Annotated in this window: 46 protein-coding genes and 1 tRNA gene (1 of these 47 running past the window's edge); 22 read left to right on the forward strand and 25 right to left on the reverse strand. The window is 56.3% G+C overall.

Going from position 1 to position 57671, the window contains the following annotated elements:
* Positions 1–222: 222 nt before the first annotated feature.
* The 6 genes from HEQ61_RS09055 to HEQ61_RS09080 all read right to left on the reverse strand — a co-directional run bounded on the left by HEQ61_RS09055 (position 223) and on the right by HEQ61_RS09080 (position 3746).
* Positions 223–753 (reverse strand): F0F1 ATP synthase subunit B, encoded by a 531-nt coding sequence (locus HEQ61_RS09055; RefSeq protein ID WP_168021052.1) that lies wholly within the window; start codon positions 751–753, stop codon positions 223–225.
* Between the two features lie 3 nt (positions 754–756).
* A complete protein-coding gene (locus HEQ61_RS09060; protein WP_168021050.1) occupies positions 757–1248 on the reverse strand; it encodes a F0F1 ATP synthase subunit B' in 492 nt (163 codons plus the stop codon).
* 184 nt (positions 1249–1432) lie between these two features.
* Positions 1433–1660 (reverse strand): F0F1 ATP synthase subunit C, encoded by a 228-nt coding sequence (locus HEQ61_RS09065; RefSeq protein WP_066136568.1) that lies wholly within the window; start codon positions 1658–1660, stop codon positions 1433–1435.
* A gap of 100 nt (positions 1661–1760) precedes the next feature.
* Positions 1761–2495 (reverse strand): F0F1 ATP synthase subunit A, encoded by a 735-nt coding sequence (locus HEQ61_RS09070; RefSeq protein ID WP_168021048.1) that lies wholly within the window; start codon positions 2493–2495, stop codon positions 1761–1763.
* A gap of 126 nt (positions 2496–2621) precedes the next feature.
* Entirely contained in the window at positions 2622–3014 is a 393-nt protein-coding gene (locus tag HEQ61_RS09075; protein WP_168021055.1) for an AtpZ/AtpI family protein, read from the reverse strand.
* 96 nt (positions 3015–3110) lie between these two features.
* Positions 3111–3746 carry a DsbA family protein gene (locus HEQ61_RS09080; protein WP_168021047.1) on the reverse strand — a complete coding sequence of 212 codons (636 nt, stop codon included), beginning with the start codon at positions 3744–3746 and terminating at the stop codon, positions 3111–3113.
* 234 nt (positions 3747–3980) lie between these two features.
* Between HEQ61_RS09080 and HEQ61_RS09085 the strand changes: the two genes are divergently transcribed.
* The 3 genes from HEQ61_RS09085 to HEQ61_RS09095 all read left to right on the forward strand — a co-directional run bounded on the left by HEQ61_RS09085 (position 3981) and on the right by HEQ61_RS09095 (position 7054).
* Positions 3981–4481, forward strand: a complete 501-nt coding sequence (locus tag HEQ61_RS09085) for a copper chaperone PCu(A)C (RefSeq protein WP_168021046.1) — start codon at positions 3981–3983, stop codon at positions 4479–4481.
* A 129-nt stretch (positions 4482–4610) separates the two neighbouring features.
* A complete protein-coding gene (locus HEQ61_RS09090; protein WP_168021045.1) occupies positions 4611–5309 on the forward strand; it encodes a response regulator transcription factor in 699 nt (232 codons plus the stop codon).
* A gap of 41 nt (positions 5310–5350) precedes the next feature.
* Positions 5351–7054 carry a stimulus-sensing domain-containing protein gene (locus HEQ61_RS09095; RefSeq protein WP_168021044.1) on the forward strand — a complete coding sequence of 568 codons (1704 nt, stop codon included), beginning with the start codon at positions 5351–5353 and terminating at the stop codon, positions 7052–7054.
* 48 nt (positions 7055–7102) lie between these two features.
* Here the strand turns inward: HEQ61_RS09095 and HEQ61_RS09100 are convergent, their stop codons facing one another.
* Positions 7103–7474 carry a hypothetical protein gene (locus tag HEQ61_RS09100; RefSeq protein WP_168021043.1) on the reverse strand — a complete coding sequence of 124 codons (372 nt, stop codon included), beginning with the start codon at positions 7472–7474 and terminating at the stop codon, positions 7103–7105.
* Positions 7474–8178 (reverse strand): EI24 domain-containing protein, encoded by a 705-nt coding sequence (locus tag HEQ61_RS09105; protein ID WP_168021042.1) that lies wholly within the window; start codon positions 8176–8178, stop codon positions 7474–7476. Before HEQ61_RS09105 ends, HEQ61_RS09100 begins: the two co-directional genes overlap by 1 nt.
* A gap of 205 nt (positions 8179–8383) precedes the next feature.
* On the opposite strand from HEQ61_RS09105, the gene HEQ61_RS09110 reads away from it, so the two are divergent.
* The 4 genes from HEQ61_RS09110 to acnA all read left to right on the forward strand — a co-directional run bounded on the left by HEQ61_RS09110 (position 8384) and on the right by acnA (position 15634).
* On the forward strand, positions 8384–9382 hold the full coding sequence (locus HEQ61_RS09110; protein WP_168021041.1) for an adenosine kinase: 999 nt from the start codon (positions 8384–8386) through the stop codon (positions 9380–9382).
* 44 nt (positions 9383–9426) lie between these two features.
* On the forward strand, positions 9427–11247 hold the full coding sequence (gene typA / locus HEQ61_RS09115) for a translational GTPase TypA (RefSeq protein ID WP_168021039.1): 1821 nt from the start codon (positions 9427–9429) through the stop codon (positions 11245–11247).
* Positions 11248–11456: 209 nt separating this feature from the next.
* A complete protein-coding gene (locus HEQ61_RS09120; protein WP_168021037.1) occupies positions 11457–12764 on the forward strand; it encodes an AmpG family muropeptide MFS transporter in 1308 nt (435 codons plus the stop codon).
* Between the two features lie 191 nt (positions 12765–12955).
* Positions 12956–15634, forward strand: coding sequence for an aconitate hydratase AcnA (acnA, locus tag HEQ61_RS09125; protein WP_168021035.1), 2679 nt, complete (start codon positions 12956–12958; stop codon positions 15632–15634).
* Positions 15635–15711: 77 nt separating this feature from the next.
* Here the strand turns inward: acnA and HEQ61_RS09130 are convergent, their stop codons facing one another.
* The 5 genes from HEQ61_RS09130 to HEQ61_RS09150 form a co-directional block, all read right to left on the reverse strand.
* A complete protein-coding gene (locus tag HEQ61_RS09130) occupies positions 15712–16272 on the reverse strand; it encodes a Rhs element Vgr protein (RefSeq protein WP_168021033.1) in 561 nt (186 codons plus the stop codon).
* A gap of 241 nt (positions 16273–16513) precedes the next feature.
* Complete coding sequence (locus HEQ61_RS09135) at positions 16514–17623, reverse strand: hypothetical protein (protein WP_168021032.1); 1110 nt, start codon at positions 17621–17623, stop codon at positions 16514–16516.
* Positions 17624–17793: 170 nt separating this feature from the next.
* Positions 17794–18615 (reverse strand): metal ABC transporter permease, encoded by an 822-nt coding sequence (locus tag HEQ61_RS09140; protein ID WP_209315707.1) that lies wholly within the window; start codon positions 18613–18615, stop codon positions 17794–17796.
* A complete protein-coding gene (locus HEQ61_RS09145; protein WP_168021030.1) occupies positions 18615–19415 on the reverse strand; it encodes a metal ABC transporter ATP-binding protein in 801 nt (266 codons plus the stop codon). Before HEQ61_RS09145 ends, HEQ61_RS09140 begins: the two co-directional genes overlap by 1 nt.
* Complete coding sequence (locus HEQ61_RS09150) at positions 19412–19909, reverse strand: Fur family transcriptional regulator (protein WP_168021029.1); 498 nt, start codon at positions 19907–19909, stop codon at positions 19412–19414. Before HEQ61_RS09150 ends, HEQ61_RS09145 begins: the two co-directional genes overlap by 4 nt.
* A 118-nt stretch (positions 19910–20027) precedes the next feature.
* Here HEQ61_RS09150 and HEQ61_RS09155 point away from each other — a divergent pair, with 118 nt between their 5' ends.
* The 3 genes from HEQ61_RS09155 to HEQ61_RS09165 all read left to right on the forward strand — a co-directional run bounded on the left by HEQ61_RS09155 (position 20028) and on the right by HEQ61_RS09165 (position 21679).
* Positions 20028–21002, forward strand: coding sequence for a zinc ABC transporter substrate-binding protein (locus HEQ61_RS09155; RefSeq protein WP_168021028.1), 975 nt, complete (start codon positions 20028–20030; stop codon positions 21000–21002).
* A gap of 113 nt (positions 21003–21115) precedes the next feature.
* A tRNA-Arg gene (locus tag HEQ61_RS09160) sits at positions 21116–21192 on the forward strand.
* Between the two features lie 307 nt (positions 21193–21499).
* Positions 21500–21679, forward strand: a complete 180-nt coding sequence (locus tag HEQ61_RS09165) for a hypothetical protein (protein ID WP_168021027.1) — start codon at positions 21500–21502, stop codon at positions 21677–21679.
* On the opposite strand, the gene HEQ61_RS09170 is transcribed toward HEQ61_RS09165, so the two are convergent.
* Positions 21676–22137, reverse strand: a complete 462-nt coding sequence (locus HEQ61_RS09170; protein WP_322099238.1) for a very short patch repair endonuclease — start codon at positions 22135–22137, stop codon at positions 21676–21678. The two genes, HEQ61_RS09165 and HEQ61_RS09170, sit on opposite strands and share 4 nt — an antisense overlap.
* Positions 22127–23239, reverse strand: a complete 1113-nt coding sequence (gene dcm, locus HEQ61_RS09175) for a DNA (cytosine-5-)-methyltransferase (protein ID WP_322099239.1) — start codon at positions 23237–23239, stop codon at positions 22127–22129. Before dcm ends, HEQ61_RS09170 begins: the two co-directional genes overlap by 11 nt.
* A gap of 185 nt (positions 23240–23424) precedes the next feature.
* On the opposite strand from dcm, the gene HEQ61_RS09180 reads away from it, so the two are divergent.
* The 5 genes from HEQ61_RS09180 to HEQ61_RS09200 all read left to right on the forward strand — a co-directional run bounded on the left by HEQ61_RS09180 (position 23425) and on the right by HEQ61_RS09200 (position 31596).
* The gene (locus HEQ61_RS09180; protein WP_168021025.1) at positions 23425–24573 is read left to right on the forward strand and encodes an efflux RND transporter periplasmic adaptor subunit; all 1149 of its coding nucleotides are present in this window, start codon (positions 23425–23427) and stop codon (positions 24571–24573) included.
* On the forward strand, positions 24570–27650 hold the full coding sequence (locus tag HEQ61_RS09185) for an efflux RND transporter permease subunit (RefSeq protein ID WP_168021023.1): 3081 nt from the start codon (positions 24570–24572) through the stop codon (positions 27648–27650). Before HEQ61_RS09180 ends, HEQ61_RS09185 begins: the two co-directional genes overlap by 4 nt.
* A gap of 274 nt (positions 27651–27924) precedes the next feature.
* Positions 27925–29337 (forward strand): AMP-binding protein, encoded by a 1413-nt coding sequence (locus HEQ61_RS09190; RefSeq protein ID WP_168021021.1) that lies wholly within the window; start codon positions 27925–27927, stop codon positions 29335–29337.
* Positions 29334–30413 carry an acyl-protein synthetase gene (locus tag HEQ61_RS09195; protein WP_168021019.1) on the forward strand — a complete coding sequence of 360 codons (1080 nt, stop codon included), beginning with the start codon at positions 29334–29336 and terminating at the stop codon, positions 30411–30413. The genes HEQ61_RS09190 and HEQ61_RS09195 overlap by 4 nt, the downstream gene beginning before the upstream one ends.
* Entirely contained in the window at positions 30361–31596 is a 1236-nt protein-coding gene (locus HEQ61_RS09200) for an acyl-CoA reductase (protein ID WP_168021017.1), read from the forward strand. The genes HEQ61_RS09195 and HEQ61_RS09200 overlap by 53 nt, the downstream gene beginning before the upstream one ends.
* Before the next feature lie 60 nt (positions 31597–31656).
* Here HEQ61_RS09200 and HEQ61_RS11420 read toward each other — a convergent pair whose 3' ends face one another.
* The 10 genes from HEQ61_RS11420 to mutM form a co-directional block, all read right to left on the reverse strand.
* Entirely contained in the window at positions 31657–32952 is a 1296-nt protein-coding gene (locus HEQ61_RS11420; protein WP_168021015.1) for a hypothetical protein, read from the reverse strand.
* Between the two features lie 17 nt (positions 32953–32969).
* Entirely contained in the window at positions 32970–34145 is a 1176-nt protein-coding gene (locus HEQ61_RS09210) for a hypothetical protein (RefSeq protein ID WP_168020981.1), read from the reverse strand.
* 28 nt (positions 34146–34173) lie between these two features.
* Complete coding sequence (locus HEQ61_RS09215) at positions 34174–42516, reverse strand: RHS repeat-associated core domain-containing protein (protein ID WP_168021013.1); 8343 nt, start codon at positions 42514–42516, stop codon at positions 34174–34176.
* A 338-nt stretch (positions 42517–42854) separates the two neighbouring features.
* Complete coding sequence (locus tag HEQ61_RS09220) at positions 42855–43781, reverse strand: calcium-binding protein (RefSeq protein ID WP_168021011.1); 927 nt, start codon at positions 43779–43781, stop codon at positions 42855–42857.
* Between the two features lie 361 nt (positions 43782–44142).
* Positions 44143–44304, reverse strand: coding sequence for a hypothetical protein (locus HEQ61_RS09225; RefSeq protein ID WP_168021010.1), 162 nt, complete (start codon positions 44302–44304; stop codon positions 44143–44145).
* A gap of 568 nt (positions 44305–44872) precedes the next feature.
* Positions 44873–46369, reverse strand: a complete 1497-nt coding sequence (gene dnaA / locus HEQ61_RS09230; RefSeq protein ID WP_168021009.1) for a chromosomal replication initiator protein DnaA — start codon at positions 46367–46369, stop codon at positions 44873–44875.
* A gap of 735 nt (positions 46370–47104) precedes the next feature.
* A complete protein-coding gene (gene rpsT / locus HEQ61_RS09235) occupies positions 47105–47377 on the reverse strand; it encodes a 30S ribosomal protein S20 (RefSeq protein ID WP_066133970.1) in 273 nt (90 codons plus the stop codon).
* Between the two features lie 176 nt (positions 47378–47553).
* Positions 47554–48330, reverse strand: coding sequence for an enoyl-CoA hydratase (locus HEQ61_RS09240; protein WP_168021008.1), 777 nt, complete (start codon positions 48328–48330; stop codon positions 47554–47556).
* A 67-nt stretch (positions 48331–48397) separates the two neighbouring features.
* Positions 48398–48787: a hypothetical protein gene (locus tag HEQ61_RS09245; protein WP_066133964.1), complete on the reverse strand. Its 390-nt coding sequence runs from the start codon at positions 48785–48787 to the stop codon at positions 48398–48400.
* A gap of 16 nt (positions 48788–48803) precedes the next feature.
* A complete protein-coding gene (gene mutM / locus HEQ61_RS09250) occupies positions 48804–49652 on the reverse strand; it encodes a bifunctional DNA-formamidopyrimidine glycosylase/DNA-(apurinic or apyrimidinic site) lyase (protein WP_168021007.1) in 849 nt (282 codons plus the stop codon).
* 86 nt (positions 49653–49738) lie between these two features.
* Between mutM and ubiE the strand changes: the two genes are divergently transcribed.
* The 7 genes from ubiE to gyrB all read left to right on the forward strand — a co-directional run.
* Positions 49739–50560, forward strand: coding sequence for a bifunctional demethylmenaquinone methyltransferase/2-methoxy-6-polyprenyl-1,4-benzoquinol methylase UbiE (ubiE, locus tag HEQ61_RS09255; RefSeq protein WP_168021006.1), 822 nt, complete (start codon positions 49739–49741; stop codon positions 50558–50560).
* Positions 50561–50575: 15 nt separating this feature from the next.
* Positions 50576–52120, forward strand: a complete 1545-nt coding sequence (ubiB, locus tag HEQ61_RS09260; RefSeq protein ID WP_168021005.1) for a 2-polyprenylphenol 6-hydroxylase — start codon at positions 50576–50578, stop codon at positions 52118–52120.
* A 564-nt stretch (positions 52121–52684) separates the two neighbouring features.
* The gene (locus HEQ61_RS09265) at positions 52685–53176 is read left to right on the forward strand and encodes a GNAT family N-acetyltransferase (RefSeq protein ID WP_168021004.1); all 492 of its coding nucleotides are present in this window, start codon (positions 52685–52687) and stop codon (positions 53174–53176) included.
* Positions 53177–53547: 371 nt separating this feature from the next.
* Positions 53548–53814, forward strand: a complete 267-nt coding sequence (locus tag HEQ61_RS09270) for a hypothetical protein (protein ID WP_168021003.1) — start codon at positions 53548–53550, stop codon at positions 53812–53814.
* A 760-nt stretch (positions 53815–54574) separates the two neighbouring features.
* Positions 54575–55693 (forward strand): DNA polymerase III subunit beta, encoded by a 1119-nt coding sequence (gene dnaN / locus HEQ61_RS09275; protein WP_168021002.1) that lies wholly within the window; start codon positions 54575–54577, stop codon positions 55691–55693.
* The gene (gene recF / locus HEQ61_RS09280) at positions 55686–56825 is read left to right on the forward strand and encodes a DNA replication/repair protein RecF (RefSeq protein ID WP_168021001.1); all 1140 of its coding nucleotides are present in this window, start codon (positions 55686–55688) and stop codon (positions 56823–56825) included. The genes dnaN and recF overlap by 8 nt, the downstream gene beginning before the upstream one ends.
* Positions 56826–56882: 57 nt before the next feature.
* Positions 56883–57671: the start of a DNA topoisomerase (ATP-hydrolyzing) subunit B gene (gyrB, locus tag HEQ61_RS09285; RefSeq protein ID WP_168021000.1), read on the forward strand. The gene runs 1641 nt beyond the window's last position; the window shows 789 of its 2430 coding nt (coding positions 1–789); it begins with the start codon at positions 56883–56885; the stop codon falls past the right edge of the window.

Raw genomic sequence — 57671 nt, forward strand, 5'->3', positions numbered from 1 at the left:
TTCACTCTGTAAAACAGCACCAGACACCAACAAAACCAGAAAAACCAGTCCCTCAGCGTCGGGACGCACCTTCTAAGCCCCAATCCAAAAATCGTCAACACAATTCCTTAAACAAAACAAAAAAAATTCAAGGGCTACACGGATTCCGGACTCAAAAAGACAACGGACGGACTGTGTTTTAACAGTCCGTCCGTTGATCACACACGATCCGGAAACAAAGTCTCAATGCATTTTAATCAGCACACTTTTTATCGATTCATCGACCAAGGAACTGGCTGCCGCGTCATTCAAGTGTTTAACAATCAACGTTTCTGCCGCTTTTATGCCCAGATCCACAGCCATGCCACGTACTTCAGACAAAGCAGCGTGTTCTGCAAGCTTGATGCGCTCAAGAGCCTGCTGTTCACGACGGGACACGCTCCTTTCAAACACTTCTTCTGACTCAGCTTTAAGGCGCTGAGCCTCTTCAGTCGCATGACGCAAAATCGCATCGACCTCTTTCAAGGCATCGCGTTGACGGCGCTGATAATCAGCCAGAAGAGTCTGAGCATCTTCACGCAAGCTGCGGGCCTCATCAAGCTTGGCCTGAATAGCAACAGATCGGGCATCCAAGGCAGATACCACGGCCTTGAAAACAGGGCGCACGGCAAAAGCAACAACAGAAACAAAAGCCATTGCAACCCAGAACTCGGGGGTCGCATAAAAAGGAGCATGGTGAACTGCGTCACCAGCTGCGTAAGCAGCGGATATCATAATTCAGTCACCTTCCTTGACAGCATCAGCAACAGCAGAGCGAACCCGCTCAGCATCAAACGCCACACCAGACAACTTCGTTGCAGCATCTGAAGCGACAACAGATGCAAGATCCCGGACGGATACCAAGGCGGCATCGCGTGCCTTGGCTATGCGATCTTCCCCATCACGAATCTGCGCGGCGAGTCGAACGCTTACCTCGCGGTTCCTGATTTCAGCTTGGCGTGTCACTTCTTCCTGAGCCTGACGAAGGAGATCCTGCGCCTTGGACCTGGCATCATCCAGTGCCTTTTCATAGGCACGAATAGACGTCTCTGTCTCAGCCTTCAGCTGCTTGGCACGGTCAAGATCGTCTTCCACTGTTCTCTGGCGCTGTTCCATAATCTCGCCGAGCCTCGGGATCGCATACCGCGACACCAAGATGTACAGGAGTGTGAATGTCACCGCCAGCCAGAACAGCTGGGACGCAAAAGTGGATGGTTCAAATTGCGGCATACGCAGCAAGCTCCACGGTCTGGTCGCGAACAGGAAATATCAGATAGCAGACACGGCCCTGAGCCTTCTTCCTGCCTTTCTGAGCGGGTAGCTACACAAGCGGACCCGCATTCTTTACGCTTCCTCCCCCGAATGCGTGGTCCACAACAGGCCACGCAAGCGGAGAAGAACGCACATGCCTGCTTCAGCCAGCAAACAAAACGATCAGTGCCACAACAAGGGCAAACAAGGCAATCGCTTCGGTCACAGCAAAGCCGATCCAGCCATACAGCTCAACGCTTGCCTTGGCCGACGGATTGCGACCAACCGTTGCGATCAGGCTGGACCAAATATTACCCACACCGATACCGGCTCCAATCATGCCAATTGCGGCCAGACCGGCACCAATAAACTTAGCAGCTGCAACTTCCATCTTTCTCTTCCTCTGATGAAAAGAACTGTTGAAAACTTTCAGGAAAATCCTGTCCTACACCCCACACACAGCATGCGGGGCGACCAGCACTACACTGAGGTCAATGCATGTTTATCGCATCATTGAGGTAAATGCAGGCAAGAATGGTAAAGACGTACGCCTGAAGCCCGGCGATAAAAAATTCGAGAACCGTAATACCCGCAACGACGACGAAAGGAACAAAGCCACCGACTATGCCAAGAGCAACGACAAAACCTGCAAGCACCTTCAGCATGATGTGCCCGACCGTCATATTGGCAAAAAGACGGACAGAAAGGCTGAACGGACGGGAAAGGTAAGATATCAGCTCAATCGGGATCAAGATCGGGGCGGTTGCCAGCGGTGCACCATGCGGAAAGAACATGTGCAGATAACCCAGACCATGACGGGCAAACCCAATCACGGTAACAGCCAGGAAGATCACGATGGCCAGCGCTGCCGTAACGGCAATGTGACTGGTAAATGTAAAGGAGTACGGCAGCATTCCAAGCATGTTGCCAAGAAACACAAACAGGAAGAGCGTCAGGATGAAAGGAAAATACCGCATTCCCTCACGTCCGACATTTTCCCGGATCATGTTGGCGACAAACTCGAAGGCCACCTCACCAATACCTTGCCAGCGACCGGGTACCAAAGAAAGACGGCGTGTCGCAAGCCAGAAAAACACAAGAGCCACAAGAACAGCTGCCACCATCGCAGCTGCTGAATTTGTGAAGGCGTAAAAAGGCAAGTTTCCACCGTCAGAAACAACGGGAACTATCGGCTTTACCGTAAATTGCTCAACAGGACTGGCCACCGCACTTCCTCTGCTATCCTCAAGAACCTGCCAAACAGCCCACAACCGGCAACAGGACCGACAGGGACTTCACGCTATCATTGACCGACACCAAAAAAACCGGGAAGGATCGGGGGCTACCCCGGCCTACCGTTCATGGTGCCTATCCTGGTTATGTCCGGAGCCATCTGCGGAGGTATCCTTATGACGCATGGCGCGACCAAGACCAACTCCATCATCAAGCCCCCTCACAACGCGGTACACATTACTGATACCCGCTGCGCCACCCAAGAACATAAAAATAATCATCAGCCACGGACGCGTACCGAGCCAGCCATCTACAAACCAACCAAGAGCCGTACCGACCAAGGTTGTGACAACCATCTCGACACTGATCCTGGCTGCCACACCAAGCCCGGACATGTTACGCGGACCCGAAGCCTGATCACCGGCGGAGTCTTCATCACGACCACCGGAAGCAGACTGAATCCGGGCTTCCAGATCCGAGAGGGCCCGATGTCGAGCCTGCTTCTCATCCATCGAAACGCCTCTGCCTATACCACCAAGCCGCCGGCAAACCCGGCTGAAAACCGGGCGCACCATATGATTTAGCTGATAACGTGTCAAGCATACCCTCTAGCGCGAGACACCCTTGTGAACAAGAGCGCGGTCAAGAGCCTCAGACAATGCCTCGTAACTCAGGGCACCTGTATACAATGCCCTATCAATGACAAAGGAAGGCGTTGAACGCACATCAAACGTTTCCCTGGCACGCTCCTGTACCTGCTGGATTGAAGCCAGAAGAGACTCGTTGGCAAAACATGCATCAAGATCAGTCTCGCTCATCCCCGCCAGACGTCCTGTCTGCTTCAGGAAGGCCAAAGGATTTTCTGCTGACACCATTGCCTGCTGGCTGGAAAACAGAAGCTCCATAATCTTGTAATAGTGCGCCTCGGGGGCGCAGCGGGCCATCATGGCACCGACCATAGAGAGGCGATCCAGCGGATAATCACGCAAAACAAGCCTGACTTTTCCGGTGTCAATGTGGCTTGCCTTCAGTTTGGGTAACGTCTGACGGTGAAAATCAGCGCAATGCGGACAGGTCAGGGACGAATACTCATAAAGCGTTACCGGAGCATGTGCGGACCCGAGAACCCGCTCGGGGTATCCAGGCGGCAGCGCAAAGTCTGCCGCAAGAACGCCATGCCCTCCCCATACACCCCACACAAGCAGGGTGAAGCAATACAACAGGCTGATACGAACAGAACGCATGACCAACACCACTCCCAATTCTCTTTCATGACTGTGCACAGAACGGACTCATGCCCTATACACAAGCAAATTTCCGGCCCAGTCTAGATCAGGATTAGTGGTTTTGCACGAGTCAGCAGGCACAAGCACTTTGCTTTCTTCTCCTCCTGTTCATGCCGGTGCATTTTTATGCACACTGGTTTACAAAAACAGCGGCCAGATATTTTTTATACCGCCACGTGGAGCATCATCCCCATGACCATATCCAGATCACGTTCCTTGCTGCCCGTACTCGTTCTTCTGCTCTCCTGCCTTGCATTGATGGCGCCGGCACAGGCCGAATCGATCCTTGCAGAAGGGGCCTGGTCACGGGCCACGCCGGGTCAGGCACGCAACGGAGCTGTCTTCATGACCCTGCATAACCGGGGAGCCAAAGATGACGCCCTGCTGGGAGCGGACGCAGGCCCCCTCGCAACAAGCGTCGAGATACATACCCACGTGCATGAGGACAACATCATGAAAATGAAGGCTGTTGATACCCTCGCGCTTCCAGCCGGCGCCACAGTCACCCTGATGCCCGGCGGGCTACATATCATGCTGATGGGTCTGAAGGCCCCCCTGTATGAAGGGCAGAGCTTTACAATGACCTTGACCATGCAGAAAGCAGGTACCATAACAATTCCCGTTGTCGTCCGCGCGGTGGGAGCACCTGCTTCTGTCAGCCAAGGCCACAGGTCGGAACAACACGTGCATTGAAGCACCCTGCTGTCACAGACAGAAATCCGGACTTAGTAAATCACAGGATTTTGGCAGGGGCTACTGCAGTTTTGCCACATTGGCATCAGATCATGCCAAGGTCGACGTTTCCATCAGGAGCCCTCTGCTGTGACTGCAACCATTGCCCTTGTTGATGATGATCGCAATATCGTGGCCTCGGTCTCCCTGTTCCTGGAAGCAGAGGGATTCGTGGTCTCCTGCTTCCATGATGGCTCCGAGGCCCTGCGGAACCTGACCCAGAACCCCCCCGATCTGGCTGTCTTTGATATCAAGATGCCCCGCATGGATGGCATGGAGCTCCTGCAACACCTGCGCAAGACATCGGACATCCCGGTTATTTTCCTGACGTCAAAAGATGACGAGAGCGACGAACTTCTTGGCCTGCGTATGGGGGCCGATGACTACATCACCAAGCCATTTTCCCAGCGCCTTCTTCTGGAACGAATTCGCGCAGTCCTGCGCCGCCGCAACATTGCTTCCACAGCGGGAGGCACCTCGTCTGAAACAGCCATGGTGCGCGGTGACTTGGTACTGGACCCGGCGCGCCACATGGTCAGCTGGAAGGAAAAGCCTGTTGACCTGACTGTAACAGAATTCCTGATCCTGCAGGGTCTGGCCCACAGACCGGGCCACGTCAAGAACCGCGACCAACTGATCGACCTGGCCTACGGCGAGAACATCTACGTTGATGACCGGACCATCGACAGCCACATCAAACGGCTGCGCCGGAAATTCCGCGACGTAGACCCCGAGTTTGCCGAAATCGAAACCCTTTATGGGGTTGGATATCGATACAGGGACTTTTGACTCTGGCCGCATCCCCTCATAACACAGCAACAGAAGGATCAATGACACGGGGGCGTTGGGTATCACCCCTGATGCTCCGCATCTTGGCCGTCAACCTGGTTGCCCCCCTGCTTCTGGTGGCCGGAATCCTGTACCTGAACCAGTACGAGCGAGCGCTTCTGGACTCGGAGATGGAAGCCCTGCGCGGCCATGCCGACCTGATCGCCGCAGCCTTGGGGGAGGGTGCGGTAACAGCCGACACCGCACTGTTCACCGATGCCCGGATTCCGGTTACATGCCACATGCTGGACCGGGTTGAAGCCAGCGCCATGGTTATCCGTCTCGGAAGCCTGAGCGGGGACAGGGTCCGCTTGTTCGACAGCGACGGCATTCTGATTGCAGACAGCACAGGACTATCGCGAAAAAAGCATGCGGTAGAAATGACAGATCTTCCACCGCTGGACAATGAACGTACCTCTTTCCTGCAAGGCTGGGTCAATGCCTTGGCCAACAGCTTCCGGGGTCTGCCGGACTATCGGGAATCCGCAGACCAGACAGCCAGCGACTACAGCGAGGTTCTGAACGCTCTGGAACAGGGACGGACCGGCCTTTCGCTGCGCGTTCTTTCCTCCGGCAGACGCCTGATGTCGGCTGCAGCTCCTATCACTTTTTATCGCCACGTTGTTGGCTCTGTCATGGTATCGCGTCCTGATACGGCTGTCGCACGGGGGTTGTACAGAACACGCCGTGACATCCTTAACATGTTCTTCAGCACGCTGACTGTAACAGTACTGGTTTCAGCCTACCTTGGACGGGGCATTGCCCGCCCGGTCCAACAATTGGCCAAGGCTGCAGATCGGGTTCGATCGCAGCGTGGCAGGCATCACCGGATTCCCGACCTGTCTGCACGCCATGACGAAATAGGTGACCTGTCTGTCTCTCTTCATCACATGACCGAGTCACTCTACAAACGCATGGATGAAACGGAACGCTTTGCCGCTGATGTCGCCCACGAAATCAAGAATCCCCTGACATCCATACGCTCGGCCATTGAAACGATCGACCGGCTGGATGATTCCTGCAAGAAAGCCCGCCTGCTGAATATCGTCAAGGATGACGTTGACCGCCTCGACCGTCTTATTTCCGATATATCGGATGCATCCCGCGTTGATGCCGAACTGTCACGTACGGAAGGTACGTTTATTGCCCTGCGCCCGCTCCTTCAAATTCTGGGAGAAGTCTGTACCCCCGCCCTGAACGAACACAAGATCGGGATCCGCCTTGAATTGCCGGAGCATGATACACAAGCCATTGTTCATGGAAGCGAGGACAGGATCGTACAAGTTTTGCGCAACCTGATCGGCAATGCACAATCCTTCTCTCCAGAGGGAAGTACGCTGACCCTTGGCCTTCATCTTTCGGCCAACCGGGCACACATAACCGTTGAAGACGAGGGACCCGGCATTCCCACCGGCAAGGAAGAGGCAATCTTCGAACGTTTCTACAGCGAACGTCCCCGGAAAGAAGCCTTTGGCTCACACTCCGGGCTGGGGCTGTCCATCTCGCGCCAGATTGTTGTCTCGCACGGGGGCACAATCCACGCCGAGAACCGCATGGACGATGTCGGCAATATCATGGGAGCCCGCTTTACCGTCTCACTGCCCTTGGCCACCCCTCTCTCCTTGCCGGACGGTGAGAAGCCCAAATCTGCTGTCAGGGAACACAATCTCCATGCCAGTACTGACTTCAGTGATGCCACGGGATAATCACCCTACAAGCATTCCGGTACACCGGGCCGCATCCAGAGGAACGCACTAAAGATCCCTAGCCTCACCGGCAAAGGACATCAGACAATCAGGGACAGCCATGGCCACCCCGTCTGCTCCCCGGCTTTCCAGATATTCAGCCCGCAGGCGCTTATCCGGACCAGGATAGAAGGTAACATCAAGGACACAGCGCTTGGTCATATACTGCCAGACCTCTGCAGGCTTCTCGACACGGACCCTGTCCGGATGACCCAAGGCGGCCTCGACCGCAACCGTATCCCGGTGTTCAATGGCTGTGCGTTCCGGCACTGAACGCAGACGCGTCGAGGCTTCACGTACGGACGAGGTGCAAGCCAGGGGCAAAGCGAGCACCAACAAGAAAACACCACGAACGATGCGTGATACCAAACGTGAAGCCATCAAAATACCCCCCGCCCGGGACCTTCCACCACAACGGGCAACGCTTTCCCCATATCAAGGCCCTGCAGAATATGCACCATTGCGGCCACGCCCACCAGAGGGGCCAGTATATTGACAAAAGGCACCAATAACAGAACCGCCGTGAAAGTCCCTGCCCACCACAGGCGCCGCCGGTAATAGCGGGACAAGGCATAGACCTCTGTCCGGGATAACCGGCGCAGGGCAACCAGTTCAAAATACTCCCGCCCCAACAGGAAACCATTGACCAACAGAAAGGCAAAGGCATTGACAGGCGGTATGAAATACAAGGGAAGAGCAATCAGGTTGACCAGCAGCGCCAGCCCCGCAAACCTGAGACTACCGGCCAAACTTTCCAGAAAACCTTGCGGACGGGCATCTGGCAGCGTCGGGTAGTGCTCTGCCTCTACCGCCGTAACGATCTCATCCAGGAACAGGCCGACAAAACCCGATAACACGGCAGGAAAAAGGAACAGGGACGCAACGACAACCGCTGCCCCGCCCAGAATGGCCCCACCGGTTTCCCACCACGACGAAGCCAAGGTTGCCAGCTCTCCGAATACCCAGCCAAGCACGACGAATGTAACGCCATACAGGATAACAGCAAAGCATAGTGACAGCAGGATCACGCGGCGAAAACGCGGATCAGGCAGCTGGCTGAAGGCCTTCAGGTAAGATTGAATCACGAAGCCTCCCTTTGAACAAAAACCGGCACGGCCTGACCGTAGCACACTCTTGTATGGTCACAACGCTTGCCGCAACAAAACACCCCGTTATACTCGCGTCCATCACCGGCCCGGCTCTTTTTCTGTCAGACAAACAGAAAGCCGGGCTCCTGTCTCCTTGCATGCGCCCTGACAGCGGGCGACGCCAACCTTCCGGGGCCCGGACATGACCCAGAGCTTTGACATCCTGACAATCGGCAATGCCATCGTCGATATCCTGTGCAAAACCGAGGACAGCTTTATCACCGGACAAGGGCTTGTCAAAGGCAGCATGACGCTGATTGATGAAAAGCAGGCCGATACCCTCTATGAAAAAATGGGGCCAACGATCGAGGCATCGGGCGGCTCTGCCGGTAACACTGCCGCAGGGCTGGCCTCTCTGGGAAGCAAGGTGGCCTATATCGGGAAAGTCGCCAACGATACCCTGGGCAAGGTCTTTACCCATGACATCCGCGCCATCGGGGCCCATTTCGAGACCCCTCCGCTTGTTGATGAGCTGTCTACCGCACGCTCGATGGTCCTGATCAGCCCGGACGGGGAAAGAACGATGAGCACCTGGCTCGGCGCCTGCACGCGGTTGTGCCCGGATGATATAGAAACCTCTATAGTTGAAAATTCGGGTATCACCTATGTTGAAGGCTATCTCTGGGACAAGCCCGACGCCAAGGCGGCCATCCTGAAGGCCATTGAAATCGCACGCAAGGCAGGTAAAAAGTTCTCTCTTTCGCTCTCGGATCCCTTCTGCGTAGACCGGCACAGACAGGACTTTCTTGATCTTCTGGACGGAAGCGTTGATATTCTGTTCGCCAACGAACAGGAGATTTGTCACCTTTACGGGGTTGCAAGTTTCGCCGAAGCAGTGGAAAAGGTACGTGGCCGGGTCGAAGTCGCCGCGCTGACACGCGGGGCCGCTGGCTCTGTAGCTGTCACAGCCGGCCAAACCATTCCTGTACCCGCAGCGGCCGTGCCTGCTGTTGTTGATACGACAGGGGCAGGCGACCTGTATGCCGCCGGATTCCTGCACGGGCTGGTCGGGGGGCGCCCGCTGGCTGAATGTGCCCTGATCGGGGGCATATGCGCGGCAGAATGCATCAGTCACGTCGGGCCGAGACCACAGGTCTCGCTGGCCGGCTTTGTCACGCAACGCCTGGGCAACACCGCGTAAGCACCCCGGGGCGTCGCATTTCTTTCTTTTGGACCGGAACCTGTATGGACCTACGCAATATTGCGATCATCGCACACGTTGACCACGGAAAGACGACCCTGGTTGACGCCATGCTCAAGCAAAGCGGCACCTTCCGCGACAATCAGAAAGTCGCGGAACGGGCCATGGATTCCAATGATCTTGAGCGTGAACGCGGGATCACCATTCTGGCCAAGTGCACATCCGTGGACTGGCAGGGGCACCGCATCAACATTGTAGATACCCCCGGCCACGCCGATTTCGGCGGCGAGGTAGAGCGCATCCTGTCGATGGTGGACGGGGTGGTGCTGCTGTGCGATTCCGCCGAAGGCCCCCTGCCCCAGACCAAGTTCGTGCTGTCCAAGGCCCTGAAGCTTGGTCTGCGCCCGATTGTGCTGATCAACAAGGTGGACCGTCAGGATGCACGTCCGGACGAGGTACACGACGAAATCTTCGACCTGTTCGCCAATCTGGATGCCAGTAATGAGCAGCTTGATTTCCCGACCCTGTTTGCCGTCGGGCGCGACGGGTGGGCCGTTGCCGACCTGGAAAAGGATGAGCGCAAGGATCTGACCCCCCTGTTTAACCTGATCCTGCGCCATGTCCCGGCTCCGGAGCGTAATCTGGACGCTCCGTTCTCCATGCTGGCTACCACGCTGGAAGCCGATCCATACCTGGGCCGGATTCTGACAGGGCGCATTGCCACCGGGCGGGCCAAGCTCAACATGGCCATCAAGGCCATATCCCGCGATGGATCCCTGATCGAACAGGGCCGGGCCTCCAAGTTGCTTGCCTTCCGTGGCCTGCAGCGGATACCGGTGGAAGAAGCGGAAGCCGGCGACATTATCGCCCTGGCCGGCCTGGCCAAGGCGAACGTGGCTGACACACTGTGCGCACCCGAGATTGGAACGCCACTGACAGCCCAGCCCATTGATCCACCAACCTTGGCGATGACCTTCACGGTCAACGACAGCCCCTTGGCCGGTACCGAAGGTGACAAGCTGACCAGCCGGGTGATCAAGGCCCGTCTGGAGCGGGAGGCCGAAGGTAACGTCGCCATCCGGATTACCGAGAGTGCCGACAAGGATAGTTTTGAAGTAGCCGGCCGTGGCGAACTTCAGCTGGGCGTGTTGATTGAAACCATGCGCCGCGAGGGCTTTGAGCTGTCCATTTCCCGCCCGCGCGTCCTGTTCCGCGAGGAAAACGGCCAGCGGATGGAACCGATCGAAGAAGTCGTGGTGGACGTGGACGAGGAGTTCTCGGGCACCGTTGTCGAGAAGATGAGCCTGCGCAAGGCCGAAATGACCGATATGCGGCCTTCTGGCGGTGGCAAACTGCGTATCACCTTCCTGGCTCCGTCACGCGGCCTGATCGGCTATCATTCAGAATTCCTGACCGATACCCGTGGCACAGGCATCATGAACCGCCTGTATCACAGCTATGCCCCCTACAAGGGGCCCATAGAAGGCCGCCGCACCGGGGTCCTGATTTCCAATGGAAAGGGAGAAGCTGTCGCGTACGCCCTCTTCAACCTTCTGGACCGTGGCCCACAATTTGTCGTCCACAATGACAAGGTCTATGAGGGCATGATTGTCGGGGAGCATACCCGCTCCAACGACCTGGAGGTCAATGTCCTCAAGGGGAAACAGCTGACCAACATCCGCGCAGCCGGCAAGGATGAAGCCGTGCGCCTGCCTCCTCCGAAGAAGATGACCCTGGAAGAGGCACTGTCTTATATCCAGGACGATGAATTGGTCGAGGTGACACCAAAATCAATCCGTCTGCGCAAGCGGTTCCTTGATCCAAACGAACGCAAGCGGGCTGCAAAGGCCGGCACATTCGCCTGACACAAACACGGGCATTCCGGGGTACGGCATCTCATGTCGGCTCCGGAATAACCAGATACGCTATAAACACACTGATCAGGTTGCCATTCCCGCGAGAGATGCGAAAAAAAGGGCCGTAAACACGCAAAAAGAGCACAGGAAGGTTGACAGAACAGCCTTAATTCTCCTCCATGGCTGTCTTGTTGCAAAAGTGTCAGGGAAATATCGGTATGCAAAACTGGTGGCGCTCCGTCGCAGTCTATGGCGACCGCCGGGTCATGATCATCCTCGTCCAGGGCTTTGCCTCGGGCCTCCCACTTCCCCTTGTTTACGCCACCCTGTCTGCCTGGCTGACAGAAGCCAGCCTCAGCAAGACAGCCATCGGTCTGTTTTCCTGGGCATCCACGGTCTACGCACTGAAGTTCCTGTGGTCACCGGTTGTGGACCATATTCGCATTCCCCTTCTGACCTCTTGGCTGGGCCGTAGGAAATCCTGGATGCTGGTCTCGCAGATCGCCCTGATCGTTGCCATGACCGGCCTTGGAAGCAGTGACCCTGCAACCTATCTTTGGGGCACGGCCGCATGGACGGTGGCACTCGCCTTTGCTTCGGCGACACAGGACATTGTGATTGATGCCTACCGTATTGAAAGCCTGGAACAGGATATGGCCGGTGCCGGTGCCGGCGGCACTGTTCTTGGGTACCGCATCGGGATGATGGCCTCCGGGGCGGGGGCACTGATTCTGGCTGATGCCTTCGGATGGCAAATCGCCTATGCATCGATGGCCGCACTGATGGCTGGGTGTCTTCTGTTCACGCTTTTCGTACCGGAACCGGAATCCCCACAAGGGAGAATGCGTCAGGAACGCCACGTTACCCAGAACAGCGACTGGATGTACGATACGGTCATTGCCCCGTTTGCCGACTTTATACGCCGGGAAAACTGGATCTTGGTCCTTCTTTTCATCGCGTTCTATAAATACGGCGATGCCCTGCTTGGTGTCATGGCAAACCCGTTCTACATCGACATTGGCTTCACAAAAACTGATATCGGCGTGGTCAGCAAAACCTACGGCGTTGTAATGACTATTGCCGGCGGCCTGATCGGCGGCGCCATTGTGCTTCGCTATGGTATAATGCGTGCTCTCCTGCTGTGTGGCATCCTGCAAGCTGCTTCCAACCTAGTGTTTGTGGCCCAGGCCATGATCGGTCCCAGTGTTCCGGCACTGGTTGTAACCATCAGCGTGGAAAATCTGACCGGCGGCATGGGGTCGGCCGCATTTGTCGCCTATCTTTCCAGCCTGACCAATATTGCCTATACGGCAACCCAATACGCATTGGTCAGCTCGTTCATGGCCTTTGCCCGTACCTTCATGGCATCAGGGGGGGGCTGGCTGGCTGACCATGTCGCGTGGAGCACTTATTTCATGATTTCTACCCTTGCGGCAATACCAGGTCTGGTACTGCTGCTCTGGATGATGAAGGCCTTTCCACGACAGAACAGCCAGATTCATGTCTCGGCCATGGCCGACGATTAACGGGGAAATACACGGAAACACCCTGCCCAGCCTTGCCTTTTCATAGGGTTCCCGGCTGGGCAGGGTGTGTCTGGGTACGGGGCATCACTGGACAATATCTCGCAAATATGGTGTATGGTGCACGGGATTCTCGCGCAGGCGCGGGACTTCCGAAGACCAACGGATGCCACCCTTTTGCCGAGGAGCGACCAATGCCCCTGTGCGGTCACGACACCCTCAAGACCCGACGGACCCTGAAGATTGCCGGGCAGGAATTTGATTATTTCAGCCTGAAAGCGGCGTCGGAAGCCGGACTGGGTGACATTTCCCGCCTGCCTTATTCCATGAAGGTGCTGCTGGAAAACCTGCTGCGCTATGAAGACGGGCGCAGCGTAACCGTTGATGATGTCAAGGCCTGCGCCGCCTGGATCAAGGACCGCCGCTCTGACCGGGAAATTGCCTATCGTCCGGCACGGGTTCTGATGCAGGACTTTACCGGGGTTCCTGCTGTCGTTGACTTGGCCGCCATGCGTGATGCCGTCACCCGGCTTGGCGGTGACCCCCAGAAAATCAATCCCTTGTCCCCCGTCGATCTGGTCATTGACCATTCGGTGATGATCGACCACTTCGGGGCAGTCGACTCCCTGAAAAAGAATATGGACCTGGAATTTGAACGCAACGGAGAGCGTTATGAATTCCTGCGTTGGGGCCAGAAAGCGTTCCGCAACTTCCGGGCCGTACCGCCAGGGGCGGGCATCTGCCACCAGATCAATATTGAACATCTGGCCCGCGTTGCGTGGACCGGCGAAGAAGGCAAACGGACGCTGGTCTACCCTGATACCTGTGTTGGAACGGATTCCCACACCACCATGGTCAATGGGCTGGGTGTTCTGGGCTGGGGTGTCGGTGGTATCGAGGCTGAAGCCGCCATGCTGGGGCAACCCGTGTCCATGCTGATTCCCGAAGTTGTCGGCTTCAAGCTGACCGGAAAACTGCGCGAGGGGATGACAGCAACCGATCTGGTGCTGACTGTTACCCAGATGCTGCGCAAGAAGGGTGTGGTCGGAAAGTTTGTCGAATTCTACGGCTCGGGCCTCGATAACCTGAGCTTGGCGGACCGCGCCACCATCGGGAACATGGCCCCGGAATACGGGGCAACATGCGGCATTTTCCCAGTGGATGAGGAAACCCTCAACTATCTGCGTCTGACAGGACGCCCGGAATCCCAGATCGAGCTGGTCAAGCTCTATGCCATGGAACAGGGCATGTGGCGGACACCAAACTGGGATCCGGTCTTTACAGATACCCTGGAACTGGACATGAACACGGTAGAGGCCTCCCTCGCCGGTCCGAAGCGTCCACAGGACCGGGTAGCCCTGTCCGGGGCAGCCAAGGCCCTGAAGGAAGTCCTGACCGCCGAAGGCATCACCGACCATGGCAAGGGCTTTGCTGTCCCCGGGACGGATTACGAGCTGAACCAGGGCGATGTTGTCATTGCTGCCATCACATCGTGCACCAATACATCAAACCCCAGCGTTCTGATTGCGGCCGGACTTGTTGCCAAGAAGGCGATAGAAAAGGGCCTGAAGCGGGCACCATGGGTCAAGTCGTCCCTTGCACCGGGATCACAGGTGGTGCAGGACTACCTGGAAAAGGCCGGTCTACAGAAATACCTGGATCAGCTTGGCTTCAATATTGCCGGCTTCGGCTGTACAACGTGCATCGGGAACTCGGGTCCTCTGGCTGATCCGATTGCCACCACGATTGATACCAATAAAATGGTGGTGTCCGCCGTTTTGTCCGGTAACCGCAACTTTGAAGGCCGGATCAGCCCGCATGTGCGTGCCAACTGGCTGGCTTCCCCGCCGCTGGTGGTGGCCTATGCCCTTCTGGGCAACATGCAAAAGGACATCACGACCGAGCCTTTGGGAACAGGATCGGATGGCAAGCCTGTGTACCTGAAGGATATCTGGCCAACCACAGCAGAAATCCAGTCAACGGTTGCGTCCTGTGTCACCCGGGCCATGTTTGAAAGCCGGTATGCCGACGTCTGGGCGGGCCCGCGGCAGTGGCAGGATATCAAGGTCGGTGAGAGCCAGACCTATTCGTGGAACAACAAATCCACCTATGTCCAGAACCCACCCTACTTCGTCAACATTGCCGACGGGGCCGGAAAGTTCTCTGACATCAAGGGTGCAAGGCCGTTGGCCATCCTGGGTGACTCTGTAACCACGGACCATATCTCACCGGCTGGCTCGATCAAGACCGACAGCCCGGCCGGAAAATACCTGATTGCCAACGGTGTCAGCAAGGCTGATTTCAACAGCTATGGTGCCCGGCGTGGCAACCACGAGGTCATGATGCGAGGCACCTTTGCCAATATCCGCATCAAGAACGAAATGGTGCCGGGTATCGAGGGCGGCATTACCAAGCACATTCCCTCCGGCGAAGTCATGGCCATCTACGATGCCTCCATGAAGTATCAGGCCGAGAAAACGCCGCTGGTCGTCATCGCCGGCAAGGAGTACGGAACCGGCTCATCCCGCGACTGGGCTGCCAAGGGCACCAACCTGCTGGGCGTGAAGGCTGTTCTGGTGGAATCCTTTGAACGGATCCACCGCTCCAACCTGGTTGGCATGGGTGTCCTGCCCCTGCAGTTCAAGGACGGAACCGACCGCAAAACCTTGAAGCTGGACGGAACGGAGATCTTTGATATCATCGGCATTGGAAACGGCATCAAACCGCGCCAGGACGTTCAGGTCACGATTACCCGCGCTGATGGCTCAAAACAGACGATCACTGTCCTATGCCGCATCGATACAGCCGATGAGGTGGAATACTACCGGCATGGTGGTATCCTACAATACGTGCTGAGATCACTGGTCGCCTGATAGACACCAGATACAAAAAAGGGAGGGTGCAAGCCCTCCCTTTTTCATGAACAACCCCGTAGCATCCGCAAAGAGAGTCAACGACCAGCGGCATCGCTGGGCAAGTTGGCCTTGTCCGAAGGGTTGTCAAGGAACGAGCGCAAAACCTTTTCATAGAGAGGAAGGTCAGACGCTACGTAGTTTTTATCCCTCCTGGGAATTTGCAGTCCACCCAATATCTTGAAATAGAAGTAATCAGACAGGACATTTCCCTGCGCCTCCATATTATAGCTAGCGAGAGACGCATCCTCACGCAGGGTATAGGCATAGTCCAAGCCTATACGCACAGCCCCGCGCAACATGACCGGATACCCAAGCTGGTACTGCCAAACGTGGACCATCTCATGCATAAACCATAGCAGGGAGGACACATCAAAATCCCCGTCAGGGTACCCCAAGGCAAAGTCAGCGCGATAATCCTCCTTCCTGAAGTACAAGGAACCGTTTGGTGTCACCGCTGTACGCCGGGTCTGAAAATCAATACCAAAGAAACTGAAAAATCCGCGATTATGAATGCGGACCTTTGAATAATCGATACTGTCCTTAAATATTGAGCGGGCAGCCTGGATTTCGTTATCTGTAAGAGGTCGTTTCTGCATTATTCAGTCACATAGATAGATTTGTTATCGTTATGGAACAACACGCCCCTAGAGGACATGACATTTCACCAAAAAGATAAATAGAAGATGCAGGTAAAAGGCACCAGAGAAATGCAGCCGAACATAGAAAAATTCAGTCTGGAGGCTGCCTTAGGTGTACAGAAAACAGAAAAGAGCCGGAAAAAGCGGGACGGAGCGCGCAGAAACGCACACCCCGTCATGAAAAACGATCCGGTTCTTCTTAGCGAACGAAGACCTGCACCTCTCCGCCAGACACATCATTGCTGGCCGATGTTGTCAGGCGCGTACGATCCGAACCAAGCCCCATATCGCTCAGGGTCCGGATCACCTGCTCGGCATTGCGGCGAACACTTGTTGCCGCCACAGCAGCCTGTCCAGGATTACCATCGGCCGGACTCACAGCAATGATATCAAAGACAGCTGTCGGCTTACGCTCCAGCGCCTGTGATACAGCCTGATACAAAGGCTGTTGGTATTCGACATTCGGCCTGTCAAAACGGATCACGACCAAAGGACGGCGCTTTGCCTTGTCAGTCGGCATACTGAACGCAGACGACAACGCCATGGCATTAGCCCGTGAAGAAGCACGTGAGCCAAGAGCAGCGCCATACAGCTGACCACTCTTCACGCCCAGCGCCAATGTATTCAGATTTGACCTCTCACTGGCCAGATAGCTCTGCTGGCGGGATATATCCTGCGAAAGATCGGACAGCAGACGCTCAAACAACACCATGGTCTGGTTGGTCTGGTCCTGGAGCATTCTGAGCTGACGGTGATCGTCCTCAACAGCACCCGATAAACCATAAGCCGCATTGATACTGTCAATCAGATAGGCACCCATGGCACTGTCCGAAGACACGTGGCTTGCCAGCCTGTTCATGGCTGTAATGCTGGCGCTTATACCGTCAAGCTGCTTCTGGGCACCACTCCACTGCCTTTGCAGGACGGGGTTGCCCGGCGTAGAGCCAACCTGTAGACGGGCGCTGATCGAAGCCACGGTTTCGTGATAGGACTTGCTGTCGCTGACAATAGCCGCCCGGAGCTGCTGAAGCTCTTCACCGCGCCGACGCACGGCAGACTGGAGTTGACCCAACTCTCCACGGAACGTGTGTACCTTCTGCCCGACGAACGTACCACCTGATATACCATCGGACAGATCAGCATCCGATACCAAGGGCACGGGCTCCGCCACATCATCACCGCGTGTGACCACGGCCCCGGAGCTGTGATTGCTCTCCAGTGACGGGAACAGTGCATCATTGGCAAAAGAGCAACCGGACAGAAAGACTGTCACGCCAAGCACCAGAATTCGCGATTTGGTCAGCGGCATCGAATTACCTATGTCTAGTCCGTACCCGGGCAGAGGTCCGACCCGACGGATGAGTCTCAAGGGCGGAAACAGTATCACACTCGACAAGTGCACGGCGGGCTCCCCCTCACCTTCCCGCTTACATGATTTGGGGGAGTGTACTGAAACGTCATCACCGGAACAAGCCGCTTTTACAGCGAGATACGTCCGATTCTATACCGTGGTAACAAAGATGCCCAAGCAAGGAAACAAAAAACGGTAGCCGCAGCAACAATAGACGGGCCTGCAGGCAAATCCCAGAACCATGATCCAGCCAAGCCACACAGAACAGAGAGAGCCGCAAAAAAGACCGATAAAAAAGCCATCGCTTCAGGCGTGCCGGCAAAACGGCGCGCTGTTGCAGCTGGAACAATCAACATCGCTGTAACCAGCAGAACACCTGTCGTCCGTATGGCCAAGGCAACAACCACAGCCATCAGGATCATGAACAGGAACTCGGCCCGCCATACGGCAAGCCCCTCGACAAGGGCCAAGTCACGCGACACCGTTACGGCAACAAGAACACGCCACAAAAAGACCAGGGAACATACAACACAAAAGGCCCCGCCCCATATAACCAGGACATCGCCCTGCGCAACAGACAGAATGTCGCCGAAAAGAAAACTATGCAGGTCGATCCGTATGCCACTTGCATCCGAGGTCACAAGCGCCAGCGCAATCATGCCAAATGAAAGCCCGGCATGCGAGAAGATGCCAAGCAGTGTATCCGCAGCCACCAGGCGCTGCCGGCCCAGCGCCACAAGAAGCAAGGCAATCACCAGACCAAGAACAACAACCGAGGCCGTGATACCCGTTCCCAGAAACAATCCGGCAGCCACGCCCAACAGCGCAGCGTGCGACAATGCATCGCCGAAGTAGGCCATACGTCTCCAGACGACTAAACAACCCAGCGGCCCCACGGCAACAGCCATTCCCAAGCCGGCCAACAGGGCTCGCACCATGAAATCATCCATCACTTCATATCCTTGGGAACAGGCCCTGTATGCGCCTCATGACCATGAACAGAACAGTCCGCGCTGATTGTCCCGTCGGGGTTATGATGGTGGTGATGCCCCTCGTGCCCGTACCAGGCAATATGCCCCGCCGCTTCCGGACCGAAAAGACGTTCCCACACAGGATCACGGGCAACTGCACGAGGATGGCCAACGCAGCAAACATGGTGATGCAGGCACACCACACGATCTGTAGCAGCCATCACCACGTGCAGATCGTGAGAAATCATGACAACAGCGCACCCATGCACCGTGCGCAAGCGGGCAATAAGATCATAAAGGTCTGTCTGTCCCCGGTAATCCACACCCTGGGCCGGCTCATCCAGAATCAGCAGGTGTGGACGGGACAACAGGGTCCGCGCCAACATGACACGCTGAAACTCCCCACCAGACAAATCCTGAACCCGGGCCTGGAAGAGGTGCGCAACACCCGCTTCCTCCAAGGCTGTACGTGCTTCCTGTTCACGAATACGACCGGTCAGGGAGAGCAGGCGATACACTGTCAGAGGCAGAATACGATCAACATGCAAGCGTTGCGGCAACCAACCAATCCGAAGGCCGGGACAGCGCTCCAGCACACCCTCGCCCGCAGTCTCAAGACCAGCCAGAACACGGACCAAGGTTGTTTTTCCTGACCCGTTCGGACCGACAATGGTCACGATTTCGCCCGCAGCAACCGAGAAGTCAACGTTATCGAGGATCCTGCGTCCATCACGAACCAGAACCAACCCCTTTGCCGAGATCAGGGGAACGATGCTCATGGATGTTCCCCCACCGGGCTGGCAAAGCAGTCCGGACACACCCCCATGATCTCCACAATCTGGGCCGAGATGGCAAAACCTATACGGTCAGCAGCAGAGGATACGGCACGCGCAATCGAACCATCCTGCGTTTCGGCAACCTGACCACAACGGCTACAGATGAAAAACCATACGCCGCTGATGACCGAATGGCCGGCATCGGAACAGGCCACAAAGGCGTTCAGACTATTAAGGCGATGGGCCAGACCCCATTCCACCAGAAAGTCCAGCGCCCGGTACACCGCCATCGGGGCAACACGCCCCCCGGCCTCATTCAGGCGATGTAAAATGCCATACGCACTGACGGGCCGGTGATCCTCCCACAGAATCTCCAGAACCTGGCGCCGCGCTGCCGTCAACCTGGCTCCCCGCTGCACACACAGCGCTTCAGCCCTGTCCAGGGCACTTTGACGGCACCGTCGATGATCATGGTCGGGGGCTGGAAAGGGAATCATAACCTGCCTGTCTCTCCTGAAAGCGGGGGCATCATGTCACAGAACAACGCGCTTGCCAAAGATGTTATGTTATAACATAAAATAACCTCCCCCATGTCCCATGTGGAGCTCACCCCTCATGTTTGCCTCCCTGCGCCTCACGATCGCCGCTTCCCTTGCGCTGGTCGCAATACCGGGCAACCCAGTCCACGCATCCGTTCCTGTTGTTGTTGCGTCAATTACACCTGTCCACGCCTTGGTCTCAGGCGTCATGGCTGGCGTTGGAACCCCGGTTCTTCTGGTGCCCCCCGGACAGTCCCCACACACCTATACGCTCAGGCCATCCGATGCCCGTGTTCTGGCATCGGCACAGACTGTATTCTGGATCGGCGATGCCTTGGAAACCTTTTTGCCAGGGACACTGAAGTCTCTCTCTCGGGCCAAGGCCGTTTCACTACTCGAAGCACCGGGGATCATACGACTTCCCGTACGGAGCGGCGGGCTGTGGGAGCATGCCGAACACACCCACCACCATCATGCAGAACGCGGACAACACAGCCATCACCACCAAGGAGCTGACCCGCACATCTGGCTGGACCCACGCAACGCGGTGGCCATGGTCAACGCTATCGCTCATACCCTGTCAGAGCAGGACCCTGACAACGCACACACGTACCGCACCAATGCAGCCAACCTGCAAACACGGCTGAGAACGCTGGAAGAACATATGGATCATACACTGGAACCAGCGCGTCACTTGCCCTTCCTGATCTTCCACGATTCCATCCAATATATAGAAAATCGCTTTGGCCTGCATGCCGTTGGCGCGATCACCATCGATCCCTCCCTGCCCCCCGGGGCCCGGCACTTGAACCATATACGGGAGACTGCACGCCATCACCGTGTATCCTGCCTGTTTGCAGAACCCTCCTCTCCTCGTCGAACAGTTACCCAGATTGCACGGGAAACCGGCACCCGGACCAGCGAACTTGATCCATTGGGAGGCGGAGACCCCCGTGAAACCGGCTATGAAAGCTATACACAACTTATGAATGATATAACCGCCAGCCTGGCATCCTGCCTTACCGGGGGAAACATTCAGCACCGGCATTAAAAATACGGGCCTATGCATTTTTCTCTTGCCTGTAGACCCGCAAGCCGATAGAAACCCGGTCCTCGGCGGAAGAAAGCCACCACAAATGGCGCCAAAGAGAAAAAGCGTGCCCTGCACCCGTAGCTCAATTGGATAGAGCATCTGACTACGAATCAGAAGGCTGGAGGTTCGAGTCCTTCCGGGTGCGCCATAAAAACCCCCGCGACTGAAACATGTCGCGGGGGTTTTGCTTTAAAAACAATGCATTAACGGGACCCCTTCTGCCCCCTCCGGGTTTGGGATACGTTAAATAGCGCGTTTTTGGATACATTTTTGGATACATTTTTGGATACATTGGGATCGCAAGGTGACCAGTCGCTATATCCTGCAACAAGGGCGTACACTCTATTTCCGGCGACGGGCACCCATGGGACTGCACTTTCGGCCTCTGGACACAACAGGCATCAGCAAGTAGAGAACGCTCTTCCCGCTACCCGTCAGACAACAGGATATAAATCATGAAGGAAAAACTCCGCGCTCTTGCGGCAGCCTTGGTTCTTGCGGTGATCCTGGGGGGTATTGCGCTGGTTGTCGGTGGGTTGCTCATTGGATTGGCCATTGCAATACCCGCCTTGATCATCCTGGCGATCCTGTTCGGAAAGCCCACGCGGGGCATACACATCAAGCTCAGGCCCTAGCCCTGCTTGCCCCGGATGGCGTGACACGACAGATCATCGCGCAACCATCGGGACACCTGCCCGGCCAGATAGCCCGGGTCCTGACGCAACCGCCCTTTCAGGGCACATTCCCAAATCGTCAGAACTCTCCAGCCTGCTTCGACCAGACACCGCTGTACTCTCTGGTCACGTGTGCGATTTCCCTCGATCTTCCCAGCCCAGAAGGCTGTGCGCGTAGCGGGAAGACGAAACAGCGCGCAGTCATGTCCATGCCAGAAACAACCATGAACCATGATCACCGCCCGATAACGGGGAAAAACAAGGTCCGGTGTCCCCGGCAAACGTTTGTCATTCAGCCTGTAGCGAAACCCAAGACGGTGAAGGACAGAGCGTACCACACGTTCCGGAGCCGTGTTGCGACTGCCTATGCCAGCCATCATGCGGCTTCGGGTTGCCTTGTCGACGCAATCAACCAACACCGGCCTCCTCTATACAAGATGGCGCACACGCCCCGACAATCCACGGGGACAGGTAGCGGGCCAACGCCTGAACCACCGGCACAACGACAGCATTGCCAAGCTGGCGATAGGCCTGGGTATCCGATACCGGGATTATAAAATCGGCGCATCCCGGGCTGTCAAACCCCATCAGACGAGCACATTCACGCGGGGTCAAACGGCGCGGAGAGCCGGAAGGACGGGCCACCAGTATTTCCGAACCATCCTTGTAATAGCGGGCCGAAAGAGTTCGGGCCGTACTGCCCGGTCCAACCAGGCCATACCCAAAGCCATTGCCCCGGGCCCGGTGACGGGCCGCATAGTCCTGTAGATATACCCACAGGCGCGATGACAGGACATAACGTGGATCCACCGCACCACCCGGACCGGTATAGGGTGGATCCGGGGTCTCGGTTCCATCTTCAGGATGAAGAATGTCAGCCATGGTTGGCCACCGATCGCGATCCGGCATCGGCATGGCCTGAAAATCAAAATCCTCTCCACCATCACGAAAACCGATCATAAAAATACGTTCGCGGTGCTGTGGAACAAAGGGACGGGCATCAAGAATACGCCATACAATGTGGTATCCAAGGTGGCGGGTCAGGGATGTCCGGATAACATCAAACGTTCTTCCCTTGTCATGCGACACAAGGTTCTTGACGTTCTCCAGCACGAAGAAACGCGGACGATGGGTGGCCAAGATACGTTCAATCTCGAAAAATAGCGTGCCCTGGGTCTGACAGTCAAAACCATGGGGACGCTTGAGAGCATTCTTTTTCGAAACACCGGCAATGGAGAAGGGCTGGCACGGGAATCCTGCCAGCAGAACATCATGTTCAGGGATTTGCGCCGCAGAAACAGCCGTAATATCACCCTCGAAAGGATGGTCATCGCATCCAAAGTTGGCCTGATATGTTTCCCGTGAGTAACGATTCCACTCGCTGGTAAAGACACACGCACCACCAATAGCCTCGAAGCCGCGCCTCATGCCCCCGATACCGGCGAAAAGATCAATAAACCGGAACGCAGGCACACCACGGGTTAGCCGCAGATTACCACGGCAAGCCTGAAAAGATGACACAATCGGCCCCCCTGACCGCTGTCTGTCCCCACAGACTGGCAGTACAGGGCCTCCGTTACAAGAGACGGGTCACGCGGCATAATACCTGCCGTTACTCTATGCAAGACGGGAACATTGAAATGCGAACAATCGCAAACTAGATTCAACCTATTGTTTTCAAGCACGATACTCATTCCGCCGGAGCCATGATGCCACGCCAGACCATTCATATTCTTCTTGCCTTGGCCCTGCTCCTGGCCGGCTATGTCTGGTGGGCAGGAAAAGAAAGACGATCCGCAGACAACGCCCGGGCCGCACGCCCTGTACCAGTGCTGACCGCCATAGCCGACACCCGTTCTGTGCCTTACCTTTTCTCAGCTCCAGGCACAGCCCTTCCGGTTGCCCGCGTTGATCTCCGGACCCGTGTTGAAAGCGTGGTCGAGGCTATCCATTTTTCCGAAGGACAAGAAGTCCGGCAGGGAGAGCTGCTGTTCACCCTGGATGACCGTTCCCTGAAAGCAGAACTAGCCGAAGCCGAAGCCAACCTGGCCCGTGACCGGGCACAACTGGGCAAGGCACAGGGCGATGCCCGCCGTTACGCCGACCTGGTCCGTCACCAGGCCACATCGCGCCAGGCCTATGAAGCCGCCATTGCCGGAGTTGATGCCCTGCAGGCAACGGTCAATGCCGGCATGGCTGCCATTGAAAGCGCACGGGTTGCCCTGGACCATACCCGGATTGTTGCTCCGATGGGCGGCTATACGGGGGCTGTTTCCGTGCGACCCGGGTCCAGCGTCCGTCCATCGGACACCGATCCCTTGGTAACGGTGACCGCCATTCGCCCGATAGAGGTATCCTTCAACCTGCCGGAATCTCTTCTGGGGATCGTTCGATATGGCCAGGGCCGTGCACCCCTGGATGTTGTTGCCACGACCCCGCAGGACTCATCCTCCCCGGTCACCGGCAAGCTGGTGTTTATTGACAACAAAGTCGACCGTCAGTCCGGCACTATCATGCTCAAAGCCCGGTTCCCCAATGAAGAGACACAGCTGTGGCCCGGACAGCTGGTCAGTATCACCTTGACCCTGCGCGTGGACCACGATGCCCTGACCATTCCGGATACGGCTGTCCTGACAAGCCAGGGAGGGCCGTATGTTTTTGTGGTCAGTGCAGACAAAACGGTAGCAGCTCGCCCCGTCAATGTCGCACGTAGTCTTGATGGTCTTGCTGTTATAGACAAGGGCCTGAGCGCCGGTGAACGTGTTGTCATACAGGGGGCATCGCGGTTGGTGGAAGGATCTGCGGTCTTCGAGCAGGATCCGGATAAGCCGGATAACGGGAAGGCTGCACCATGAACATATCCGAACTGTTCATACGCCGCCCGGTCATGACGGTTCTGCTGTCGCTAAGTGTCGTCTTGGCCGGGCTGGCTGCGTGGCGGCAGCTTCCGGTCGCAGCCCTTCCCAATGTGGATTTCCCCGTCATCAGTGTCAGCGCATCCCTGCCCGGTGCCAGCCCTGAAACCATGGCCGTATCCGTTGCAGCCATCCTGGAGCGTGAGTTTTCCACCATCGCAGGCATCCGCACTATCACCTCCAGCTCCCGGAATGGCAGCACCAGCCTGTCGGTGGAATTCGTCCTCGACCGCAATATTGATGCGGCCGCCCAGGATATCCAGGCGGCCATATCCAGGGCCCAGCGCCGCCTGCCAGACGATATGACAACACCGCCGACCTGGCGCAAGGTCAATCCGGCAGACTCCCCGATTGCCATTCTGGCCCTGTCCTCACCGCTGGTCGGCTTGCCCGATATCAACGAGTATGCAGAGTCCGTTGTACAGCCGCGTATTTCTGCCCTGCCTGGGGTGGCACAGGTTCTGGTTTATGGCTCGCAGAAATATGCTGTCCGGATCAAGGCTGACCCTGATGCCCTGTCCGCACGGAACTTGACTCTTGATGATCTGCAAACAGCGGTCGCCGCAGCCAATGCGAATACTCCTGTCGGCATTCTGTCCGGAGATTCCCGACAGCTGGTTCTGACGTCCAACGACCAACTCCCTGATGCAAAAGCCTTCGGGAACCTGATCCTTGCGGTTCGCAAAGGAGCACCCATTCGCCTTGGCGATGTGGCCACAGTCAGCAACAGCGTGGAAAACGATCGCGCCGCCAGCTGGCATAATGACAACCGGGCCATTGTTCTGGCCGTTCAAAGACAACCCGACGCCAATACCGTGCAGGTTGTTGACGATATACAAAGGCTCCTCCCGGATCTGCGCACACGGCTCCCCCCATCGGTATCAATTGATATTGTCAGCGACAGGGCCCAATCCATCCGTGAAGCGGTGGATGATGTCCAGTTCACCCTGCTTCTGATCATCATCCTGGTCATTCTGGTCATTTTCCTGTTCCTGCGCCGGACCACGGCCACCATCATTCCCGCCGTAGCCGTCCCCCTGTCCCTTCTGGGCACAGCAGGAGGCATGCACCTTATGGGGTTTTCCATCGACAACATCTCACTTCTGGCTCTGACCCTTTCGGTTGGTCTGGTCGTGGATGATGCCATTGTGATGCTGGAAAATATTGTCCGTCATATCGAAGCCGGAATACCGCCCTTCGAAGCCGCCCTGAAAGGTTCACGCGAAATCGGGTTTACCATTGTCTCCATCACCTTGTCCCTGGTGGCTGTCTTTATTCCCATCCTTCTGATGGGCGGTGTACTGGGGCGTTTGTTCCATGAATTTGCTGTCGTCGTGACCATGGCCTTGGTTATATCGGCCCTGGTATCCCTGACACTGACACCTTTTCTATGTTCCCGCCTGCTGACACGCCATGACCTGGAGCGCGAGGAAAGCCCGCTGGGGCAAACCTTGTCCCGTGCACTGGACTGGATGGAAGCCGGCTATGCCCGGTCCCTGTCGTGGTGCCTGCAGCATCACCGCCTGACCGCAGGCGTTGCCGCAGCAACCGTAATCCTGACGCTGGTTCTGTTTGTCACGATTCCCAAGGGCTTCTTCCCCGAAGAAGATATCGGGCAATTTGTCGCCATTACAGAAGCATCAAAAGACATCGCCTTCCCGGCCATGGTCACAGCCCATTCCCGCATTGCCCAGATTGTACGCGCCCATCCTGCTGTCAGCGGGGTAACATCCGCTGTCGGGGGCGGAGCAACAACGGCCATAAATTCCGGCCGCCTGTTCGTCAGTCTGCGCCCACGCGGTGAACGGCCCCCCATACAAACCGTTATTGCGGAACTGCGGCGTCAGGTTGCGCGTGAGGTTGGTATCTCCGTCTTCATGGTTCCAACCCAGAACTTGCGGCTGGGGGGACGAACATCCAAAAGCCAGTATCAATACACGATCCAGGCCCTGGACAGTACAGAGCTGTATGCATGGTCCGCACGCCTGGAAGAAGCCATGCGTGCAGACCCGCATATGGTTGATGTTGCCAGTGATCTGGAACTGTCCAACCCACAGGTTTTTGTCAACATAGATCGGGACAAGGCAGCCCTGCTGGGGATCCGGGTTGATGCTGTTCGTGCGGCGCTCTACAGCGCCTTTGGACAGAGGCAAATTTCCACCATTTACACTGACAGCAACGACTATGCCGTCATCCTGGAACTGGAGCCACGCTTCCAGCAAGACGAAAGCAGCCTGTCACGCATTCATGTACGCGCCAATGGCGGGGAGCTGGTCCCACTGGGGGCTTTTTCGACACTGGAACGAACATCCGGCCCCATGAGCGTTAACCGTCAGGGGCAAACCCCGGCGGTCACACTCTCGTTCAATCTTGCACAGGGTGCTGCACTGGGGGATGCCGTTACGGCCATCCGGGCCCTGGAACAAACCCTTGGTCTTCCAGCCTCGGTCAGCACCAGTTTTTCAGGGACGGCAGAAATATTCCGGGAGTCCATGCAGAACCAAACCCTTCTTCTGGGCGCGGCGATTCTCGTTATCTATGCCGTTCTGGGCATACTGTACGAAAGCTACATTCACCCACTGACAATCTTGTCCGGCCTGCCCTCGGCTTCGGTCGGGGCCTTGGCAACGTTGATGCTTTTCAATGTCGAATTGAGCGTTATTGCCATGATCGGTCTCTTGATGCTGATCGGGATCGTCAAGAAAAACGCCATCATGATGATTGATTTCGCGCTGGACGCCCGACGTATCGAGGGGCTTTCTGCCCGCGATGCCATCGAAAATGCCTGCCTGATACGGTTCCGCCCGATCATGATGACCACTATGACAGCGATTGTCGGCACCTTGCCCATTGCCGCAGCCTATGGCGCCGCCGCTGAACTGCGGCAACCGCTGGGGCTTGCCGTTGTCGGTGGCTTGATTGTTTCCCAGGCACTGACCCTATACATCACCCCGGTTATCTATCTGTATATGGAACGGCTTCGGACCGGATGGACTGCATACAACACAAAGGCATAATTCTCATTAATCTCTGCCAGTTATAATGGCGTGTTCTCGTGGTTGGAAAAAAAGTACGGGTAGTATTCCGACACAATCAAGGCAGCGGTTTCAATATGATCTTAAGATTCTGACAGATCCGGCACCACCGCATCATAACTGATGTAACTTTACGTTCGCCGGACCAAGAGGCCATGTCATAATAAACTGAATAGGGGAGCAATAGCCTTGCATACGTGCAGCGTATGACATGGGGATTGGGGGCCTTCTTTATGCTCCAAGGATACTGTTGCGCATGAAGGATTTATTTTCTGATCTGGATCTGCATCAACAAAGAATTGCTCTTCTGTCTGAAGATGGCGGTGAAGTGTCATACCACGACCTTTCTATTCAGACTGACTTCTGGGCAAATGCCGTTGCAGGGCGCAGCCTTGTCCTGACTCTGTGCCAGAATTGCCCGGAAGCTGTTATTGCGTATATCGGGCTGATGCGCGCAAATTCCGTACCAGCCTTGGTGCATCACTCCGTATCACAGCACCATCTTGTAGACATTACGAACCGCCTGAACCCGGGTTACATCCTCTGTCCACTGGATCATGCATCAGCCTTCGGGCACACCAGGATCGTACAACAAAGAAACGGCTATGTCCTGATGCACCGGGGAGAAAGCCCCGCAATGCACGATCAACTGTCCCTTCTTCTCACAACATCAGGATCAACAGGAAGCCGGTCTTTCGTCCGGATTTCACGCAATAATATCCTTAGTAATGCGGCATCAATTGCACAATCTCTCGACCTCAAAGAGTCTGACCGTGCGATCACCACAATGCCCTTCAGCTACAGCTACGGACTGTCAATCATTCATTCCCATCTTCTTGTCGGCGCATCTGTTTTTGTGACAGAGAACGCGGTGGTTACACCTGCTTTCTGGCATGCCGTACAGGAGCATCGCGTCACAAACTTTGGTGGCGTGCCGTTTATTTACCAGACATTGAAGCGTCTGCGCCTTGACACGATGGACTTACCCGCCTTGCGTCTGCTGACACAGGCCGGGGGACGTATGGATCCAGACGATATCCAGTCATTTGTACAGTCATGCGCAAGAAACGACAGACAGTTCCGGGTCATGTATGGACAGACGGAGGCAACTGCGCGCATGTCCTGCGTCCCTTGGGATGCCATGCCATCCAAGGGACATACCATCGGTATTCCGATCCCCGGGGGAAGCATGTTCCTGATTGATGAAGCCGGGAATCCGATACAGGAACCGGAACAGCCAGGCGAGCTTGTCTATCAAGGCCCCAATGTCTCACTTGGCTTGGCACAATCTGCAAATGACCTGACCTTGGGAGATTGCCACAAAGGGACCTTGCACACAGGGGATATCGCCTGCCGCGACAGTGATGGATTCCTGCGTATTATCGGGCGCAAGAAGCGATTCCTGAAAATATTCGGGCACAGGGTCAGCCTGGACGAAACAGAGCATCTTCTGGAAAAGGCCGGCTATCACGCTGCATGCAGTGGCCATGACGATAGACTATGTGTTTTTATTACAGACGCGGACAAGGCTAGGGATGTAGCCGCATTCCTGCAATCTGTAACAAGCCTGCATCACAAGGGGATCTTCGTTCATGCAGTCCCCGCATTTCCCCGTCTCGAGTCAGGGAAAACGGATTATTCCACCCTTATGAGCCAGGCTGTGCCATGATCACACCCTTGCCCCTTGATACTTTCTTTGACGAACCACCCTACGGACTGGCTCGTCCGCAAAGAGAGACCCTCTTTCTGGAACGCATGTCGTGGTTGACACACCATCATATGCAACACTGCCCGTCTTACAAAAAAATGATGGCTTTCTTCCCGGACCAGACGGAAAAGCATCCCTCTCTGGAGCACATTCCCTTCTTGCCGGTTCGCCTCTTCAAGGAACTGGATCTGAAAAGTGTTCCCCGGAACCAGGTCCAGAAGACCCTGCTGTCATCAGGAACAACCGGTCATACACGTTCGCGCATTGCTCTTGATCATGCTGAAATCATACGACAAACGAAAGTCCTTACCCACATTACAGTGAATTTTACGGGGCTGGAACGGATGCCCATGCTGATCATCGACTCACAATCCGCACAAAGGGGTGCGGATGCATTATCAGCGCGCACAGCAGCTACAACCGGATTTTCACTCTTTGGGCGCCCCATCACGTATGCCCTGGACAAACAGGGAATGACCGATCTGAATGCCCTGAAGGACTTTGAAGCCCGTTATGGTAACCAGCCTGTTTTTGTCTTTGGCCTCACCTTCCTTGTATTCTCAAAATTTCTGAAGTGCCTTGAGGAACAGGGTATGCGCCTTGATCTGGGGAAAAGTATCCTGATCCATGGTGGTGGGTGGAAGAAGATGGCCGACCAACAGATCAGCGCCAGGGCATTTCGTGCACTGGCTGAGAAAACAACCGGTATCCGTTCTGTCCATAATTACTATGGTCTTGTCGAACAAACAGGCTCCATCTTTCTTGAATGTGAGCAACACTATCTGCATCCGTCCCTGTTCTCGGATGTCCTGGTGCGGAATGCGCATCTTGAGCCGTGCGCATCAAACGAACGGGGTTTGCTTCAGCTCTTTTCCGCTTTGCCCGAAAGCTATCCCGGTCATAGTCTTTTGACAGAAGATGAAGCCACGATTCTTGGGGAAGATGATTGTCCGTGCGGGAGAAAGGGGAAATATTTTGTTGTACATGGACGAGTCCAGGACGCTGAAGCCAGAGGATGCAGCGATACCCTTTCTTGATGAGGGATCTACCGTTGATCTGCTGGCCGGGAATCGTGACCTGCATGACACGTGTCTTCCACCATTCGCACCGCCTGTCTGCGAATTCCTCGGCGCCTTGTCAAAGGCCCTGCGTCTTGATCCGCAAGCCAAGAAGAAACCCGACCTGCAAACGTTTGCTTTCTGGTGTCGGCCTGCAGGCATCAAGGCCTCACAGAAACTCTGCAATGATTCCAGACTACGCCTTGGGCGCGGCCTGACACTACACATTGCACCCGGCAATATTCCCGTCAACACAGCCTTCTCGCTAGCCTTTGGCCTGTTGGCCGGTAACGTGAACATCGTGCGGGCTCCGTCACGCCCATTTGAAGAGATCGATATCCTGTGCCGCATTCTGAATGATGTTGTCAGCGTATCTCCATATCAAGACATGGCCAGGCGCTTTGCCATCGTCCGTTATGCAAGGGATCTGGATTTAACCGCCACACTGTCACGTGTCTGTGCAGCCCGCATGATCTGGGGCGGCGATTCAACTGTCACGCACATCCGGTCCCTGCCGACACGACCGGACTGCGTTGATGTTGTATTCCCTGATCGCCTGTCCCTGTGCATCATGGATTCCGATGCCGTTGCCAAGCTGGAAGACGATGATCTGGCTGCACTTGCCCGTGCGTTCTTCAACGACGCATACACAATGGACCAGAACGCATGCTCTTCCCCCCGTTATGTCATCTGGTGCGGCAAAGGAAGAGGTCCACAGCGTTTCTGGAATGCCCTTGAACATCACATAACAGACAGGTCATACACACTGCGCGCCGAACAGGCTGTCAGCAAAGCCACCTCTGTCCTGAAAGCCCTGGCGATACGCCCGGACATCCAGGCGGTCCAGCCGTACGGCATTACCCTTTCTGTACTGGACCTGCCAACCGTTCCCCTGTGCTTTGAGACAGAAAGCGGTCGAGGTGGCTTCTTCTTCCAGACGCACATTCATCACCTTGATGATCTTGCCCCGTCCTTGTCCCCGAAAGTACAGACCTTAACGTACTTCGGCATCACACCATCGGCCATGCAGGAATGGGCCCTGCGCCATGGTATCTGCGGGATAAGCCGCATTGTGCCTGTCGGGCAGGCCCTGGACATGGATGTGCTCTGGGATGGTTTCAATATTGTGGCAGAGCTCTCACGCATTGTTCACGTGAGATAAAGACCGCAGCGAACGGTTCCGGTCAGAGCATCCCTTGGTCCTGGGGCATGCAGGACGCTGTCAGAAACTTGGACCGAAACGGTCGCACTCAATCACAAAAATACCCGCCCCCAGTCGCGACCGGCCTGGACGCCCGGGCAACCCGTCAGCACCCCAAAGTCCGTCACATCCCCGACGCCCGGGAGCAATACCGGGCAGTGCTCTTCCCCCCGCACCACCAAGCCCCGGCAATCCACCCGAACCCGGTGAACCACCCGGCCCCCCCAAAGACGGCAAAGAGAGGGACCGGATCACCGTTCCCACCGGAACCTGGACAAAAATATTGGATGACAGCCCACCGTTTCCGCCTTGTCCGCCATGACCGCCACGCCCCCCGTGACCACCGGCACCCCCGTCCCCGGAAGGCCGCAAGACACGGAGAGACTTGATGCCGTTACCACCCTGCCCACCGTTACCACCGCGCCCTCCCTGCCCGCCGCTCCCCCCTGGAGCACCAGACCCAGCACAGGAAAAGATACGCAGGGGACGAGAGTCACACCCCACCAACCGCGCAATCCGTATATCGGCTACCTTGCACATGCCACCATTACGGCCACGCACACCATGGCCTCCGTCCAGACCGGACCCACCATCCCCGGCATGACACTGCGCGGGAACATGAACCGGGACCGGACCAAAGAGAGATCCCTCGACCTCGACAGACATACCAGGAACACCGTCATCCCCGGGTAACCCGTCAACACCAGGGCATCCTGTATTGGGACTCAGCTGCCGGTCTACCGAGAAAGGCGTTGGCAGAACCGCAATATCGTACCTGTCCTCGGCGACGTCCTGCCAGGAGCTGACCGGATCAACACGTTCCAGCGTGCCGCACACCAGAAACAAGACATTGCCTGAAACGGTAATCCTGGCCCCCTCCTCCAGGACCAGGTGATCAACGTGCACAAAGACATACAGCTCTTCCATGTAATCAAGGCCGGGCCACTGTCCATGACGGACACTGACATCCCAGATCTCACCTTGGGCAAGTCGCTTGTAGGAAAGACGGATCACCTTGACATGCAGGGGCAGATGGTTGGCAAGCCCGGCACGGTCCGCTTCATGCAGCCTGCCATCCGCGATCGCATATTCCTCGCCACGGTCATGCATCCCCTGGGGAAGGCGCTGGCGCGCTTCAATCCCGCGATAGAACAATGCACTCTTGCGTACACGGACCGCATGATCCGGCGAGCCAAACAAACGACGCGCCGTCTCCAGATCCGGCACTGTGACAAAATGGGTTCCGATCGGCCAGTCCTCCCCGGGGCGGGGAAGGACCGACAGATCGTAATCCGAAGACTCAGTGGTCACCACCATGCGTATAACCGTACCGTCTACAGACTGTTAATATAAATGTTCCCGGGATTACCCTGACGAATCCCCGCCTTGCCGGGCTGACCGGGCTTGCCATTGTTGCCACGCGCACCACCTGCTCCGTTGGCAGAATGCTTCCCGCCAGCGCCGCCATTTCCAGCACGGCCGCCAGCACCACCCAGGCCACCGGCACCACCAATGCCGGCATGGGCAATATCAGCAACCCCGACAACACTGGATACCGCTTCGGCAGGAACCTTTATGAACACATCACCACCATCGACAGCATCGCCGCCCTGACCACCGTTCCCACCATCGCCGCCATTGCCGCCACGACCACCGTCGCCGCCATCAGTGCCTTCACAGCCGGAATCACAACCACAGCCCCCGTTTCCACCCTGCTGTCCGGCACCGCCGTCTCCACCACGACCGCCGGCACCACCGGCCCCGGAACGCGTGAAGACAACCAGCTTTTCTCCTTCCGGATTATCAAACGCATAGAATGTCAGATTGGCCTGCAGGCTGGGGCGTCCGGTTCCACCGAGATTTCCATCCTGCCCATCCCCGCCATTGGATCCGTTGCTGCCAAGACCGCCAGGCCCGACACCTGTGCAGATCCCCGGAGACGCAGGCTGGACATCCTTGCCGGATGCAGCCTGATTGGAAGGCGTATCACCATGGGCACCATCCATGCCAGTGACACCGTCTGTACCAAGAATACCGATATGATAGGGCTTGGTTCCCGTACCTTCACGGAAAGCCACCTTGCGGGCATTGATTGTAAGAACCGTGTTCAGGGCCGTAATGGATCCACCGGCAAACGTTAATGTTCCCACGTTCAGCAAAACAGGTGCCGAAGCGGGACCATAAACGATATCGGTTGTCACCGTCATGTCCTCAACAGCTATCTTGCTGGCCTGGATCGGGAATATCTTCTCGGCAAAAGCCTTGTCATGAGGTGCCAGTTTACCGGCGCCGTAGACAAAGTTGCTGAGGCGGACCAGACATCCGTCATCATCGGTACCGGCAAGGGCATTCCCATGCAGACACGAAAGATGCTGCGTATGGGCCTCGCGCTGTGCATCGGTCAGATCCCCTGCGAACAGGGTTTTATATTCTTCCAGGGACGCAACCTGGACCGGGATCTTTGCTGCTGGGCAAACGGCCGGTTTCTCTTCAACATCAGAAAGGCTCATACCTGTCATCTCCTGTATGGGGTTGAGGTCATGGAGTAAAACGAACCCATTTCCAGTCCGGAGCACCATGTATCATTCTTACGGTACCAAGACTTCCATAGGTCGTCCGATTGAGGGCTGTCGCAATTGTTTGGCCAACAGCCCCCCCGCGGGATCCCGGGATCGCACTGAAGCAGCAAGACATCTTGATCGGGGGATGTGTACCGCCGCCAACCCAGTCAGGATGTTGGGTCCGCATGTATCGTGCCAGGAGCTTGGCGGACATCGGGCGCATGTACCCGGCACCCTTGATGGACGGGAACACAAAACGCCCGGCACCATGCACGTCGATCACATCATGGAACTCGGTCCCGGATTCATTCAGACGAAAAGCAACAGAAAAAAGCAGCCCAAGCTCTTCGCGATTGAGGGTCAGGAACCGATATGAATGACCGGTCTCGGATTTGGCGATTGGATGCACCCGGGTAAAGGCATCAATCAGATCAAAATCGTTCTCTCCCAACGGTACAGGCATCGTATTCCCGAACCAGGAGAAGTAGGACCCGGATGCGGCAACGGCTCCGCCAAAACCAGCCAGAGCTGACAAGGCCACCGTTATGCCATTCCCCGCACTGAAAAGGGGCTGACCACCAAGAGCCGCCTGCGTTCCTATCGCAGCTGCAGAACCGGACAAGCCACCCGCCACCCCGGATGCGGCAAAGCCAATCCGGCTGACAGCTGCAGCCGAATAACCCGCCCTGAAAGCCCGGCCTATTGCAGCATTGGCTGCTGTACCACCAAAGAACTCACCAGCCGCACCACCCGCAGCACCAGCGGCAAGATCAACAAGTGCCCGCACCGGCGTAAAGCGTTCACCGGATGCTCCCGCTGCTGTCGCATCACCCGCCAGGGAACCAACCGCGCCGGCCGCCGCTGAAACAGCGGTAGAGGCCCCAAGCGCCGTTCCTTCTTCTGTCGCAAACAGGAACGCACCGGCACCGCCTGTAAACAAGGTTACGGCCGTCCCAACCAAAGCACCAAGCAGAACGGCCCACCACGCAGCCTCTCCGGTAGGATCAAGAAGAGAGACCGGATTGTTGCCACAGTAAACGTAGGAGGATGCGTACTGTCCCTTGGGATCAACACTGTAGAAACGCTTCGATACCGGATCATAAAGACGGGCTGACGCATTGTACAAGCCTGTTTCTGCGTCATACTCATACCCGGTAAAACGGTAGCGCAGGTGATCAGCGGCCCCATAACGGGCTACAACCTCGCCAAATACGTTATAATGGAACGCGCTTGAAAGCCTTCCGTCTGCCACCAGCCCACGCACGGAGCCCAGATGATCCGTCAGAACCGGCATGACTTGCCCGTCAACCCGAATGGCAAACAACCCACCGGGACCGTAGAGATATTCCGTAACCGATGGCGTTCCCGAAGCAGGACAATATTCCTCCATCACGGTCCAGCCGTTCACACCACGCACATAGACCCGGCGACCCTCTGTCGTGGTCTTGACGATACGGTTTGATCGGCTGTCATACTCGAAGGCAACATCACCATCCGTGGTCCGTATCCTGTCCACACGCCGTGTACCCGGATGACGCACAATGTCGGTAATTGCCCTTGAATCAGCCCGGGTCACAGCACCAACAGCATCAAAGACATAATCGGTACGATCACTGCCATCGGTGTTGATAACCTGGTTTGTACCGGCACGATAACGGTACGCCATTGCCTGACCGTCATGGTCACAGGACAAAACGTTACCGTTGTCATCATAGGATGTCGGCGTAACGACCCCGAAACTCCAGCGCGGTTGGACAACACCATCAGCCATCGTCCGGGCTGACAGAATCCGACCGCCTGAGTCATAGCGACAGACTGTGGACGTCCGCGCCGGGAACCCCGGCACAGCCAAAGCCGGCAGGGAAAAGGTCACATCGATCGAAGAGACCTGCCCATTGTAGTACGCGGTACCATCCATAGCCCCGCTGTTGTAGGACAGCTCTTCGGTCATAAAGGCCGAAGAAAGACGGACCGGCCACCCGGGACTGTTATAGGCATAATCCGTCGTCACCGCTGCCTGTGCACCGGGAAGGATGCGCTGCTCTGCAATCTGGTCACCTGGTGCGTATGTCCATGCGGCCAGCACGGTACCATTTCCATCGACCATACGCTCGACCCGGCCGACAGCATCACGCTGTGACAGGACCGTAAACCCGGATGGATAGGTTATGCCGGTCACATTACCCAGGTTGTCATAGGTAAAGGTTGTCGCATACGCCCGGCCAAGCTGCGGCAAACGCAATGTCTTTCCGGCAACCTGACCGGTATCATCATGATCATAGACAAGAACACTGGTGGCCTGACGGCTTGTTTCATCACATTCCGTCGCAGACACCAGATGCCCGAGATTGTTGACAGACGTCCCGTCACCGTCATGCACAAAACGACGCAGGGCGCGGGCACCGTCCTCCGGGCGTGGCCAATCCGGCTGTTCCGCCCTGGCCTGCAAGGCTCGCCTGTCCCAGTCTGCTGCAACAAGACCGGTTTCAAGCGGTCGCCCATAGCGGTCATATTTACTGTAAACCACATCACCACGGGCGGCCGTAACAGCATCCCGGGCAAAACGTACATGTCCGGCAGCGTTGAAAACCGCCGTCTTCAGGCCACTGTCGGGATCCATGCGGCTGATAATCCGTCCAGAAAGATCAGACAGTGTCAGCCTGGTCCAGGCATCGGCTGCCCCTCCGGAAGGAAGAGCATAAAAATTCGGCAGACGAACCGCCTGCTGTACGCCATCAGGCGTATAAACCGTGGCCTGACTCTCGATGGTCCAGTGCCCACGTTCTGAATCAACACGGCGGGCCGTGGCAACCGCCCGGGACAACGTATCGGTCATGGTCACGGACACGTCACCATTCTGGTCTGTTTTCTGCACACAGGCATAGCGACCGACCGGCAGCCCCAACTGACGGGTTGGTGCATCATCCGTGTTGGCTCCATAGGACCAGCGTACGGTATGACGCCCCTCCGGAGTACGTGTGGACAGGTTGACGATGGCAAAGTCACGACCAGGCATACCGGTCTCGACAACACGCCCCAGAGGAGACGGCTCAAAGCGTTTGCGGGTATAGGGATATCCTTGATCCTGCGGCCAAGCATCTGCCGCTTTTCCGGACAAAAGGCCGCTGTCACGATCAAAAGCCGTAACCAGATCACGGCGCCAGAACAGGAAGCCGTCACGACGGATATCAAGCGCAACGGGTTTGAGTTGCACATCCGGCCGCCCCAGTTCGTCATACAGGGTCGTCGCGATGACAACCTGCGTACCCTCAACAGAATGCCCCTGCGTCGTACGACCGCATCCGTCGAAATAGCGGATGGCCATCTGCAAACGGCTGCCGGCAACAAATTCACTGATAACCAGTGGCCCTCCGGCAACAAACGCCGGACGCCCCTGCGGGCACTGCTCGGGCAGATAACGGAACAGAATCCGGCCATCAAGCGCCATAATCACAGCATGGGGTCCCAGCACAACCAACCAGTCACCGGATGGAGTGGGACTGGTAAAGGCACCGTGCACTGTGTCTTTGTTCAGGCGATCGGTCAGTGTCCAGGCGCATGTATCCGGATTCCAGGCAACAGCAAGATCATCACCCAGCATCAGACCAACGCTGTGTCCAGGTTCAGCCTTGACTGTCAGGCGAACCATATAGTCTGTGACAAGCCGGATCCCGGTAAAATCGATCCGCCCGGGTTGATCCCCATGATAAGCAAGCTGCCCGTTGGCACTGGTCCACAACGTCGGCTGTGTCGACGAGAACCCGTCCGACCAGACGCCATTGTTGCGAAACCGGCCATACCATGTGTCCCCCATCGGCTGGACCACAAGCTGACTGTTGGGAGTGTCCGGATCAAAACCATCCTGCGTTTGCCGCGCCAGATACGGCGCGATCACATTGACAACAGACTGGAATTCGTTGGTGATCGCGACCTGGCGTTGCTGCCGGTCATAGATGCGGCGACGGATCTGGTTATAGGGGCCAACCTCAGCCGTCACACGATAGGTCACAGGATCAAAAACATGGGCCCGGACAGACCCACCACGTGTCGAAAATGCCACGTTATCGATGAAGACTGTCACGTTGCCACTGTTGACGGGCGTCAAACGCACCGTAACCGGACCCTGACATCCGGACAGATCCACAGGAATGGCATAAAAGGACCACTGTGTTGACGCAACCCGAACAGTCCGGGGCGTGGGCAATGATGCAGCACCGGGACCGGTATACTCCACACGCCAGCATTCAACAGGGTCATGAACACGCGCAGCCGGATCCAGACAAGCCCAGAACGAGAACAGGAATGGCTCTGAACGATCACGCGGCGTCAGCTCCAGAGATGCCCCGGATACCCCTGCCGGCACCGCCATACAACGTGTCCCCGTGCAGCTGATGGCCGTTACCAGGGGAGTCCGCGCAGGATCCAGGTTCCAGTTCCCAGCTGTCTCATAGGGTTCGAACCCGTAATAGTATGCTTCCTGTCCCGACAAGGACGCACCGGAAAAGGTCGCGACAAGGGGGGAGCCTGCCGTGGCATACAGCTCGCTCTGAACCAGCCCGGACGATGTTCGGGTCTCCACGTGATACCCATAGGCATTACGATGCTCGACACGTCCGGTCCGCAACCACTGTGCAGGATCCTCCGACGGGGTGGAACCACCTGCGGCAACACGACTCCATGCCTGAACTTCAGAGAAAAGAGACAGACGTCCGACATCCCCTATGGCCGGCCCGGGAAAAGAGCACCACTCCATCAGGGCCTGACCGGTTACAACTGGTTCGGCGTCACCTGTTGTAACGGTCGAGGTGATCTCCACCCATGGCGTCAGGATGTTGAGGAAACCAAACTGGGGATATCTCTGCCACCCGGGCACAACACGGCGGCGATGAACCTCGGTCTGCGCAACAGAATTCAGGACCGCTATGTCCGTTTGCATAACCTGTCCCGTACGCAGGTCATACGCAAAGGATTGACTTGATGTCACGCCATCGACAACACGCGTCGTTGATGTCAACTGCACATAACCGCCATGCAAGCGACGGGTTGTGCCATCCCTGATATCCTGGACCTGGTCAACAAAAGACCAGGTGTTGAGATAACTGGCCACCACACGGTTACCTGCATCATGCATGTCCGTACGCAGGAGCTGCCCGTCCAGAACAGCCTCCCGCACCGGATTCCCGGGGGCACGATCCCCAATCCCGTTCATAAAGGTATAACGGGTCGAACCATTCTGACCGCCCGGCCCTCTGGACACAGCAACCGTATAGTATTTGCAAACATCGCCCTGCGCGCTGAGAGCTGCCGTATCCGGATCAAACAGGTAGCTCACCGCCTCGCGGGTGTAACCGTTATCGCTGGTCACAGACCGCACCGGAAAATCTGCAACCGGTTGCAATACAGAGTCATGCAGGAACCGATACAGGGTCAAAGACTGCGCCTGATCAAAAGGCTCATCGGCAGGAAGGAAGGTTGCAAAGCTTCCCGGCCCGGAAGACTCACACAAAGCCTGCGGCACAACCTCACCGGCAAAAATAAACCCGGGCTTCAGAACCATGATCCGGGTCATCAGTCTCCCGGCATTTTCCTGACCCAAAGCCAGCAGAAACAGCGGGCCCTGATTGACAAGGGTTGCCGTATTCACATCCGGAGGCAATGAGCCGGTTACATGCCGGGCGGCTTCTTTCCAGTCTGTTGATGCACCCCGATCGTAAACATGGTCACCAAACGTCACCGTATTGCCACCGGCACTGGGGCCATAGTGCTGCAAACCGCTTCCAACAGGCGCACCGTCATATAAAAGGAGCGGATCACCAGCCCAGACAGATTGGGCGGTATCGGGATCAAAAGCCTGCAACATCCCGATGACCTGATCCGGGGTGTATTCAGTTTTCACCACCACATCATCTCCGGCTACAAACCGGAAAGCAGCACCGTCCCTGACAGGTATACGCAGGGACAAGCTGTTATTGGGAAGCCATTCACGACCATTGAACCGCAACAGGTTGGGCCCGCAGGCAACCAGGCCAGATGGTAAAATGACAGGTATGGGCTGCCAGGGCAAAATGCCGGTTTCTGTCTTGTCGATGGTCCCAACAATCTGGAACGGCGCATTCAGTGTCCGGTCAGGCTTCCAGGTATACAGGCTGAGCTGCCACGTCAGGCGGGATCCTGTATCAGCAATGACCGACGCGGCAGCAAAAACCCATGATGCCGCCACCCAGTGAAAATTGGCACGAACATCCGGGCCGGAGATAGTTATGTCCGGTGCCGGACGTGTATCCAGAATCGTCCAGTCACCTGTTTCTCCAACACCATGACAGACCAGGCGGCTTTGCTTTGTACCGGGTGCGGAAAGCCCGTCGTAATACAGCACAACCATGGCAGTGGCATTCGCTGCCAAAAAAATATGCCAGGCAGAAGGATCCCGCATGCGTTCTTCTGTCGGAACGTTTTCTTGCGTCCATGACCGCGAGAGGTCATTCCATGTAAACCAGGTAACGGTGTTGTTCTGTCCGTTGGCTATGGCCAGAAAACGATCTCCGGCGACAACGTGGCTGTTACGGCTTTCAATACCCAGGGGAGAAGCAGGATCTTCAATCCACCCGCCCAGAATACGGTTGTCACGGTGGAAGAACAGCACGCAGCTGCTGGCTTTATCTGCATCAGGAACATGCAGAACAAAGAAATCATCACGCAAGACGGGATTGATACCATCCGGATCAATGGACAGCAGATACTGCTGCGCAGACGGGGTCCAGGCAATCCAGCGCCCGTTCCACGTATAAACTGTCAGACTGAAACGACTGTCAGCAATCCACAGGACAACCGCGTAGTCCGTACCAAACCAGACCCTTGGCCTGGCACTGGCCAAGGCCGGCAAGACCGTCAGGCTGCGCGAACACTGCGTCAGACTTTTTTGCTGGTAATCATACGCAACAACAGCCCCTTCCGGTAAATGCCGCGAGGCAATTGCCCCGGGATTACTCCCTGTTGCCGGGTAATACGTCATACGCAAGGGCGGCAGAAAACTGCCATCAGCCTGTACCCGGGTTATCGCCGTCAGGACGCGCCGCGTCATGGTGCCGGCAAAATCGGGGGGAGCCTTGTCAGGAACAGCCGCAAACAACCCAAGCTCATACGTAAAGCAGGTTGTAAACAACAGGTCGCCCGTGTGGGCACGGCACTCAACACGGTCAAGAAACAGCGTCTCGTAACGATCCTGCCACGCTGTGGGCGCATCATCGGGAACAGCCCTGTGCGGATCCAGATACTCACGCACACCGGACATGTCACTGGAATACTGCTTCGGTGCATAAATCAGGCGTGCTGAACGTCCGAACATGTCAGTGACAGTTTCCAGGTAGATGGCCCGGGTAAACGGCAGACCATTCACACCGACAAGAGGCTGGACCTGTCTGTAGGCAAAGCGGATCTCATCACGGTTCGGAGCCCGCTGAGCAGATACATACCATGACAACGGATACTGAGCCTGAATCCGCTTCCCCTCGGGATCGTGGGCAACCATTCCCGGGCCGGCCCACCCGTTCCAATGAACGCCCCAGACAATCGAATCCCCCTGACTGGTACCATGCCCCGCAGCGTTGGTTCCGGAAGCCCCACCAAAAATACGGCACAGACCGGATGTGTCATAAATCTCCCAGCGTTCGAACGGTGCGTAATAGCAAACACGAGAGAAATCATAGCCTTCTGCTTCGTAGTGAAAACCACCATCCAGAACAGACAAGGAGCCAGCTTCAACCCGGACAACAAGCATATAGGCGTTGACTGGATCAACAACAGACCAGCTCTGTCCGGGAACATCGACCGTTACACGCGCTCCCCGGTCCAGAACAAGGCCTTGGTCCAGAAAAGCACGCTGTACTGCCGGCGTTACCTCCTTGCGATCCAGGGAAGCAGACAGACTGATATCAAGACACCCCCGCTGCCACGGACGTGCAACACGATACAAACGGTTACGAGACCCCCGGCTGGTCAGGAAGAAGGTGACGCTGTTCCGATCACCCGGCACAGCATAATGGGCATCGATCCGGTCGATGGGCATATCCCACCCAAGCCCAAGAATGCCGGTCGGTGCATCGCGATTGCTTTGCACAACCTGCCCCGAAACAGCGCTGTTATAAGTGGCAAGAAGCTCTAGGTTCAGACCACTTCGCCCCGGAAGAGACAGCAGGAGAACAGAGAATGAAACGGTGCCCCGGAACAGATTCACATCCTGCCCGGAACTCCCATCGGCACTATATTGCGAGGCCTGCCCGGGCGGGGCCTCAAGTACCGTGTCCAACCTTGCAGCATTCATAACACGTTTCCGTACACCAGCCAGCCCAATCGAATCTAGCATTGGTTGTATACGATATAATTTATCCCGACAAGGTTAATAATAAGTCGGCACTTTACCGATTAATAAATGGTAATAAAAATAAAATGACATACGGAATGCTGTGCAGATGAATACAAAAGAGGAACGGCTCCAAACAAGAAGGAGCCGAACCGGGACAAAGAAAAACGGGAAAGAACAGAGTTGCAGCAGATATCAGGATACTCTGCAAGTCACAACGTGATGTCCCCTGCAACACACCTGCAAGCAGGCAGATATCACAGGGGACAGCACCATCAATAGCGTATGATCAACGCGGCTTATTCTGCAACCAAACCCAACGCTTCCGCCGTAATATGGAACGGAATCTCGGAACCCGTCTCGACAAGAATCATCATATCCTCGACCCCATCACCTGTTACATCAATACGGAGGGCAGGTGGAGCATACCAAGCACCATAGTCAGCCCCTGCGCTATACCAGACAGAATGCGCAGCGGGATTTTGACCGCTGAAGGCAAGAGCCTGTAAACCATCCTCCGCTGTATTTGCATCAATGGCAGACAAGTCAATACGGTCCCCATCATCAGAGTTAAAATCGATAATTCTGGAAGGGTCATTGAATGGAGAGTCTGAAACCGACTTGAACACGAATGTATCGGCTCCCTTTCCACCCATCAGGATATCATCGCCCCCGTTGGCAATCAGGGTGTCATTACCTTCACCACCAGCCAGCATGCTTCTGCCCGCAGCGGCCTTAAGGGTATCACCGGCAAGGCCGCCAATAACGGCTTCTATATTGTGCAGTGTATCCTCATGCTGCCCACCGACCTTGACCACAACCGGCCCTTTGACAGACAAGTCCGCCTCGACAGGCTTATCTTTGTCGGAATATTCGGCCCCATCAAAACCAGCGCCACCATCCAGGATATCCCGCCCCGGACCACCAAAGAAAACTTCATTGGCAGAAGTCCCTGTCATCCGGTCATCAGCCGAACCACCGATGACCCTTTCAATATTTCTCAGAAGATCTTTCTGCTGACCATTCACATTGACAACCAGATCCCCCACAGAGGATGGCGTAATCGTCAGCGGATCTGCATAAGATGAATAATCAACAGTATCAGCACCACCAAGACCATCGATGAATCCACGAGCCTCAGGTGGATGCAAAAAATCACTGCCCTGCGTTCCAGTCACCACCGCATAGGGACCAACCATAACAACAGAGCTCTTCATCTGTGTCATATCCATCATATCCTCCATGTTCAGACAGGCCAGAACAGCCCCCAGACACGAAAGGTATCAAAGCAAACAAGAGACATCACAATGAGAATATATACGCAAAATATACACTATACAGGACATAGAATAGCCACATACATATAACCAGATAACTATAAACAACATGAATCAATTGACTATATTCGAGAGAAATTCACAATAGCATGTATAAATTATAAAAATTCATAGCCTATCATGCATGATTCATGAATGTGTACGTCATACATTTCAATGAAAAGAATCTATACTATCCACGCGCACGCCAGAACAGTCAGCCGCAACGACAGCACACGCTGCCTGCTTCAGGAATGGTAACAAGAAGAGACTAAAAGGACTGTGGCCGGTCAGAACGTTTCTTGTCCATCACCACAATCAGGCTCTGGTTACGCTGCTGTGCCATAAGGTTTGCCGACACAGGATCCAAGCCCTGCAAGGTACGACCGGGTTCAGGATACATACAGGGCAGGCGCGCAAACACCGAACGCATAACCGCGCCTCTTCCCTGCGCGGAATACACATACGCCAAGATCAAGTATCCCGCGCAAGAAAACCAGGGACCCGATGCCCCTGCCCGGCGGGGAGCAAGGAAGCCGGGCAGGGTGGCCATCGGGGGGAAACCACACCGGGTCCCCGGTTCAGCGCACGAAGACGCCGGCCACCACATGCGCTGACAACACACGTGGTGGCGGGAGGCCAAAAACCCAATAACACTGTCCACGGTCAGATGTATCAGGTGGGCTTATTTCCCTTGCGGGTGTTCTATTCGCCGCCCTCCCGCCATAAAGCGGAGCGCACGGACCGTGAGCACAGTCCGTCACCGTACAGACAGTCGCCGCGCAATATGGGCGACTGCCTGCCGTGGATATGTACGAGGTTTTTAGACCTCTATCGACAGGTTTTTGGAACCCGCCGACAGCCATTACCCTATGGTAGTTTTTATCGCCAATCAAGCAATTATAGATGATGTCACGCGCGCGCCGCAGAGGGGAGGCAGAAGCCATCCCATTGCATCGAGAAACCACACACCCTTCGTGTCGTGTTGCTGCGTCCCGCGCTCAGGTTTCCAGCATCCGGCGCAGCAGTTCCACATCCTCGGCAAAGGCGGTATCGCTGCTCATCAACTGATTGATCTTTTTGACCGCGTGAATCACCGTCGTGTGGTCACGCCCGCCAAACTTGCGACCAATTTCAGGCAACGAACGACTGGTCAGTTGCTTGGACAGAAACATGGCAATCTGACGCGGCCGGGCAATGGAACGGGAACGCCGCGCGGAATGCATGTCCGACACCCGGAGCTGGAAATGCTCGGCAACCCTCTTCTGAATCTCGTCGATGGTGACATGCCGGTCATTGGCGCGGAGAAGATCCCGCAGCACATCCTGGGCTGTTTCCAGGGATAGTGCACGCCCCACAAGCTGGGCATGCGCAATCAGGCGGGTCAGCGCGCCCTCCAGCTCGCGGATGTTGGAGCTGATCTTGTGCGCCAGAAACTCCAGGACCTTTGGCGGAACGACAACGCCGGATGTTTCAGCCTTTGTCGACAGGATGCCCAGACGCAGGTCATAGGTGGTGGGGTGAATATCGGCGACCAAGCCAGACGACAGGCGGGAACGCAACCGGTCGCCGATGTCATCCAGATCCGCCGGTGACTTGTCCGCAGAAATCACCACCTGTCGTCCTTGGTCAACCAGGGCATTGAAGGTATGGAAGAACTCTTCCTGGGTTGTGTCCTTGCCCGAAATGAACTGGACATCATCAATCATCAGCACATCAACGGAACGGAACTGTTCCTTGAACGCCATCGTGTCCTTGTAACGCAGGGCCCGTACAAAGCTGTACATGAACTTTTCAGCCGACAGGTAGATAACACGCCGTTCCGGATGACGGGACCGGATGGCGTGGGCGATGGCGTGCATCAGATGCGTTTTGCCCAGACCAACCCCGCCATACAGGAACAACGGATTGAAAACTGCCTGACTGGAATCCACGATCCGCCGCGCGGCCGCGCAGGCAAATTCGTTGGTGGCGCCGGTTACAAAACTTTCGAACGTATAGCGCGGATCGAGCGGTGCCGACAGGTCATCGGGCAATGCGGGGGCAGGCGCAATGACCGAAGGCATGGCAACCGGCGGAGCAACACTGGCCCCTTGTTGTGATCCCTTGGATCTGGAATCCCGCACCGATGACGTGGATGGTGACCGGCGCATCTGCACCGGTGGAGTCGGTGGCAAGGGGGCCTGTGCTACTGGCTGGCTTTTGGGCTGCGCCGGGGCGGCGGCATTGACAGACAGATTGACCTGCCGGATCGACGGATCCTCCACGCTACACAGCGCCCGGATACGATCACCATAGTGGGTCATGATCCAATCCCGCATGAAGCGCGTTGGCACCGTCAGCTGCAAGGTTCCGCTGCGAACCCCGGTATGGCGGATCGGAACAAACCAGTTCGCAAAGGCAGTTTCGCCAAATTCTTCCCGCAGACGGGGCAGGATTCTGTCCCAGGAAAAAACGGTATCGCGTTCTTCTTTTACCATCAGGTCCGCTGTCGTCATCTGCGTTGCCTCAAGCCCCGGCACTATGATGTTGTATCAGGCAGGGGGGCCAACCCCGGTGTAAAACAGGCCCGGTATCATTCAGCATGTCCCCTCTGACAGGAACACATCTCCCCTGTCCGGCGGATGCATTGCTCCACACGCCGGGACCAAACTGGCGAACCCTGAACCGGGTTCTGTTCTGCTTCAGAATCCTTTCCGGAGAAAGGGTACGGCCACCGGTAACCTGCATGTTTGCCCCGCAGGGAAGGCAGGACGGAATACCGCAGAGCTGCACGTGTCCCTTGTTCAAAGGCCGCACGGCCGTGTTATCGAGAATGGTGTAATTCGGTGACAAGAAAAGGATGGTGAATGAAGGACAGGGAGTGAAACAGGAAGGCCGACGTCCAGAAAAATCCTAGTGCCAGACCCGATCAGAGGGGTGACTCTATCCGCAAGACGCGCGCTCATTCAATGAGATCGAAAGGGGAACATGAAAAGTTTTTTTCTTGACGCCCCCAAGGGGTGAAAGCGGCATTGACCACGGTCCAAATACGGTAAAAACAGAGCATCCCAGAGTGATAACCGGGAGTCGTCAGGCTATAGCGCCATGACGAATCCACAACAAGACTCCACGATCAGGTACTGCAAGAACACCATGAGCAGAAGACGCAAAAGGCCGCATCCCGGACTCTAATCCAGGAGCGCGACCTTTTCGATACGGCGCAGCCCGAACGGCCGCCTGCAACACCCTTGTCAGGCGGCCGCAGGCAGAGCCTTGATCTGCGCGCTCAGGCGCGAGACCTTGCGGGACATTGTGTTCTTGTGGAACACGCCCTTCTGAGCACCACGCATCATCTCCGGCTGGGCGACCTTGAAGGCTGCATCGGCAGCTGCCTTGTCACCGCCGGCAACAGCCAGCTCAACCTTCTTGATGAAGGTGCGTACGCGGCTCTTGCGCGCATGATTGATGGCAAAACGGCGAGCGTTGCGGCGAATGCGCTTCTGGGCCGACTTGTGATGAGCCATAGCCTTGGATTCCGTCCAAATAAGAGTAACAGGTTCACGAATACGAAGCGCGCTTTATAGGCAAAGAGCGCCCTTCCGTCAACAGGGGAGTCCCGCTTCGGGGCATGTTCCCCCCTTATTTCCCGCCTGACCGGGATTCACAGGGGGGCTTGCCACCGAGTCGGAGCAGCCCCTGCCTAGCGGTGCTTGAAATTTGGCTCGCGCTTCTCGACAAAAGCAGCCATACCTTCCTTCTGATCTTCGGTGGCAAAAGTGGCGTGGAACACCCTCCGCTCGAACAGAAGCCCTTCCCGCAGGGTGGTTTCATAGGCCCGGTTCACCGATTCCTTGATCATCATTGTCAGCGGACGCGACATCCGGGCAATTTTCTGTGCAGTCCGGATCGCATCTTCGCGGAGGGTATCAAGCGGAACCACGCGCGACACCAAACCGACATGCTCGGCTTCCTCTGCAGTCATCTGGCGCCCGGTCAGGCACATTTCCATGGCTTTCGCCTTGCCAACAATCCGGGTCAGCCGCTGGGTTCCCCCCGCACCGGGCATAGTACCAACCGTTATTTCCGGCTGCCCGAAGCGGGCATTGTCGGCTGCGATGATGAAGTCACACATCATGGCGATTTCGCAGCCTCCGCCCAGTACATAACCGGCCACAGCGGCCAGAACCGGCTTGCGGCAGCTAGCCACGCGTTCCCACCCCTTGGTGATGAAGTCTTCGGTATAGGCATCAAGGTAGGTCTTGTCGGCCATTTCCTTGATATCGGCTCCGGCAGCAAACGCCTTGTCTGATCCCGTCAGAACAATGGCCCCAATATCAGGGTTGCTTTCAAAGGCATCCAGGGCCGCCCCCATATCTTTGACCAAACCGACGCACAGGGCATTGAGAGCCTTGGGCCGGTTCAGGATCACAACGCCCACCTCGCCATGGGTTTCAACCAGGATATGTTCATATGCCATGCGCTTTTGGCTCCCTTCCGTCTTTGGTACAAACCCGATAACAGGCTGTCCTGTTTTTCTGTAAATTTCAGTCCACGGGCACAACCCGGAAACGGACAATGACATCCGTTCTGTTTTGCCCGACATCCAGGACAAGCTCCTCGGCTTCCCGCCGGAAAAGAGTCTCTCCGGTCCGGGTCCATCCCAGCTGCGGCAACGTCCGGGCATAAAAATCCAGGACATCGGCAGGCGAGACCCGCCCCTTGGCTGTTGATTCGACAATCGTGCCGTAGGGACTGTCAAAAACAGTCAATCCACCTTCATGGCTTTGCAGTCCGGGCATCAGGGGCAAATCCTCGATCCCTTCGGCGAAGTCCTGCACAGACGCGGAAACAACCGCCGTGGCCAGTGCGACAGCAAGGGCAACAGGCAGGACGAGAAAAAAGCGATACACGCCAGAGGAGAAAAAAGGTCCCATGGCACCGGAGCGTACCCTAGCGTTGCCGCATCGCACAGAAAAATGTTGAGCGCCCGGCCTGAATGATCCGGCGCACGCCGCCACCCTGTGTATGGTCACAGGTACAGTCCGGACATGGCTGCCCCATGCGGTCATACACAGCGAACCGGTGCTGGAAATATCCCAGCTCACCATTGACCTGCATGTGGTCACGCAACGAGGACCCGCCGGATTCCAGGGCATCGAACAGAACCGACTGCACGGCCCCGGCAAGGGATCGGCATTCCCGCTCATCCAGACTGTGTGCCGGACGATCAGGCGCAATGCCGGCCCGGTACAGGGCTTCGCTGGCATAGATATTGCCGATTCCGGCAACCACACCCTGATCCAGCAACGCAACTTTCACCGGCGTACGGCGACGGGAAAAGGCCTGCGCCAGAATAGATCCGTCAAACGCATCGGACAGGGGTTCCGGTCCCATGCTCCGTAACAAGGGGTGGCCGGGCAGTGCATTGGACGACACCAGAAGCAGCACACCAAAGCGTCGCGGATCGTGATAGGTCAGGGTATCATCACGATCGGTGCGAATGACCAGGTGGTCATGTTTTCCGATCGCTGGCTGTCCATCCTGTGCGGTATGAATGCGCCAGGATCCGCTCATTCCCAGATGACCCAGAACACACATCCCGTCATCCAGATCCCATATGTAGTACTTTCCACGCCTGTGCACGCGCTGGACCCGTCGCCCTGTCAACCTTTGTTGTAACTGGTCTGGAAAGGGCTGGCGCAGATCGGCCCGGCGCACATCCACCTCTTGCAGGATGCGCTGTTCCAGAAATGGCACCAATCCACGGCATACAGTTTCAACTTCGGGCAGTTCCGGCATAAGGAAGTATTCTCCGGTCAGGAAAATTATGGTGTGCAGAAGGCTCCCTTATAGCGTTTCCCATCGGGTTGGGCTATCGTGCGGCCATGACGCACAAGAATACAGGACCTGCCGCTGCTGCTGCTTGCGTGACCGATGAAGCCCCGTCGGCCCGGACCACGCATTTCGGCTTTCGTACCGTTCACGAGGACGAGAAAGAAGGCTTGGTGCGCGGCGTGTTCACCTCGGTCGCCCGTCGCTATGACCTGATGAACGATGTGATGAGCCTGGGCGTTCACCGCCTGTGGAAAGACCGCTTCGTCGATATGCTGGCACCGCGCGCCGGCATGCAGGTTCTGGATGTTGGCGGCGGAACCGGCGACATTGCCTTCCGCGTCCTGGATCGGGTGCGTCGCCGGGCACCTGACCTTGGCGGTACAACCGTACAGGTCTGCGATATCAACACCGGCATGCTGACCGTCGGACGGGACCGGGCGCTGGATCGTGGACACCCTGCCGGCCTGACATGGATCAATGGTGACGCAGAAAGCCTCCCCTTTCCGGATGCATCCTTTGATGCCTATACCATCGCGTTCTGTCTGCGCAACGTCACCCGCATTGATCAAGCGCTGAGAGAAGCGCGCCGTGTCCTGAAACCCGGCGGACGCTTCCTGTGTCTGGAATTTTCCAAGGTTCTGGTGCCGGGCCTGGATCGACTTTACGATCTTTATTCCTTTGCCGTGTTACCCCGGATGGGGCAACTTGTTGCGGGCGATCGTGACAGTTACCGCTACCTGGCTGAAAGCATCCGCCAGTTCCCCGCCCAGAAAGAACTGGCAGACAGAATGGCTCAGGCTGGCTTGTCACGGGTAGCGGTGCATAATCTCAGCGGTGGTATTGCCGCCATTCACTCGGCATGGCGGATCTAGGATGGTTGGGGCCTGATGTTTTCTGCCTGTCGTAATCTTGCCCGCGTATTTCGTATCGGCCGGGTCCTGGCCCGTCACGACGTTTTGTTTCTTCTGGATGCCTTGCCGGTCGGGTCCTTGGTGGCAACCCTCCTGCGTCCCATGGTACGCCCTGCCGAAGGGCGGCCCGGACAACGCCTGGCGCGGGCTTTCGTTGAGCTGGGGCCAACATTCATCAAGCTTGGGCAGGCTCTTTCCACGCGCCCGGATCTGATGGGCGAGGCCATCGCGCAGGATCTGACAGATCTGCAGGATCGCCTGGAGCCTTTCCCGTTTGAAGATGTACGCCGGATTCTGACCGATGAGTTCGGGGAGCCACCCGAGTCCCTGTGGCAAAGCTTTGATGAAGTTCCGGTGGCTGCCGCTTCCATTGCCCAGGTTCACTTTGCCGTCACAACAGAGGGCAAGCCGGTTGCCGTCAAGGTTCTGCGCCCGGGTGTGGAGAAAATTTTCGCCCGCGATGTTGAAATGTTTTCCTGGATCGCCGCGATGGTGGAACGGTTCCGACCACAGTTCCGGCGGCTGCGCCCGGTTGAAACTGTCCGGACGTTCGAGGATTCGGTCACGCTGGAAATGGATCTTCGGCTTGAAGCCGCCGCCGCTGCGGAATTGGCAGAAAACTTCGCCGGGGATACCACGTTCCGCGTTCCGGCCATCGACTGGCAGCGCACCGGCCAACGGGTGATGACGCAGGAACGCATTGCCGGTATTCCCCTGGATGAACGGGAAAGAATCATTGCCGTCGGCCTTGACCCGCGCGAGGTGATTACCCACGCCGCCAATGCATTTTTCAACATGGTGTTCCGCGACGGGTTTTTTCATGCTGACCTGCACCCGGGAAATCTGTTTGTTGACGAGACCGGCACCATCATCGCGGTTGATTTCGGAATTATGGGTCGGGTCAGCGAGGAAACAAAGCGAACCCTGGGGGAAATGCTGCTGGGTTTCCTGACCGGTAACTACCGCCGCGTGGCAGAGGTTCATTTTGAAGCCGGGTGGGTGCCCGATGACAAGTCGATTGATGCATTCACCCAAGCAGCCCGTTCCATTGCTGAACCCATTTTTGGCAAGCCGATCAACGAAATTTCCATCGCGCGCCTGCTGGGGCAGCTGTTCCAGGTAACAGAGCAATTTTCGATGCAGACCCAGCCGCAGCTGCTGCTGTTACAGAAATCCATGCTGCTGGCCGAAGGTGTGGGACGCAAGCTGGAACCCGATATCAACATGTGGGAACTGGCTTACCCACTGGTGGAACGCTGGATGACCGACACCTTCGGTCCCGGTGCAAGGGTCAAGGGAACAGTGCATGGCCTGGCCCGTACTCTGGAGCGGATGCCCGCTGTTCTTGAATATGCCGACCGGGCAGCTGCGATGATGGCCTCCGGTGGATTGAAGCTGCATCCTGAAACGGTGCGGCAGCTTGGCGTCAGCCTGACCGGGGGGAATGGCCGCCGTACTTTGCCAACCTGGCTGCCGTGGATCCTGGTTGCGGGATTGGCGCTGGCCTTGATCGGACGATAAAACCAATAAGTTGCTTGATGTAGGATGCACTATAATCTAGAGTCTGTTTATCGGCAGGGTTCAAAAACCTGTCGATAGAGGCCCAAAAACCTCGTACATACCAGTAGCAGACAGTCGCCTGTATTGCGCGGCGACTGTCTGTACGGTGACGGACTGATTCCTCGCGGTCCGTGCACGTGTATCATGGCGGGAGGGCGGCGAATAAAACACCCGCAAGGGAAATAAGTCCACCTGATATCCCTGACGTTGGGCAGTGTTATTGGGTTTTTGGCCTCCCGCCACCACGAGTGTTGTCAGCGCATGTGGTGGCCGGCGTCTTCGTGCGCTGAACCGGGGACCCGGTGCGGTTTCCCCCCGATGGCCATCCTGTCCGGCTTCCTTGCTCCCCGCCGGACAGGGGCATCAGGTCCCCGGTTTTCTTGTGTGACACTATGCAGCGCATCTGTGTGTAACAGTATACAGGATCATTTATATCCATCTCTTCTTGTTCCTATCATACTGTGATCTGATAGAAGCGCTGACTTATAGTGAGCGCGAATATAGAATAAAAAATTGGCACTAACTATGAAAAATGAAATGGATATAATGATAAGAAGAGTTCTTCCAGAGGACTCTGAAGATATATGGAAATGGAGGAACGATCCCTTAACAAGAAAAATGTCGACATTTAATGGTGAGATCAACAGAGAATCACACCAAAAATGGTTCACAGATTCTGTGTCTGACATAAATATCATTATACTTATCGGTGTTAATATCGATAATAGCAAAAAAATAGGACTCTGCAGATTTAATATACGCGAGAATGAGAAAATAGCTGACGTATCAATTAACCTGAATCCTGAATTCAGGGGTATTGGTTTGTCCTCTCTATTATTGATGAAATCGTTGAGAATATTTCTATCGATACATGAATATGATGTTCTATCGCAGATAAGAAAAGTGAACCTCCCGAGCATACGTTGCTTCCGAAAGTGCGGCTTCTCCCTTTACGATTGCGATGCCGATTATGACTACTATGCCCTCTATGCCAACAAAGACGGAAACTCCCCATGATTAACATGAGTTGGGAAATAAACATGTGCAACAGCTCGCTATAAACATAAGGATTGCGATCCTCGCGTGGCTTCCTCACATCGTGCATCTCGCATGGAACAAGTGGAAAAATTGTTAAGATTCAAATTACTTTTATCATTTTATCCAGACCTGTAATGTCGCTTCTATACACGCATTGATAGAGTACGCTGTTTGCATTCTGCCAGCGTAAATGGGTAACACCGGAGCCGATCAAACCTTTCCCTGAATCAAAACCGGCGTGCAACCCGTTTCGCAAAAGCATGAGAGGTACGCACGCACTAAAGCCTATGACCCTTTCTCTTCGGATTTTCCGGAATCCGCCATTTCCACACCGGTTACAGGAAGAGCCTATGCTCCCGCTGTTACAGACCCCGTATCTTCCCGGGGATACGTTGTGCACGCGGATCCATTTTCTTTTGGGCAAGGGCAACGACACACTGGGGGGAGGCAACGATGCGGATACATTTGCGTATCGCTCCGATTCCTATGGTGACGACATTGTTCTCGACTTTCATCAGGGAGAAAGTGACCACCTTGATCTTCGGGCAGCAGGCTGGAGAGGAAAAACCCTGATGCTGAGTGAGGATGGCCCGCAAGCCCATGGTAACGGGCTGTGACTCCGAACAGGATGGCGTTGTCTTGTTTGCCGATGTCGACGGCGACGGGACCAAAGACTTCGGCAGCATCCTGCTTTAAGCACAACCCCCCCGCCCGGACCTGAAAAGGGAGGGGAGCAAAGCGGTCTAAAAAACCTTGCGACATCAGGATCAGACATCCCGCGCAAGAAAACCGGGGACCCGATGCCCCTGCCCGGCGGGGAGCAAGGAAGCCGGACGGGATGGCCATCGGGGGGAAACCACACCGGGTCCCCGGTTCAGCGCACGAAGACGCCGGCCACCACATGCGCTGACAACACACGTGGTGGCGGGAGGCCAAAAACCCAATAACACTGCCCAACGTCAGGGATATCAGGTGGGCTTATTTCCCTTGCGGGTGTTCTATTCGCCGCCCTCCCGCCATAAAGCGGAGCGCACGGACCGTGAGCGCAGTCCGTCACCGTACAGACAGTCGCCGCGCAATATGGGCGACTGTCTGCGTTGGGTATGTACGAGGTTTTTGGACCTCTATCGACAGGTTTTTGAACTCTGCCGACAAACAAAATCTTAAGGCACAAGAATATCAATATAAAGCAACTTTAATGCGTAACATGGCACGCATTCACTATGCGTAAAACCTCTTTGAGCCAGCAGAGCCTGTGATATACTCCCGTCCCCCGTTTGCTCCACAAGCTGAACAAGCCGAATCAGACGGGGGTCTGTTTCGGTTGTGCCGAAGCAGGATCCCACACCCGTTTTCCAGTGCCAGGTGACAACGACCGTGAAACTGACCATCGAACGCAGCACCCTTCTGAAGTCCCTTGGCCACGTTCAAAGCGTTGTTGAACGGCGCAACACAATCCCCATACTGTCTAATGTCCGCCTGCAGGCGCGGGATGGCGTGCTGGCCCTGAACGCCACCGACATGGATCTGGAAGTTGTCAAAAGCATCCCGGCTTCAGTAGAGCGTGACGGTGCCACGACGGCACCCGCCCATACCCTGTTTGAAATTGTCAAAAAACTACCCGATGGCTGCCAAGTGGAAATGTCCTGGGACAGCGAGCGGAACCAGATGACCCTGCGGTCCGGGCGGTCGCGTTTTTCCCTGTCCTGCCTTCCGGTAGAAGAGTTCCCGACGATGGAAGAAGGCGGATACAGCCACACCTTTGCTGTATCCTCCAGCGATATACAAAGCTTGGTGGACCGCACCCGCTTTGCGATCTCTACAGAAGAGACCCGCTATTACCTGAACGGAATCTACCTTCACACTGCTGTTGTTGATGGCAACCCTGCCCTGCGGGCTGTTGCCACCGATGGCCACCGTCTGGCCAAGGCCGAAATCGCCCTGCCGGAAGGTGCGGCGGACATGCCCGGGGTGATCGTGCCCCGTAAAACCGTTTCCGAGCTACGCAAGTTGATGGAGGAGGGAAACGCGGATGTCTCCGTATCCCTGTCAACAAGCCGGATCCGTTTTGTTCTGGGCAATGCCGTCCTGACATCAAAGCTGATAGAAGGAACCTATCCGGATTACGAACAGGTTATTCCGCATAACAACGACCTGCACCTGGAAGTAGACAAGAAGCTGTTCTCCGACGCCGTGGACCGGGTTTCAACCGTTTCGGGTGACAAGCACCGCACGATCAAGGTCAGGATCGAGGATGGGTCCCTGACGCTCTCGGCCTCCAATGCCGAGGCCGGAAATGCCCAGGAAGAGGTGGAGTGCATTTACAGCGCCCAGCCCCTGGAGATTGGCTTCAACAGTCGCTACCTTCTTGATATCATGTCACAAATAGAGGGCAGCGCGGCCCGCCTGTCGATGGCCGACACGGCATCCCCGGCTATTATCCGTGAATCTGCGGATGACACGGCGGTCTATGTGCTGATGCCGGTGCGTGTCTGACGCGTCCCTTTTTCCGGCCATTGGCGTCAGCCGCTTGGTCCTGACTGATTTTCGCGGTTGGAACAGTCTGCAACTGGAAGCTGGAATGGCACCGGTTGTTCTGACCGGACCGAATGGATCCGGAAAGACCAATCTGCTGGAAGCCTTGTCGTTCCTGGCTCCTGGTCGCGGTCTACGTCGCGCCAGGTTGCAGGACGTCACCCGCAGCGATCACGCCATGGGCATGCAAGGGGGTTGGGGTATTGCCGCCACCGTGCACACTGCCGATGGTCCTGTAGATCTGGGAACCGGCAGAGACCCGGGCCCTTCGGATCGGCGCGTTGTACGCATCAACGGCATCAATGCCCGCAGCCAGACCGAGCTGGGGGATATCGTGTCTATTGTCTGGTTGACACCGGCGATGGACCGGCTTTTTACCGAAAGTCCATCAGGGCGACGTCGTTTCCTGGATCGCCTGGTCTTCGGGCTGTATCCCGGACATGCCGGGCACCTGTCGGCCTATGAGAAAGCGCTGCGACAAAGAACCAGCCTGCTGCGGGACAACGTCAATGACCCTGCCTGGATGGCTCTGCTGGAGAACACCATGGCATCGCACGGGGTTGCCATAGCAGCAGCCCGGCAAGATATCATAACACGGCTGAACCGGGCCCTGTCACGGGTTGCGCCGCCCTTCCCCCGGCCCGATCTCGGGCTGAACGGGTGGCTTGAAAGCTTGCTGGAGGATCACCCGGCAACTGATGTCGAGGATCTGTTCCGCCAGCATATGTGCCAGAACCGCCACCGGGAAAGTGCCGGCATGCCGGCCGAGGGACCACACCGCACTGACCTGATGGTACATAACCACAGCAATGACCAGCCTGCTGCCCGCTGCTCCACCGGCGAACAAAAGGCACTTTTATTGTCAATCCTGTTGGCCCAGGCCAGGATACAGGGCGCACAACGGGGAACAGCCCCGCTGCTGCTTCTGGATGAGGTGGCCGCCCATCTGGATGCACAGCGTCGCGAGGCCCTGTTTGAAGCCTTGATTGCACTGGGTGCCCAGGCATGGCTGACCGGAACCGACCGGGCCCTGTTTGAACCCTTTGGGAACCGGGCGCAGTTTTTTGACGTTTCTGACGGCCAATTGCACTAGAATACCCCTCCCCGCCAGCCAGCGGGGAAAGCAAGGACGAAGTGAGTACGCAAACCCATGACCGAAGCTGCCAACGCCACCACCACCAACGGATATGACGCGGGTTCCATCAAAGTCCTGAAGGGACTGGAAGCCGTGCGCAAGCGCCCGGGCATGTATATCGGCGATACCGACGACGGATCCGGCCTGCACCACATGATCTACGAGGTCGTGGACAACGCGATTGACGAGTCCTTGGCCGGGTATTCCGATCGTACGGACGTTGTCCTCAATGGCGACGGCTCGGTGACCGTGCGCGACAACGGACGCGGTATTCCGGTGGATATCCACAAGGAAGAAGGCGTTTCCGCCGCCGAGGTCATCATGACCCAGCTGCATGCCGGCGGCAAGTTTGACCAGAACTCGTACAAGGTGTCCGGCGGGCTGCATGGCGTTGGTGTGTCGGTGGTCAATGCCCTGTCAGACTGGCTTGACCTGCGTATCTGGCGCGATGGCTGGGAGCATTATGTCCGCTTTGAACATGGGGAGACCGTCAAGCCTCTGAAGCGCGTCAAGGAATGCGGCGACCGGACCGGTACAGAAGTGACCTTCCTTGCCTCGCCTTCTATCTTCGCCATAACAGAATACAATTTTGCAACGCTGGAACACCGGCTGCGCGAACTGGCTTTCCTGAACAGCGGCGTGACCCTTCACCTGACCGATGCACGCCACGGGGAACCCGGAACCGTCATCTTCCACTATGAAGGCGGCACAGAGGCTTTCGTCCACTATCTCGACAAGGCGCGCCAGCCCCTGCACGACAAGCCGGTTCTGATCACCGGCGAACGTGATGGTATCAGCGTGGAA

Origin of the sequence: Haematospirillum sp. H4485 (genome assembly GCF_012102745.1) — a bacterium.
Lineage (GTDB): Bacteria > Pseudomonadota > Alphaproteobacteria > Rhodospirillales > Rhodospirillaceae > Haematospirillum.

What these genes read in the sequence shown, in the direction of transcription:
- dnaA (WP_168021009.1), bottom strand. Translation starts at nt 46,369, where the DNA reads ATGACGACAGCGGACCTGATGGTAAAAGAAGAACGCGATACCGTTTTT.
- HEQ61_RS09225 (WP_168021010.1), bottom strand. Translation starts at nt 44,304, where the DNA reads ATGCGTTCGGTGTTTGCGCGCCTGCCCTGTATGTATCCTGAACCCGGT.
- HEQ61_RS09075 (WP_168021055.1), bottom strand. Translation starts at nt 3,014, where the DNA reads ATGGATGAGAAGCAGGCTCGACATCGGGCCCTCTCGGATCTGGAAGCC.
- HEQ61_RS09180 (WP_168021025.1), top strand. Translation starts at nt 23,425, where the DNA reads ATGATGCCACGCCAGACCATTCATATTCTTCTTGCCTTGGCCCTGCTC.
- HEQ61_RS09215 (WP_168021013.1), bottom strand. Translation starts at nt 42,516, where the DNA reads ATGAATGCTGCAAGGTTGGACACGGTACTTGAGGCCCCGCCCGGGCAG.
- HEQ61_RS09240 (WP_168021008.1), bottom strand. Translation starts at nt 48,330, where the DNA reads ATGGCATATGAACATATCCTGGTTGAAACCCATGGCGAGGTGGGCGTT.
- rpsT (WP_066133970.1), bottom strand. Translation starts at nt 47,377, where the DNA reads ATGGCTCATCACAAGTCGGCCCAGAAGCGCATTCGCCGCAACGCTCGC.
- HEQ61_RS09060 (WP_168021050.1), bottom strand. Translation starts at nt 1,248, where the DNA reads ATGCCGCAATTTGAACCATCCACTTTTGCGTCCCAGCTGTTCTGGCTG.
- HEQ61_RS09130 (WP_168021033.1), bottom strand. Translation starts at nt 16,272, where the DNA reads ATGCAGAAACGACCTCTTACAGATAACGAAATCCAGGCTGCCCGCTCA.
- HEQ61_RS09200 (WP_168021017.1), top strand. Translation starts at nt 30,361, where the DNA reads ATGGACGAGTCCAGGACGCTGAAGCCAGAGGATGCAGCGATACCCTTT.
- HEQ61_RS09055 (WP_168021052.1), bottom strand. Translation starts at nt 753, where the DNA reads ATGATATCCGCTGCTTACGCAGCTGGTGACGCAGTTCACCATGCTCCT.
- HEQ61_RS09220 (WP_168021011.1), bottom strand. Translation starts at nt 43,781, where the DNA reads ATGACACAGATGAAGAGCTCTGTTGTTATGGTTGGTCCCTATGCGGTG.
- HEQ61_RS09120 (WP_168021037.1), top strand. Translation starts at nt 11,457, where the DNA reads ATGCAAAACTGGTGGCGCTCCGTCGCAGTCTATGGCGACCGCCGGGTC.
- ubiE (WP_168021006.1), top strand. Translation starts at nt 49,739, where the DNA reads ATGACGCACAAGAATACAGGACCTGCCGCTGCTGCTGCTTGCGTGACC.
- HEQ61_RS09265 (WP_168021004.1), top strand. Translation starts at nt 52,685, where the DNA reads ATGAAAAATGAAATGGATATAATGATAAGAAGAGTTCTTCCAGAGGAC.
- HEQ61_RS09140 (WP_209315707.1), bottom strand. Translation starts at nt 18,615, where the DNA reads ATGGATGATTTCATGGTGCGAGCCCTGTTGGCCGGCTTGGGAATGGCT.
- HEQ61_RS09270 (WP_168021003.1), top strand. Translation starts at nt 53,548, where the DNA reads ATGCTCCCGCTGTTACAGACCCCGTATCTTCCCGGGGATACGTTGTGC.
- typA (WP_168021039.1), top strand. Translation starts at nt 9,427, where the DNA reads ATGGACCTACGCAATATTGCGATCATCGCACACGTTGACCACGGAAAG.
- ubiB (WP_168021005.1), top strand. Translation starts at nt 50,576, where the DNA reads ATGTTTTCTGCCTGTCGTAATCTTGCCCGCGTATTTCGTATCGGCCGG.
- HEQ61_RS09135 (WP_168021032.1), bottom strand. Translation starts at nt 17,623, where the DNA reads ATGCCGCTGACCAAATCGCGAATTCTGGTGCTTGGCGTGACAGTCTTT.
- HEQ61_RS09155 (WP_168021028.1), top strand. Translation starts at nt 20,028, where the DNA reads ATGTTTGCCTCCCTGCGCCTCACGATCGCCGCTTCCCTTGCGCTGGTC.
- HEQ61_RS09245 (WP_066133964.1), bottom strand. Translation starts at nt 48,787, where the DNA reads ATGGGACCTTTTTTCTCCTCTGGCGTGTATCGCTTTTTTCTCGTCCTG.
- HEQ61_RS09190 (WP_168021021.1), top strand. Translation starts at nt 27,925, where the DNA reads ATGAAGGATTTATTTTCTGATCTGGATCTGCATCAACAAAGAATTGCT.
- HEQ61_RS09110 (WP_168021041.1), top strand. Translation starts at nt 8,384, where the DNA reads ATGACCCAGAGCTTTGACATCCTGACAATCGGCAATGCCATCGTCGAT.
- HEQ61_RS09210 (WP_168020981.1), bottom strand. Translation starts at nt 34,145, where the DNA reads ATGAGCCTTTCTGATGTTGAAGAGAAACCGGCCGTTTGCCCAGCAGCA.
- acnA (WP_168021035.1), top strand. Translation starts at nt 12,956, where the DNA reads ATGCCCCTGTGCGGTCACGACACCCTCAAGACCCGACGGACCCTGAAG.
- HEQ61_RS09145 (WP_168021030.1), bottom strand. Translation starts at nt 19,415, where the DNA reads ATGAGCATCGTTCCCCTGATCTCGGCAAAGGGGTTGGTTCTGGTTCGT.
- HEQ61_RS09165 (WP_168021027.1), top strand. Translation starts at nt 21,500, where the DNA reads ATGAAGGAAAAACTCCGCGCTCTTGCGGCAGCCTTGGTTCTTGCGGTG.
- HEQ61_RS09185 (WP_168021023.1), top strand. Translation starts at nt 24,570, where the DNA reads ATGAACATATCCGAACTGTTCATACGCCGCCCGGTCATGACGGTTCTG.
- HEQ61_RS09085 (WP_168021046.1), top strand. Translation starts at nt 3,981, where the DNA reads ATGACCATATCCAGATCACGTTCCTTGCTGCCCGTACTCGTTCTTCTG.
- HEQ61_RS09195 (WP_168021019.1), top strand. Translation starts at nt 29,334, where the DNA reads ATGATCACACCCTTGCCCCTTGATACTTTCTTTGACGAACCACCCTAC.
- HEQ61_RS09095 (WP_168021044.1), top strand. Translation starts at nt 5,351, where the DNA reads ATGACACGGGGGCGTTGGGTATCACCCCTGATGCTCCGCATCTTGGCC.
- HEQ61_RS11420 (WP_168021015.1), bottom strand. Translation starts at nt 32,952, where the DNA reads ATGGTGGTGACCACTGAGTCTTCGGATTACGATCTGTCGGTCCTTCCC.
- HEQ61_RS09150 (WP_168021029.1), bottom strand. Translation starts at nt 19,909, where the DNA reads ATGATTCCCTTTCCAGCCCCCGACCATGATCATCGACGGTGCCGTCAA.
- HEQ61_RS09100 (WP_168021043.1), bottom strand. Translation starts at nt 7,474, where the DNA reads ATGGCTTCACGTTTGGTATCACGCATCGTTCGTGGTGTTTTCTTGTTG.
- HEQ61_RS09065 (WP_066136568.1), bottom strand. Translation starts at nt 1,660, where the DNA reads ATGGAAGTTGCAGCTGCTAAGTTTATTGGTGCCGGTCTGGCCGCAATT.
- HEQ61_RS09080 (WP_168021047.1), bottom strand. Translation starts at nt 3,746, where the DNA reads ATGCGTTCTGTTCGTATCAGCCTGTTGTATTGCTTCACCCTGCTTGTG.
- mutM (WP_168021007.1), bottom strand. Translation starts at nt 49,652, where the DNA reads ATGCCGGAACTGCCCGAAGTTGAAACTGTATGCCGTGGATTGGTGCCA.